This window comes from Actinoallomurus iriomotensis (genome assembly GCF_030269445.1).
Taxonomy (GTDB): Bacteria; Actinomycetota; Actinomycetes; order Streptosporangiales; family Streptosporangiaceae; genus Actinoallomurus; species Actinoallomurus iriomotensis.
The window spans coordinates 230,686-288,356 of sequence record NZ_BSTJ01000010.1 but is presented as its reverse complement, the minus strand read 5'-3'; the positions used below and the strand labels follow the sequence as shown (position 1 = coordinate 288,356).

Sequence of the window (57,671 nt, the reverse complement as noted above, 5' to 3'; positions counted from 1 at the left end):
CCGAACTCGCCGCCCGGCGTAGCGCCGGCACGCACCCCTTCCTGGTCACCCCCGGCTTCACGGCCACCGCCCGGTCCCTGCTCGGCACCGGTCCCCTGCTGGCGCCCTACCAGGCGGTCGTGGTCGACGACGACGCCGGCCGGGCCCGCACCACCGCCCGCCGGTTCCTGGCCACGTTCATCGCCATGGACCACTACGCCCAGAGCCTGCTGCGCCAGGGATTCACCGAGGCGGATCTCGCCGACGGCGGCAGCGACCGGCTCATCGACGCGGTCGTCGCCTGGGGGGACGTCGCCACCATCGGCGAACGCGTCCGGGCCCACCACGACGCCGGCGCCGACCACGTCGCCCTGCACGTCATCACCGATCGGCCCGGACCGCCGCGGGCCGAGTGGCGGGCCATGGCCCCGCTCGCGCGAGGTCGATGTTCGCGCCGAAGCGATGCGTGATACGTCAACTTCCCCGTACGGTGGGCTCATGACCGCCGAAACGCGCTGGCTGACGACGACCGAGGAACGCGCGTGGCGCGGCCTGCTGAGGATGCACGACCTCCTGGTCAACCGGACCGGCCGCTCGATGCAGGATGAGTTCGGACTGTCCGCCACGGACTACACGGTTCTGGCCGAGTTGACCCGAGCGCCCGACGGCCGGCTGCGCATCCAGGAACTCTCTCGCGTCCTGGAGTGGGAGAAGAGCAGGGTGTCGCACCACCTCACGCGCATGGTGAGGCGCGGCCTGGTCTCCCGCGAGGAGTGCGAGGACGACAGGCGCGGGGCCTTCGTGGTGGTCACCGCCGAGGGCCGGGCGGCGATCGCGGCCGCCGCCCCGCGTCATGTCGAGGACGTCCGGCGCTACTTCCTGGACCACCTCACCCCCGGCCAGATCACCCTGCTGGCCGAGATCGCCGATGTGGTCGTCGAGAAGAACGTCTCCGGCCGAGAGGCCGCGCCGTGACGGACTCCACCCCGCCGCCGTGAGTTGATGGTCTCTTTCCGTTCCCACTCCCACGGGGTGACCCTGATCGGGGCGGACACCCGTTCCGCGGTCTGGATGCGTACCGAGGACGCTCTAAGGGCGCGTGACGTCGCCGGGCGGCCAGCCGGGTATGTCGTCCGCGGTCTCGTGCAGGGCCGTGTCGATGTCGCGGTAGGGCTCGCCCGACGGATCGTCCCGCTGGTCGAACATGACCGCCCACGTCAGGCCGTCGAAGCGGCGGACCAGCAGGGTGTGCGTGCCCGGCAGGCTTCCGCTGTGCCAGGTGACGAGGCCACGGCCGGTCTGCCGCACGTGCCAGCCGCAGGCGTAGTACCGGCCGCGCCTGGCGCCCGTCTCGGGTATCGCGAGCGCCGGGGCCACCGAGCCCGCGGACAGGACCGGGGTCACGCCGTCGTAGACCCGCGCGAGCCGCACCAGGTCCACCGGCGTGGCCAGCCACCCGCAGTTGAACGCGTTGTTCTCCTGGTTGAAGGTGCCGTACGGCGCGGCCACCTGCGCGCCCGAGGAGTCCATCACGGTCGTGCCCTTGTACTGCGAGTAGTACGGCACCTCGCCGGCCGCGGGCGCCAGGGTGTGGCCGAGCCGCATCCGGGTGACGCCGAGCGGGGCCAGCACCGCGTCCCGCACGTACGTCGCGTACGGCCGCCCCGTGACCTTCTCGATGATCCGGCCGAGGAGCAGGTAGCCGTAGTTGCTGTAGGCGAACGCCGTGCCCGGCGCGTGGTCGAGGGGCCGCGCCGTGACGTACCGGACGATGTCGTCCGGGCCGATCGGCAACGGCCGGCCGAGCGCCTTGGCGATCGCCACGTCGTCGAACATCGGGTCCCCCGACACCTCGCGGTCCCAGCCGCCGAGATGCCGGAGGAGCCGCGCGACGGTGACCTCCGTGAGGCGGGGGTCGGCCGCCGCGCCGATGTGGAGCAGGTCCGTCACCCGGTCGGACGGCCGGAGCCGGCCGTCCTGGATGAGCCGCAGGACCGCGGCGGCGGTGACCGGCTTGGTGACGCTCGCGGTACGGAACAGGGACGTGGGCCCGGTCTCCCGCGTCCCGCGGCCTCCCCGGCTGTAACCGCGGGCCAGCAGCAGCCGGCCGTCACGTGCCACGGCGAGCGAGCCGCACGGGATGGAGCGCTCCTCCATGAAGGCCATCACGGTGGCGTCGAACTCCTCCAGGCCGTGCAGTATCGGCCCGGCGACGCGCCAGGCGCGCCGGTCCCCGGCGCGCGCCGTACCCTGCGGGGCGGTTAAAAGGGCGGCCGCACCCACGAAGCCCGCGAGTCTGCCGAAGTCACGCCGGGTGAACCGGTCGGCCGTCAACGCCCCTCCAGAAAACGCGGTCCCGCCAGGACGACAGGGTCGCCGGCCTGGTAAAACTGCGCGATCCTCAGTCATCGCGGACTACCCGGCCGGGTGGCGGCCCGGCCACGTGCGCCGATCGGGGCGGCTACCGCTTCTCTTCCCCGTCGCGGCCCTCAGATACGCCGTGACCGGACAAATGCCCTTCAAAAGTGGCTACTTACAATGCGGACATGGCCACCGAGGAGCGGGTGACGTACTGCCGGATCTGCGAGCCCCTGTGCGGTCTGGTCGCCACGGTGGACGACGGCCGCCTCGTCCGCCTGCGGCCCGACGACCGGCACCCGCTGTCGCGCGGTTTCGCTTGCCCCAAGGGCATCGCCATGACCGACGTGCAGAATGACCCGGATCGCGTCCTTCGCCCGTTGCGCCGCCGCCCGGACGGCTCCGGGTTCGAGCCCGTGAGCTGGGACGACGCGCTCGACGACATCGGCCGGAGGCTGCGGCGGATCCTGCGCGACCACGGCGGCCCGGCGATCGGCTGGTACTTCGGCAACCCCGGCGCGTTCTCCTACTCCCACGCGCTGTGGCTGCAGGGCTTCATGACCGCCGTCGGCTCGCCGAACCTGTTCACGGCCGGCTCGCAGGACATCAACAACCGGTTCGTCGCGAGCCGTCTGCTGTACGGCTCGCTCACCCGCGTGCCCATCCCGGACCTCGCCCGCACCGAGTTCCTGCTGGTCGTCGGCGCCAACCCGCTGGTCTCCCACGGCAGCGCCGTCAGCGCGCCGCGGATCCGGGACCAGCTGCGCGCGATCACGCGGCGCGGCGGCAGGGTGGTGGTCATCGACCCGCGCCGGTCGGAGACCGCACGCGCCTTCGAGCACGTGGCGGTACGTCCGGACGGCGACGCCTGGCTGCTGCTGTCGCTGCTGCACGTGATCTTCGCGGAGGGACTGGAGGACACGGCGGCCCTCGCCCGGCAGGCGCGCGGCCTGGACGCGCTGCGCGCCGCGGCCGCCGCTCACCCGCCGGAGCGGACCGAGGACCGTACCGGCGTGCCGGCCGAGGTCGCGCGCCGGCTGGCCCGCGACCTGGCAGGCGCCGCCAGAGCCGCCGTGTACGGGCGCACCGGCTCCTGCCTGGGCCGGCACGGGACCCTGGTGGCGTACCTGCTCGACGCGCTGAACGTCGTCACCGGCAACCTCGACCGCCCCGGCGGCGCGGTGTTCGGCTCCTCACCGCTCGGGATCGAACGGCTCGCCGACCGCTTCGGCCTCGCCTCGTACGCGAAGCGGCGCTCCCGCGTGGGCGACCTCCCCGACGTGCTCGGCAGCTTCCCGGCGGCCCTGATGGCCAAGGAGATCACCACGCCGGGCCCGGGCCGCGTACGGGCGCTGTTCGTCTCGGCCGGGAACCCGGTCGTCTCGGTACCGGACGGCGACGAGCTGTCGGCCGCCCTCACCGAGCTGGAGCTGTTCGTCTCGATCGACCTGTACGTCAACGACACCAACCGGCACGCCGACTACGTGCTGCCGGCGGCGACCTTCCTGGAGCGCGAGGACCTGCCGGTGGCGAACCTGGGCCTGTTCGCCACACCGTTCGCGCAGTTCACCGAGCCGGTGCTGCGGCCGTACGGAGAGGCGCGGCAGGAATGGCAGATCATCGACGCGATCGCCCGCCGGGCCGGGCTGCTGCCCTTCGTGCCGCGCCCGCTGAGCCGGATCCTGCGTCGGGTTCCGTCGCCGCCACCGGTGTTCCTGCTGGACCTGGCGGTACGGCTGGGCCCGGGCGGCGACCTGTTCGGACTGCGGCGGCGTGGACTCAGCCTGCGCGCGCTGCGGCGGCGTCCGCACGGCGTGGTCCTCGGCGAGCACGTACGGACCGGGGTGCTGACCAAGGTGGTGCGGCACCGCGACCGCCGCGTACGGCTGGACCCGCCCGAGATTCTCGCGGAGCTCGGACGCCTCGGCACGGACGAGGAGGACCCGGCGTACCCGCTGCGCCTGATCGGCCTGCGCGAGCTGCGGTCGCAGAACTCCTGGATGCACAACTCCGCGACGCTGATGCGCGGCGGCCGGACGCACACGGCGCGGGTCCACCCGGCCGACGCGGCCGAGCACGACCTCACCGACGGCCGTATGTGCCGGATCACCTCGCCGTACGGCGCGATCGAACTGCCCGTCACGGTCACCGACGAGGTCATGCCGGGCACCGTGGCGGTGCCGCACGGGTGGGGCCACCAGGGCGGCGGCTGGCGGCGCGCCAACCGGGCCGGCGGCGCCAACGTCAACCTGCTGACCTCCTCCGACCCCGCCGACCTGGAACGCCTGGCGGGCATGGCGCACCTCAACGGCGTGCCGATCCGCCTCGGCCCGGCCGGGCTCAGATCGTGAACGCGAGGTTGTCGAGAACGCGGCGGGCCAGGTCGCGGTCGCCGTCGAGCTCGACACCGACGTGGTCACCGGTACGCCCGCCACCGAGGCGCAGGTACCGCGACGACGACATGCGCAGCACGGCCGTCGGCGGCCCCGGCGCCTCGTCCACGAGCCGGGCGCGGCCGTCGACGACGACGGTCAGCCGGCGGACCAGGGGCCCGGTCAGCTCGATCCGCACGATCGAGCCGTCGGGCGCCGCGGCGCGCTTGCCGACGAGGTAGCCCAGGGCACGGGTCGCCTCCTCCAGCGCCAGCTCGGCGGCCGGACCGGTCTCGTGGCCTGGTGCGCCGACCGCCTCGCGGATGTCCTGCTCGTGCATCCAGCAGTCGAAGACGCGGATCCGCATGAACCGGCCGTAAGTGGCCTGCCCGACGGGCGTCCAGCTCGGGGCGTCGAAGTCGGACCGCGTCATCCGCTCCAGCCGCGCGGCGCGGCGGGCGGTGACGTCGCGGAACCGAGCGAGCATCTCCCCCGGCGCCGCGTCGCGCAGCGCCTGAACCCACAGCTCGTTGAACGCGGCCACGTCGCCTCGTACGTGCGGCAGGGCACGCACGTCGACGCCGGGGGCCGGCGTCTCGTCGCCGGCGAGCGAGGCCTCGGTGCCGACGAGGTGGGCGACGACGTCGGTGACCCGCCAGCCGGGCAGACACGTCGGCCGGGTCCAGTCGCCGGGCGGCAGGCCGTCCAGCAGCGCGTCAAGGGCGGCCCACTCCGCGGTGAGCGCGGCGACCACGGTCTCCCTGCTCTCGCCGCCGGTATCGCCCATCGAAACCTCCCGGGGAACGCTTCGCTCGCAGGAGTGTTTCACGAACCCGCCGCCGGGGACCTGGTAAGTGATGCTGGACAGCGGAAGGATCCTCGCGAAGAACACCCTCGATGGGATCCCAGAGGACTGTCTTGCGGGCAGCAGGTCCAACTCGCGGTGGTTCAATTTCTTAAATCGTTCGATTTCTCGTTGTGCTGCTGCGACATTGAGCACGCCGCCTGCAACCATCCCGCCGGCACCCGGAAGGCACAGAGCCGTTTCTCGATCGAGTTCATCGGCCGCTGGTTGACCATCCAATCCCTTGCTTTCGGTGTCCCGAGTGATCGCGTCGCTCGAGGTGTGCGATCATCCACTAGTCGCATCCTGGGAGGTGCAATGGGTCGACGAGGTCTTCAGCTTCTACTCGGCGTATTGGCCACGGTTGCTGTGGCATCAGGGCTGTTCGGCATGATCTTCGGGCCCGAGTTTCTTCCGGACGGCGGCCACGTGAGCGCAACGATCGACAGCGAATATCGCTTCGTCAACGCTTTTTGGTTCACCGCCGGTGCGGTGGTGATGTGGTCGCTCCCTCGAGTCGAGCGGGCGACGGCCGTACTCCGACTCACGCTGGGAGCTGCATTCCTCGGCGGCGTGGCCCGGCTTTGGGCCGCAGCAGCGTCAGGCTGGCCCAACCCGGTCTTCGTGGCCGCGCTGGGCATCGAGCTGTTGCTCGTCCCAGTCACGCTCTGCTGGCAGGCAAGGGTCACCACTGCATCGGGAGCGTCCTCCGACCAAGACTCACCTTGACTTCGATCACACTGGGCACTCTCTCTGTAACTCTTGGTCGCTATGTGTGATCTTCAGACCGTACGGTCGTTCTCCTGGTGGAGTAGAACGAGGGCGGCGGAGGTGATGGCGCCGATGCGCCAGACCGATGAGATCGGCTCGAAAATCGGCCAGCGCGTCGATCACGCCATGGGTGCGGGCGCAGGTCATGTCGTGTTCACGACCGGGCCGCACCTCGGAGGTCCACAACGGCCATCCGTCGGGAGCGGAGATGACCTGGACGTTGCCGCCATGGTGCTTGTACTTACCCGACCACCACAGGTCAGCGCCGTTGGGGTCGGGCGCGGCCACCCGGTCGGTGGGGATGACGACCCCGTCCAGGTTGACGTGCGACAGGCCCGCACGCTGGGCTGCCGCCAAGACTCGCCGCAGGTCAGGAGCGTTGACGGCGAATATATGTGAGCCATACGAACGACCCATCAATTCACTCATCCACCGACACCCCGGGATGCTCAGGCTTGGCGAAACCACCAGCGAGGTCGCCGTTACAACCGCCTGGCCGGCAAATGCCATCGCGGTACTACGTACTGGCCCCTTCGAGCAGGTGAGAGTCGATGATCTGGTGCAGCGTGGCGGGTATCTCGGCGACCGTCGACCGGCCGGTCCTGGCCAGCAGGATCATGCCCTGGAACTGCGCGAGCAGGATGCGCGCGAGCAGGACGGGGTCCACACCCGGCCGCAGCGTGCCCTGGTCGGCCGCGTGGCGGCACAGGACGGCCAGCCGTTCCTCCCAGTCGGCGAACACGCTGGCGAGGTGTTCTCGTACGGACTCGTCGGCGCCGGCGAGCTCGGCCGCCAGAGTGCCGAACGGGCAGCCGACCAGCGCGCCGAAGCGAAGCTCGAAGCCCGCCTGGATCTCCCCGACGGCGTCGGCGACCGCGTGCAGCCGCCGGGCGGCATGGTCGGCGCCGTCGACCGCGCCCGCGGCCTCGAGGCGGGCCCACAGCGCCAGAGCGTGCCGGTCGACCACGGCGTTGACCAGCTCGGACTTGGAGCGGAAGAAGTAGTAGAACGTGCCCCTCGGGACACCGGTGGCCGCACACACCTCGTCCACCCCGACGGCCTGGTAACCGCGCGCCAAGAACAGCCGGGCCGCGGCCCTGACCAGCCGCTCCCGCGCGTCGCTCGAACGACCCACCCGCCGAACATCCCGGCTCGCCGGAGGTCTGTCAATCCGCCACGCACCGACGGTGATAATCGGACCGCGGAGCGAGGTCCGCTCGGCGGCGACCGAACCGGGCAGGACGCCGTGCGGGTCTACGACCGGGGCTGGAGCATCCGCCGGACCGCCCAGCGGTTCGGCCGGTCCTACGGAGCGATGCGCCGGAGAATCCTCAGGCGCCGGACGTCGCCGTTCAGCGGCCTTCCGGCCACGACGCGCCCGCCCACGGGTCGTAGTCGACCTCCAGCGGCTCCTGCGGTGGGCGCTCGCCCTCCGGGACGTGCTGGAGGTTGACCCGGACGCGGTACCAGACCGAGCTGCGACCGCGCATCCCGTCCGTCAGGATGTCGGCGGGCTCCAGGTGGCGCACCACGTCGGGGTGCCGGGCCTTCCAGCGGTCCAGGCCCGCCAGTGCCTCGTCCTTCGTACGGGCGCGTGCGATCTCGATGAGCGGCATCGTCGGCTGCCGGCGGCCGGTGCCCTTGGGCGGCTTCTCCGCCGGCCCGAGCCGGTCGGCCAGTTCCAGCAGGGGCTCCAGCGAGCCCGCGGTGCCCTCAAGGTCCGCCCAGGGGTCGCCGATCGCCGCGAACCGCTCTGGGACCGTGGCCACGGTGTACTCCGCGGGGCGGCAACCCGGCACCTCGTCCCAGGTGAGCGGGGTGGACACCCGGGCGTCCGCGGTCGGCCGAACGGAATAGGCCGAGGCGATCGTCCGGTCCTTGGCATTTTGGTTGAAGTCGACGAAGACGCCCTGCCGCTCCTCCTTCCACCATCGGCTGGTGGCCAGGTCGGGGGCGCGGTTCTCCACCTCGCGGGCGACGGTCTCGGCGGCGAGCCGCACGTCGCGGTACGGCCATCGGGGATCGATGCGCGTGTAGATGTGGAATCCGCGCGAGCCGGACGTCTTGGGCCACGCGGTCAGGCCGTGGTCCTCCAGCACCTCCTTGGCGACCAGGGCGACCTCGACGATCTGCCCCCACGGGACGCCGGGCACCGGATCCAGGTCGATCCGCAGTTCGTCGGGGTGGTCGAGGTCCTCCGCGAGCACCGGGTGCGGGTTGAGGTCGACGCAGCCGAGGTTGACCACCCAGGCGAGCTGCGCGGCGTCACGGACGACGACCTCGTCGGCGGAGCGGCCCGACGCGTAGTGCAGCCGCGCCACCTCGATCCAGTCCGGCCGCGTGGCCGGGGCGCGCTTCTGGAAGAAGGCCTCCTCGTCGATCCCCTTGACGAACCGCTTGAGGATCATCGGCCGGCCCGCGACGCCGCGCAGCGCGCCGTCGGCGACGGAGAGGTAGTAGCGGACGAGGTCCAGCTTCGTGTGACCACCGGACGGGAAGACCATCTTGTCCGGGTTGGTGACCGTCACCTCACGCCCGGCGACCTCCAGGACCTGCGACTTCGGCATGGGATCACCATAGGTCGCCGTGCCCGCGAACAGAATACCCGGGCCCGGATCCGGCCCTCTCGCAACGACTCCATTATACCAAGGTAATCGCACTTCTTCTACCATTCATCGGAAATGCAGAAAGCAATTAAGCCCGCTATATTCGCGGCCATGGATTGTGCGGAAAGTGCCTTCGTCACCTCGGCCGGGCTGCGTCTGTGGACCGAACGGTTCGGCGATCCGGAGCATCCGGCGATACTGCTGATCATGGGGACGGCCACGCCGGCGATCGGCTGGCCCGACGCACTCGTGGAGACGCTCGTCGACGGCGGACGCCAGGTGCTTCGCTTCGACCACCGCGACACGGGCCGGTCCGACCGCGTGGACTTCGCGCGGCACCCGTACACGCTCGCGGACATGGCCGGCGACGCGGTCGCCGTGCTCGACGGGTACGGCGTCGGCGCCGCGCACGTCGTGGGGGCCTCCCTCGGCGGCGCGATCGCTCAGTGGCTCGCCGTGCACCGGCCCGAGCGGGTCCGCACCCTCACCACGATCATGGCCGGCCCGATGGGCGCGGACGCCGGTCCCGCCTGGGCCCGCGCGCTCGCCGGGCAGGCGCCCGACCCCGGCGACCTGCCGCCGCCCGCGCCCCGGTTCCTGGAACACCTGGCCACGAAGGCGGCGATGCCGCGCACGACCCGCGAGGAGCACATCGCCGCGGACCTGGAGACCTGGCGCGTGCTGAACGGCGGCGTGCTGCCCTTCGACGAACCGGCCGCCCGGCGGTTCGTGGCGAACTCCTTCGACCGCGCGAGCGACTACGCCGCGGCGGCCAACCACGATCTGGCCGGCCGGCGGATGACCGACGACCGGCGCGTCCCGCTGTCATCGATAACGGCGCCGACGCTGGTGCTGCACGGCACCGAGGACCCGCTCCGGCCGCTGCCGCACGGCGAGGCGCTCGCCGCCCAGGTCCCCGGTGCCCGGCTGCGGACGGTCCCGGGCATGGGTCACGCGTTCTTCTCCCCCGGCCTGCCCCGCCGGATCGGCGAGCTCGTCCTGGAGCACACGATGGTTTGATGGGCGGCCATGAAGGGGTTCGCGAGGCGGGAGTTCCAGCTCGTCCTGCTGCGGCGCATGGCCGACTACCAGCCCGACCTGGTGGCCGGGGCGATGCGTTCGCTGGACGCGTCGCGTACCGAGATGCGGCAGGTGAACGCGCGCTGGCAGCGGATCCTGCGGTCGCGGGCCTTTCCCGGTGGTGAGCGCCGGCTGCGGATGGTGCTGGGGCCGCCCGCCGACGGTGCCGAGCGGACGCTGGGCGACGTCACCTGCCGTACGGACTGGTGGGACCTGCCGCTCTGGCCGGACCTGCGGTTCGAGGCCCTGATCGGGCCCGACGGGGCGGTCCTGCACGAGTGGCTGGTCCGGCCCGAGGGGGCGCCGGCGCCGCGGATCGACGGCGTCGCGGACCTGCGGCCGTGGTCGTGTGTCGTCTCCGACGTGGCCGAGCGGTTCCCGCCGGCCCGTCACCAGGCCGACACGGTGCCGAGCCGGTGGCAGGTGGGCTTCACCGCTCCGGGCGAAGGATCCGCCGCGTGCTCGTACGTCGCCCATTTCGTGTGGGGACTGTTGCAAACCGTGGAGCGGGACAGTCCCCGCGCCGTGTCACCATGAGGAGATCATGCGAGTGCCGGGACGCCCCCGCGCCCCGGTGAATGAGGCAGCGAGGACCGCTCAGTGGCAAAGCTCGACATCACCACGCTGACCCGGGCCGCGGACGAACTCCTCGAACGCGTCGAGAACCCGCACCGCCGGCGGATCTTAGAGAACTACCGCCGTCACGCGCTGCTCCAGGTGACCGGCCGGTGGGAGCAGATCTTCGTCCCGGAGATGACGGTGGAACACCCCGTCTGTTACCTCAACATCAACCGCGCGAGCGCCACGCTCGACGGGCCCGACGAGGTCGCCGCCTTCTACCGGACGCTCGCCGACAGCGGGACCAACGTCATGGTGCTCCAGGACGAGCAGCTCGCGGTGGCCGACTGGGGGCTCGCGACGGAGGCGACCTTCAACACCTACGCCCGCGGCCACGTGATCCCGGACGGCGACCCCGAGGGGTACTACCTCGTGCGTCAGCGGATCGCCATGCACTGGCCGTACGACGGGCGCGGGCGCCTGCTCGGCGGGCACCTGTACGAGCACGCCGACCTGACCGAGGTGCGGCGGATCACGGAGCCGGACTTCATCACCGTCGCCGACGCGCGCGCGAGGCTCGACCCGCTGATCCGTCCGCTGCCCGGCTGAGCTCAGCCGGGCAGGAGCCGCTCGCGCAGGAAGTCCACGACCCGGTCGCGGGCGGCGAGGGCCTGGTGGCCGGGCTCCTCGCGCACCTCGGCGGTCAGCACCGAGTGCGCAGCCCGGCCGAAGCCGCCGGCGTTGCCCGGCGAGGAGTCCAGCTCGATGACCTCGAAGGCGTCGCCGAGGTGCTCCCGCAGTGTCACGAACCGGTCCGGCGGGCTGGTGCGGTCGCCGGTGAAGCGCAGCCCGAGCACGCACAGGCCGGACCGGGCCGTACGGTCGACCACGGTGGCGAGCTCCTCCCGGGAGACGCCCGCGTCGCGCCGGCGGCCCTTGCTGACCGGGAGCGGCACGGACGGCTGGCTGAGCACCGGGGCGAGCACGGCGTCATCCACCGCGGCGGCGAGGGCGAACCCTCCGGTGAAGCACATGCCGATGACCCCGACGCCGGGTCCCGGGGTGCGGGCCGCGAGGTCGCGGCAGAGCTCGCGCAGGTAGTCCGCGATCGGCCGGCGCGCGTTGACGGCGAAGGCGCGGAACTCCGCCGACACGCAGACCCGGGCCACCGTCCCCGCGACGTACGGACCGGACATCGGGCGGCCCGGCGTGCCGAACAGCGACGGGATCGCGACCGTGAAGCCCTGTTTCACCAGGTGGTCGGCCAGACCGAGCACCTCGGGCGTGATGCCGGGGATCTCCGGCACGAGCACGACACCCGGGCCGTCGCCCTTCTCGTACACGTCGTGAGTGATCCCCGCCCCGGTGAACGGGGCGCTCTGCCAGCCGGTGAGTTCCGAAGTCGGCGCCGAACCTGTCACGGTGCCTCCTTTGCCGTCGCGTGCCCGTCATCATCGCGAACCCGGCGCGGGGCGTCGAGGCCTGCGGGTAAGGCTGCCGGCGCCAGGGCATGACATCGGGCGCTTCGGCCGCGCGTCGAGCGGATCGGGCCGCCAGCGTTGTCATCGAGATCCTTGGCCGGACGCGAGTTCGTTGAGCAGGAGCGTTTCGGCCAGGCACGCGTGTTCGAAATCGGCGAGATGCAGGTTCTCGTCGGTGCTGTGCGCTCGGCAGGTGGGGTCGGCTCCTGCGCTGGTGACGAGGATCGCCGTCTTGGGGAATGCCGCGGCGAATTCCGCGACGAACGGGATCGCGCCACCGCCTCCGATGTCGACGACGTCATTGCCGTAGGCGTCCTGGTAGGCCCGTCGTGCGGCGTCGTAGACGGGTCCGCGTGGATCGATGGCGTGCGGCTGTGCCGAATCGGTGGCGGTGACCTTGACTCGTACGCCCCCAGGTGCGTGTTCATGCAGGTGCCGGGCCAGCGCGGCGTGGGCGGACGACGCGTTGTCACCGGGTGCGAGCCGCAGGCTCACCTTGGCCCGGGCCACGGGTGTGAGGGTGTTGGACGCGTCGGCCACCCGGGGTGCGTCGATCGCCAGTACCGTCGCTGCGGGTTTGGCCCAGATCCGCTCCGCGACGGTGCCGCTGCCCAGGAGCGGGACGCCGTCGAGTACGGCGGCCTCGACTCGGAACCGTTCCTCGGGGTAGTCGACCGTCGGGCACCGGGCGGTGACGAGCCCGTCCACCGCGACGTCGCCGTGGTCGTCATGCAGGGTGGCGAGCAGCCGGCAGAGTGCGGTCAGCGCGTCGGGGGCGGCACCGCCATAGGTGCCGGAATGCGCGCCGTGTTCGAGGGTCCGCACCTCGACGACGCAGGCGGCGAGGCCACGCAGCGTGGTGGTGAACGCGGGGACGCCGACCGCGAAGCTCTCGGAGTCGGCGAGCACGATGGCGTCCGCGGCGAGCCGGTCGCGGTGGCGGTCGAGGAACGCGCCGAGACTCGGGGAGCCGATCTCCTCCTCACCTTCGATGAGGACCGTGAGTCCGACCGGCGGCCGACCGTCGTATGCCCGGATCGCCGCCAGGTGCGCGGCGATGCCGGCCTTGTCGTCGGCAGATCCTCGCCCGTAGAGCCGTCCGCCGGTCTCGCACGGTTCGAATGGTGGGTTCGTCCACGTGGAAGGGGCACCAGCGGGCTGAACGTCGTAGTGGGCGTAGAGCAGGACGGTGGGCCGGCCCGCGGGCGGCGGAAAATGGGCGAGCACGGTCGGCCGGCCGTCCTCGATGTCGTCCAGGATCTGGGTCTCGTGCGCGCCCGCCGCAGCGAAGAGTTCGGCTGTCATTTCCGCACAGCGGCGCAGCTCTGGCGCAGCGCCGGGGTCGGCGCTCACGGAGGGGATGCGTATCAGGGCCTTCAGGTCGGCCAGGACACCGGGCAGTACTCGCCGTACGGCTTGGCGAAGGTCGTCGCTCATCGAGTCCTCCGTCGGTCGATCCAGGTCGGGATGAGGGCGGCGACCAGCACGACGGCGGTCAGCGCGAATCCGGCCGCGTAGCCCACGTGTCCGGCCACCAGTCCGAAGCCGACGGCGCCGAAGCCCATGCCGCCGTCCCAGGCGAGGTTCCACAGCGCGCTCGCCCGGCCGAACTCCGGTTTCGGCGTTCGTTGGAACATCAGCGTCAGGGTGATGTTCTGAGCGGCCCCGAACCCGGCCCCGAAAAGTCCGGCTCCTGCGACCAGTAGGTACGGGTTGTGCAGCCAGACGAGTCCGGCAGTGCCGGCGGCGGCCGCGAGAACCGCGGGAAGGAGCAGGTGCGCGATGCCGTGGCGGTCGCCGTAGCGGCCCACGAGCCAGCGGACGAGCGGCATGGCCGAAGCCTGGACCAGCAGCGCCAGCGCGGCCGTGCCCCGCGCCCCGGCCGACACGGCAAGAGGCAGAAAGGTCAGCACGATTCCCGCCGCCACCGTGATGGCCGCGAAGATCATCACAGGTCGGGCAAGTCCGCCGTCGCGCAGCCCGCCCAGAACTCCCGTGTGATGCTCGGCTGATCCCCGCGCGGCGGGCAGGCCGGCCACCGCGGCGAGCGTGGCCAACGGCACCGCCGCCCCAAGGACGAACACGGCTCCGTAGCCGATGTGCGCGCTCAGCCACACGCCCAGCGGCAGGGCCACGACGGCGGGAACCCCTACGGCGACGCCGTACAGGCCCAACGCCTCACCGCGCCGCCGGTCCGGGACCAACTCGGCGACCAGCGTGGGACCGGCCACCACGACGATTCCCAGTCCCGCCCCCCGAGCCACGCAGGCGGCCAAGACCAGTGGCAGCGCAGGCGAGACCACCAGAACGGCCGACGGCACGCCCAGCAACAGCAGCCCCAGGGCGATCCCCGTGCGATAGCCGCATCGCCTCAGCACCGCCGGTACGGCGAGCTCCATCAGCACGGTGGCCGCCATCATCACGCCGGTCGACAGCCCCGCGCCCGTGTCGCCTGTCCCACTCGTCGCCACGTACAGCGGCACCACCGAAACCAGCAGGTAGAAGGCGGTGAGCGAACCGAGGGACGCAGTCAACAAAAGGATCATCTGACGGTTCAGCAACGTACGCCGCGCCGTTCCCATCTCCAGCTCGGTCACCGGAGCAGTGTTCTCCGGCGGCCGGCCTTCGCGGATCGGGCGAGCACCCTATCCGGTATCCCTAGATGTCGGATCCGGTATCCCTATCTGGAAATCTGTAGGCGTGAACGTGGATGCCGCAGGCTCGTCCTTCGTGGGGCGAGGCGAGGAACTCGCCGTGTTCCGCGAAGCCTGTGCCCGAGTCCGGCAGGGGTCGCCCGCGGCGGTGCTCGTCGGCGGTGAGGCCGGCGTGGGCAAGTCTCGGTTGGTGGCCGAATTCACCGCCGGGTTGTCGAAGAGGGAGCTCGTACTCCTCGGCGGGTGCGTGGAACTCGGCGCGAATGGGCTGGCGTTCGCGCCGTTCGCCGCGGTGCTGCGCACTCTGGTACGAGAGCTCGGCGTGGCCGGTGTCTCAGAGGTGTTGCCCTATGGCGAGGCGCGGGAACTGGGCCGGTTGCTCCCGGCGCTGGGATCGTCCGGCGGCGATGGCGCCGACGGTATGGCTCGCGCGCGCCTCTTCGAGGAGTTTCTGGCACTTCTTGCGGGTGTGGCCGAGCAGCGGTCCATCGTGCTGGTCATCGAGGACATGCACTGGGCGGATCGATCCAGCCGAGAGCTGCTCAGTTTCCTCCTCCGTAACCAGCACGCCGTTCCGGGCCTGCTGGTGATCGCCACTCACCGCAGTGATCAGATGCAGCGGTCCCATCCGCTGCGTCGCCTCTGGGCCGAACTGGACCGGTTGGCGTGGGTGAGGCGGTTCGAGCTCGGCCGGATGACCAAGAACGAGGTCATCAGCCGGCTTCGCGGTCTCCTCGGTCGCGAGCCGGACGCCCGGCTCGGCGAGGAGATCTTCCGGCGCAGTGCGGGTAACCCGCTGTTCGTGGAGGCCCTGTCGGCCGGGGCTGACGCGCCGGTGCCCGAGTCCATCCGCGACCTGCTTCTCACCCCGCTCGAGCAGCTGCCCGCCCGTACCCGGCAGGTCGTACGGGCCGCAGCGGTCAGTGGGGTTCGAGTCGGTCACCCGTTGCTCTCCGCGGTCACCGAGCTCGACGATGCGGCACTGACGAGCGAATTGCGGCCGGCGGCGGAATCGAACCTCATGCTGGTCGAGGAGAACGGTTATTCGTTTCGGCATGCACTGGTCCGGGAGGTGCTGTACGAGGACATGCTGCCCGGGGAGCGGACATTGCTGCACGTGCGCTACGCCGACGCGCTCGAGAAGGACTCCTCCCTTGCCTCGGACGGCCGCGCGGCGGTCGAGTCCGCCCATCACTGGTACGCGTCGAAACGCCGGCCCGCCAGGGCGCTGGCGGCCTCCTGGCGGGCCGCCGCCGAGGCTTCGGCATCGCTGGCCTATGCCGAGCAACTGCACATGCTCCTTCAAGTCCTGGAGCTGTGGGAATGCGTTCCCGACGCCGCGGATCAGATCGCGACGTCCCGCGACGAGGTGGTCGAGAAGGCGGTGCACGCGGGCATGGCGGCCGGCGAAGGCGGGCGGGCCATGGAGCTGATCGCTGCCGCCCTCCCGGAGAACGGCGATCCGGTCCGCGCGGGCCGGTTGCTCACGTGCCGTGGTGAACTGCGCTTCGTCCTCGGACTGCCGGGCGACGTGGCCGACCTCCGGGAGGCGGCGCTCCTCATTCCGGACGGCCACGATCTCCGTGCGTCCGTCCTCAACACGCTGGCCAACCGTCTGCTGACCATCCCGCGCGAGGAGGAAGGCCGCGCCGCCGCACGGGAGGCCATGGCGGCGGCACGGGCGACCGGCGACCCCAGGTCCGAGATCATCGCCACCGTCAACCTCGCCTACGCTCAGGCTCGCGCCGGCGACATCGACGCGCACCTGCCCCACCTCGTTGCCGCGCGAGCCATGGCCGACCGCATCGGTGACCACAGCGCCCTCATGCACGCCTACCGGTGTGAGGCGGACGTGCTGCAGAGCGCCGGTCGATACGAACAAGCGGCCGAGGCGGCCCGGCATGGTCTGCGCACCGCGGCCGAGGCCGGGCTGGCCCGTACGTCCGGTCCGACGCAGGCCGGCAATCTCGCCGAGGCGCTGATCGCCCTGGGCCGCTGGGACGAGGCGACCGAGGTGATCGATCATGTCCTCGACCTCACACCGCCTCCCAGCCTGCACGCTTACCTGCTGGTTCTGCGCGGAACGATCGCGCTGGGCCGAGGCGACCTCGACCTGGCCCGAACCTGCACGGACTACGCCCGCGAGGTCTTCACCCGGGGCACGTCCTACGCCCAGGACCATCTTCTGCTGGTGCACCTCGAAGTGGACCTGCGGCTCGCCCAGGGTCGACGGCCGGACGCCATGCGTCTCGTCGAGCAGGCGCTGACCACCGACGAGATCGAGACGAGCCCGCGCTACCTGTGGCCCGTGATCGAGGCCGGAGCCCGAGCCGGTGTCACCGGCCTGGACGGAACGGCGGCCGCGCTTCCGGTCATCGGCCCGGTCCAGCGCGCCCACCAGCTCACCTTCACCGCCGAGACACGAAGCCCCGACCGATGGGATCGCGTCGCGGCCGCCTGGGCCGACCTGCGGCAGCCCTACCCACAGGCCTTGGCACTCCTTCGGGCAGCCGAGGTGGCCGCGGACGCCGGAGACCGTGCTTTGGCACAATCGCACCTGAGCCGCGCCGCCGCCCACGCGGACCGGCTGTCCGCCCACCCCTTGCGTACCCGGATCGACCGGCTGGCGAGACTCGCTCGCATTTCCCTCACTCCGGCCAACGGGTCACGCGCGGAAGACGGACAGAAACGCTTCGACCTGACGCCACGTGAGCGTGAGGTGCTCGATCTGATCGCCGACGGTCGCACGAATCGCCAGATCGCCGAGGAACTGTTCATCTCGGTCAAAACCGCAGGCAACCATGTCTCCAGCATCCTCGCCAAACTCGGCGCGACCAGCCGCCTCCAAGCCGCCACCACCGCCCACAGACATCAACTCATCCGCACGACGGGGGAGGACATGGGCAGCGAATAAGCCATCGTCGAGCGCGATCGGTCTTCTCTCCGCGGGGGAACCACCGGAGGACGGATCACGTCCAATTCGGTGATGCCGGGCAAACTGTGGAGAAGCGACAGTTTCCGCAAGGGAGCCGGTGTCACGCTCGTCGTGGCGTCGCTGATCTACGCCGGTTGGATCGTCGCCGACCTCACCGTCCGCGACCTGTGGGTGTCCCTCCCCTTCCTGCTGGCGAACGCCTTCCTCATCGCCCTGCTCTTCGTCACCGTGTACGACAACTGGCACCGGCTGCCGCTCGCCGTCGCCACTCCCCCGGACCTCGCCGAGCCGTACGTGGCCGTGCTCGTGCCCACGTACAACGAGCCGCCCGCGATGGTGCGGCGCACCCTGGAGAGCGTGCTCACCCAGCGGTGGGGCCACGACCGCCTCGTCGTGGTGGTCGGCGACGACGGTCACCGCCCCGCCGTACGGGCGATGGTCGAGGACCTGCGGCAGCGCTTCCCGGCCGTGCCGCTGCACCACCACCTCCCGCCGCGCCGGCACACGCCGGAGCGGCGGGGCGACGCCAAGGACGGCAACCTCAACTCCATGCTGGACTTCGTCGTCCGCGCGTACCCGGAGATCGAGTTCGTCGAGACCCGTGACGCCGACGACCTCGTGGGCGACCCGGACTTCCTGCGGCACACGGTCGGGCACCTCGTGCGCCATCCGGACATCGCGTACGTGCAGACCGTCAAGGACGCGCACGTGAGTCCCGGCGACCCGTTCGGCAACCGACGCCGGTTCTTCTACCGGGGCATCATGCTCTCGCGGGCCGCCGCCGGGGCCGCGTTCCCCTGCGGCAGCGGGCTCGTGTGGCGGCGCTCGGGCCTGGCGGCGATCGGCGGCTTCCCCACCTGGAACCTGGTCGAGGACCTGTACTCCGGCTACCTCGCGCTCCAGCACGGGCTGCGCGGGGCGTACCTGCCGATCGACGGCGCGGTCGGCCAGGTCGCACCCGAGGACCTGCCCAACGTCTACAAGCAGCTCGGCACGTGGGCGATGGACACCATGCGGATCTTCTTCTGGCGGTCGCCGCTGACCACGCGCGGCCTGTCGTTCCGGCAGCGGCTGCAGTTCCTCGAGGTCGGGCTGTTCTACCTGTCGAGCGTGCCGACGCTCGTGCTGATCCTGACCCCGGCGAGCTGCCTGCTGTTCGACGTGCGCATGTTCTCCTCGCACGTCGTCGCGCACATCGCCTACTCGGCCCTGTACGTCGTGCTGCTCGCGGCCTACATGTACGTGCTGGGCAACGGCACGTCGTGGCGCGAGGTGGTGCGGGCCAAGCAGATGTGGGTGGGGCTGATGTTCGTCTACATCTCCGCCTGCCTGCGCGCGCTGTACTACGGGCCGCACCGCAAGCCGGCGTACCGGGTCACCCGCAAGGACCGGCGGGCCGCGCTGTACCTCAAGGAGGTGGCGCCGCACCTCGCCCTCCTCCTGCTGCTCGTCGCGGCCGTCGTCCGCCACCTGCTGTCGCTGCCCGGCTCGCCCGCGCATCGGCTCGACCTCGGCTCGGTCTTCTGGGCGGTCAGCTACGGGACCCTGCTCTGCGCCTTCATCCGGCGAAGCTGGTACGGGCTCGGAGAACCGCCGCCCGAACCCGGTGCCCGCGCCCCCGATCCGGCCGCCGACGTCGACGAGACCGCGCTGAAAGGCTGATACGTGACGGCGAGAACCTACTCCGAGCGCCTTGGCCCGATCACGGACCGGCAGCTCCAGGCCGCGCTCGACCGGCACGGGCTGGGCCGTCTCGTCGACGCCGAGCCGATCCCGCACGGGCACTTCGGGCAGAACCTCTTCCTGCGGAGCACCGGCGGGGAGTACGTGCTGCGCGGCAACCCGTCGTTCCCGGGCCAGTTCGCCGCCGAACGGTTCCACGTGGAGCTGCTGGCCGGGGCGACACGGGTGCCGGTGCCGACGCCGTACCGGATCGACCCGGATCCCGGCGTGTTCGGGTGGAGCTACGTCATCATGCCGCGCATGCCCGGTCTCCAGCCGTCCGACCCGGACGTCCGCGACCGCCTGGGCACCGTGGAGAGACACGGCATCGCGCGGGCGCTGGGCGCCAACCTCGCGGCGATGCACGCGGTCACCGCGGAACGGCCGGGCCGGTTCGCCGCCGGCACCGGGACGGCCGGCCCGCTGGAGGCGCCCGGCGAGTCGACCTGGAGCGCCGGGCCCCGCAGGCCGTGGACCGGCCCGTACGACCGGTGGGTGGCCGAACGCGTCACGCGCCGGCTGGAGACGGCCCGCGACCACGACCGGCGCGCCACCACCTCCGCCGACCTGACCTGGGTACGCGGCCTCCTCGCCGACGGCGCCGAGGCGATGGCCGAGCCGTTCCGGCCGTGCCTCGTCGTGGAGGACTACAAAGAGGGCAACGTCGTGGTGACCGGCGGCGGCGCCGACTGGACGGTCAGCGGCGTCTTCGACCTGGTCGAGTGCTACTTCGGCGACCCGGAGGCCGACCTGGCGCGGACGGCGTGCGCGTACCTCGACGAGGACCCCTCGCCGGCGCGCGCCTTCCTCGGCGCCTACCTGGCGGCGCGCCCGCCCCGGCCCGGATTCCGGCGGCGCGCGACGACGTACCTGCTCCAGGACCGCGCCCTGCTGTGGGAGTTCTTCCAGCGGCACCACCTGCGCTGGTGGCCGGAGACGTGGACGTTCCGAGACTGGGCGGGCCGCTATCTGTCCCTCCTGGAGCCGGTCCTGCCCGGTCCGGGCGGATAATCGGGCGATGCACCAACGAGACACGAGTGAGGTCGCCGAGCGACTGCACCTGCCGCCGGAGGCCGCCGCATGGGTGCGCGGGCTGGACGGCGAGACGCCGCCGGAGCCGCGCCTGCCGCCGTACGTGGAGGCGCCGGCGCTGCTCGACCGGCTCGCCGTCGACCCGCGGGACGTCGCGGAGATCCTCGCGGGCTGGCCGTCCGCCGAGTGGCCGCCCGACCTCCTCTGGCTGCTCGGGAAGGTCACCGCCGCCGTACGCGCGGACCTGGGCGGTGCCGGATGGCTGGTGCCCGGGCCCACGCTGCCGCGGGACCGCGGTCCCGCCTGGCGGCACTTCTACGTCTACGCCTACCTCGCCCTGCTGGAGGACGTCCGCGCCTACCACGCGCGGCGCGGCGTACCGGAGGAGGTCTCGTGGACCACGCTCGCCGACCTCGGCCGCAACCTCGCCATCGACCGGCGCATGAACGGCGAGGGCTGGCCCGTCATGCTGCAGTGGCTGACCCTGCACGTCCGCGGCGCCATCTACGAGCTGGGCCGGCTCCAGTTCCACCGGCGGCGCACCCCGGAGTCGCGGTCCCTGTCGCTGCACATCCCGCGGTCCGGCCCGCTCACCCCGCCGTCGTGTGACGCGTCGTTCGCGCGCGCCCGGGCGTTCTTCCCCCGGCACTTCCCGGACGAGCCGTACGAGGAGATCACGTGCGGCTCATGGCTGCTGGACCCGACGCTCGCGGAGTACCTCCCCGCCGACTCCAACATCATCCGCTTCCAGCGCCGCTTCGAACTCCAGCCGGGCGGCGAGGACGGCACCGAGGACTTCCTCCGCTTCGTCTTCGGCACGCTCGCGACACCACTGGACGAGCTGACGGCACGGACCACGCTCCAGCGCGCCGGCCTGGCGCACCTTCGCGCCGGCGGCCGCTGGCTCAACCGTACGGGCCGGATCGCGCTGGACGGCCGCCCCTGAGCGTCCCGCTCGCGGACCGTGAGACACGCCGGATCTCGTCGGTCCCGCACCGGCGGGTGGCCGCGGATCGACGGAGCCCGCCGGGCACGGGGCGCCCGTGCCCGGCGGGCCACGGGGTCACTGGCAGATGCTGCCCTTGCTGCTCATCGTGAGCACGTTGCAGGCCAGCTCTTCCTGGATCGCCACCTCAGCCTGTAAGCGCAGCACTTCCTCCATGCCGGTCACTCCTTTCCTCCGGGGTCGGACCAACGGCCTCCCTCGACGTGGCCTGGTGCTCGTCGAGGGCGTCAGGGGGGAACGCGGAATCCGTCAGGTGCCGCAGGGCGAGCAGGATCCCGGCCGAGCCGGACCACAGGTCGGCGGACAGCCGCTGTCCGGGTTCGCCCAGCCAGCCCACTCCGTCCTCGCGCGGGATCGCGTACCGGAACAGGCCGCGGGCACTGGTGAACGCGGCGTCGAGGAGTTCGGGGCGGCCCAGCCGCCGTCCGGCGTCGGCCAGTGTCACGGCGAGCCCGGCCAGGCCCGGGAAGAGTCCCGGGAACACGGCGAAGCGGACCGAGCAGGCGCGCAGGCAGCGTTCGAGCACCTCGGCCGCGCCGAGATCGAGGTCCGTCGCCACGCCGAACTCCGCCTCCGGGCGGTGCGCGAGATAGCGGGAGAGCACCGCGGCATATCCCGCGCTGCCGGCGAACAGGTACGGATAGACGCGGCGGTCGGCGTGGGAGGTCTTGAACCCCAGGCCGCCCACCGGAAGGGGCTGGGCGTACGCCAGGTCCTCCCCCAGCAGGCGCATGCCCCGGGCGAACAGCTGAGGATCGCCGGTACGGCGGTACAGGGCGTACAGGGCCAGTGCCACGCCGGCCCGGCCGCCGACCAGGCCGGACCGGTCGACCGGGCTCAGCCGGGAGGTGAGCTCCGCACCCTCGGGGACGCGTTCGAGCAGCCGCCGGGCCAGGTCCAGCCAGCGTTGCTCCCCGGTGCGCCGGTGGTGGATCAGCAGGCCGAGTGCGGTCCCGGCCGCGCCGCCGCCGAGCGTGGCGGATCCGCCGTTCAGCGGATGGGCCGCCGCCGAGGCGAGCAGGGTCTCCGCCGCGTCGGCCTCGCCGAGTTCGGCCAGCACGCAGGCGACGCCGGCACTGCCGTACAGCAGGCCGGGAGCAGAGGTGTCGGCCGCGGCCAGCGCGTCGTCCCTCAGCCGGCGTACCACGGCCTGGTCGCAGACGCGGCCGGCGCGGTGCAGCGCGTGCAGCACACCGGCGGTTCCGGCCGCGACCGCGCGGGTGTCGGTCTCATGGCCCAGCGGGCTGGTCGGGTAGACCCGCACCGGGTGGTCCGGCCGGGCCATCGCCTCCAGGGCGTCGGCGGTCCGGTCGGCCAGCCGGCGTAACGCGGCGACGGTGTCCTCGCGGACGGCCCGCGGGGCGGGCATCCGCGGGGCGGGCGGGCAGGCGTCCTCGGTCCGGTCGTGGCAGCGGGTGGCCCACCGCCACAGCCGGGGAGCGACCGGTGCCAGCTCGGTCAGGTCGGCGTGCAGGTGGTCGAGGACCCGCGGATGCCGTTCGGCCACCTCGTGCGCGGGAAAGACCAGCAGCAGCGCCAGCGCGGCCAGCCCGTACGAGTCGATCTCCCGCGGATCGCGGGAGATCGCCGACCGCGGGTCCGGGTGCAGGTAGCCGGGCGTGCCCATGATCCGCTGGACGTCCCCGACCGGCTGCACCGCCTCGAAGTCGACCAGCCGGGGCCGGTCGTCATCGTCGACGAGCACGTTGGTCGGGCTCAGGTCGACGAACACGTAGCCGAGCTCGTGCAGGCGACGCAGCCGCGCGTCGAGCCGGTCGAGCAGGGCCAGGCAGCGTCGGTGGTACTCGGCGAACGCCGCGGCGTCCGGCCCGATGCGTAACGCGGGGTTGTTCATCACCATCCACCGGTACAGCGGCATGCCGGGGACGAACTCGGTGACGAGATAGCTGTGCTCCCAGTGGTGGAACAGCTCCACGGGCCGCGGGCACAGGCCGGGTTCGCGGCCGTGCAGCGTCCGCAGGACCAGGTACTCGGCGTTCAGCCGCGTCTTGGCGTCGGCGCCGTCGGCGGTGTACCCGTTGTGCGCCTTCGCCTCCTTGACGAACACCGGGCCGCCGTCCGCCGAGCGGAACCGGTAGGCGCCGCCCGCGTTGCCGTGTCGGAGTACGGCGTCGAAGGTGTAGCCGTGCAGCGTGACCGGGCCCGTGGACGCGTCGGGCGGGCTCTGCCGGAACGGGTCGGAGACGCCGGGCGGCAGGTGGAACGCCGGCCGGCGCTCGTCGTCGATCCGTGAGCCGCCGGGCCCGGCCATCGTGGGTACGTGGTGGCCTTCCGCGTCGATCCGTACGTCGCCGCGGAACGCCCCGTAACGGTAGGAGACGCATTCGCTCGCGCCGAACCGGCGGTCGGTGAGCACGAAGGGTCCGCTGATCCCCGACAGGTCCTCCGCCAGCCGCCGTAACATCTCCCACGCGCACTGCTCGGTAGGCGGGTACAGGGTGCAGAACTTGCCGCTCTGCACCCGGTTGGCGTGCTTGTCGTGCGCCATCAGGAACGTGCCGCGGCCGGCCAGGTGCTTGAACGGCACGCCCGCCTCGGCACACGCCGTCGCCACCACGGCCAGCACGGGCTGGGCGTTCACCAGCGAACTGGACACATGGACCTTCCACCCCTGGTCGGGCAGGACGAGGCCGGCCGGCCCCCAGTGGGTCCACGCGCCCGAGTCGCGGCGCTTCCAGTCGCCGGGCATGACGCCCGCGTCGTAGCGCGGCCCCGGATCGGCGGTGTCCCAGGGTTCGTAGTAGTCCGGATCGGCGACCAGGAATGACATGTCCAGCGCCACCGGGGAACTCCTCTCACCGGGTCAGAAGACAGTCAGGCCGTACGCGCTGAGGATCTCGGTGATCGGCTGGAAGAACGTGACGCCGCCCGAGGAGCAGTCGCCGGTGCCGCCGGAGAGGACGCCCAGCAGGGTCGAGCCGTCGTACAGAGGGGCGCCGCTGTCGCCCGGCTCGCTGCAGATGTTCGTCTCGATCAGGCCGCTCACCGTGCCCTCGGCGTAGTTCACCGTCGCGTTCAGGGCCAGCACCGTGCCGCAGTGCACGCCGCTCGTCCCGCCGCGCATGCAGACCCGCTCCCCGACGTACGCGTTGCCGGCCCTGGTGATGTCCTGCTGGCCGACCGTGCCGTCGTGGGGCACGTTCCCGGTGTAGCGGACGACGGAGTAGTCGTTGCCGGGGAAGCTCGTGCCGGCGGTCGGGCCGATCAGGGCGCCGCCGACGGTGTACCAGGTGGACACGACCGCCCCGCAGTGCCCGGCGGTGACGAAGTAGTACGCTCCCCCGCCCGTGACGTTCGCCCCCGCGGTGCAGCGGTACGCGCCGCCGGTCACCGGGTCGCCGCCGCTCAGCCGCAGGCCGATGACGCCGTCGATCCGCCGCAGCCGTACCGCGTCGCCGAAGGGCCTGGTCGCCGCCCGGACCCGGGCGAGCCGCGCGCCGGTCACCGTACGGTCGGCGAGCACGACGACCGTGCCCGAGCGGGGGTCGAGCAGCGAGGCGGTGCCGGCGACCGGGCCCAGCGTCCGGGCCACCTGCCGGGCACGCGTCTCGCCGGAGGCGGTGTCCGCCCGGGCGGCGGAGGGAACGAGCAGCACGGCGGCGACCAGGGCGACGGCCGCGCCGATTCCTCTTCCGATCCGACGACGCCGTGGTCTCACGTGGTCCTCCTCCTGCGCGGCGTACGCGGCGGATGCACCCGCCCGGCCACATTGTGAGATGGCGTTCAGCCGCCGTACAGGTCCTGCTCGAGACCGGATCGGGCCAGCTGACCGCATCACTCGCTACGGCGAGCTCGTGGGTTGACGTAGAACGTGGCTCCGGCGCCTGGCCGGCCGAACGGCCGCGACCATGCCACCGGCCGCGATCAGCGCGCCGCCGGCCGCGATGAGCAGCTGGGGCAGCCACGGTGGGAGGTCCAGGAAGCCGGTGATGCCGAGAATCCGATGCATGCCCCACGGCAGCAGCGCCATCTGGTCGTTCCACACCGACAGCGAGTTCTCCAGCCCGGCCGCCCAGAGTGTGGCGCCGAGCAGAGCGAGCGGGGCGCCGACGGCGACGAGGACCGGTGCGACGGTGAACCGGGCGCCGAGGGCGCGGAGTGCCAGGTACGCGGCGACCGGTACCCAGAGGAAGGCCGCAAAGGCGATGGTGATGTACAGCGACCGCGCCTGCGGCCGGGTCCAGAAGTCGAACCAGTACCGGCCCGGTCCGTGCCCGGCCAGAGCGCAGAGCAGCACCAGGGTGCGCACGACGGCGGCTCCGCCGACGGCCGCGTACAGGCCGAACCGGTCGTGGCCGCGCAGCCACCCGCGCAGCACCCCGGCGAAGACTCCCCACCCGCCGAGGGTGACCAGCAGGTGGGCGGGCGAGGCGAACCAGCTGTAGGCGGCACGGCTGAGCGCCAGTGCGGTCGCCGGCAGCGCCCACACCAGCACCCGGTCCAGGGCGGTGGGCGGCGGGCCGAGGTCACCGACGCGCCACGGTCTCGTGGTGCCGAGCCACAGCGCGCGCAGGGCCGCGGCACCGGGCGGGCGCCGGCCGCGTGTCAGCGCCCGCAGCAGCCGCTGCCCGGCGGAGGTGCCCAGAGCCGGCGCCGCGACGAGGACGAGCAGCAGTCCGCGGGCGAGCCAGGCCATCGCCGGGTCCCGTTCCGCACGGGCCAGCCCGATGTCGGCCGCCGGGAAGGAGTACGGCGGCAGATCAACGTCGCCGGTGTACCGCCGCCGGTGCTCGTCGCGTGCCGCGGTGTACCGGGACCGAGCGGCCAGCCACTGCGTGCGAGCGTGCGCCGACCCGGTGTCCAGCCATTGCGCGTGCCGCAGGAACATGGTCCGGTACGCCGCCAGCGTGCCGAACAGGTCGACCTCATAGTCCAGGGCGTCGGCGAAGGACCGGCGCTGCGCCGGGTCGTGCCAGGCGGTGGGGTCCGTCGTGGCGAGCAGTTCACGCATCCGCCGCGCCGTGGCGATCGCCTCGTCGCCCTCCCGGATCGCCTCGTCCAGGTGGTCCCGGCTCACCGCGTAGATGCTGTCGAGCACGGCGCCGTCGCCGGTGACGATGTCCCATTCGAAGATCCACATCATCGGCGGGGGTTCCAGGCCGAGTGCCTTGACCGTGCGCCGCGCGTACGGTCCGATGTAGAGCCCGTTGGTGATCGCCCGGCGGGACAGCGCCAGCACCTGGCCCATCGCCCGCACGGTGGACGGATCGGTGCTGAACGTCTGGCGGATCCAGTCCGCGGACAGCCGCGCCGGATCGGCGTCCGGGTCGGCGGCCAGCCGCGCCGCGGTGTAGACGTTCAGGTCGAACATCTGCCAGAAGCCGGCGCGCAGGTAGAGGGTGCGTGGCCCGGCGCGCAACGGTCCGCCCATCTGGGACCAGGTCCAGATGCCCTCGATATGGGGATTGGCGGCCAGGAACGTGCGCAGCGCCTCCTGGTGCAGCGTGGTCAGGTCGTTGGGCAGCGACCTTCGCCGGCGACCGCGAGCAGCGCGCGCAGCATGGCGCGCACCGAAGCCGGAGTTCTCACCGCGATCCGTGAGGTGTAGTCCCAGCCCGGGAAGCGGTAGGCGGCGCCGCCCTCGCCGACCCTGACCACCAGCCCGTCCGCGTACGGCAGCGCGGTGAACAGCTCGCGCAGCCCGGCCTGGTACACCGTCCAGAGCCGGGTGCCGCCGGTCGCCAGGCCGCCGAAACGCCGCTGGAGGTACCGCTGCAGCGGCGGTGACAGCGCCAGCATGTCGGTCGCGAAGTAGACCTTCATCCCCGCGTCGTGCGCGTACCGCCAGACCGGGCCGAACGCCGCGACCATCGCCTTGGCGCGGGCGAGGTGGACGTCTCCGGCCGGGTACACCTGATGTCCGTCGCCGATGCCGGCGAAGGTGACGTACTCCAGGAAACCGGGCACCACCACGCCGTTGTAGCCCTCGGTGAGCCCGTGATCGACCAGCTGCCGGAACTGGGCCGCGATCCGGGCGACGGCCGCCGTGTCCACATAGGGCGGCCCGGCGAGAACGGCCGGCCCGACCACGTCGGTGTTGAGGGAGTAGTCGTCGCCGGCGGCGAAGCCGGCCGGGTCGTCGGGCAGCCCGACCGACCCGGTGTCCAGCAGCCGCAGGCCCAACCGGGGCGCGCCCCGCTCGTCGTTCCGGCCGGCCGGCAGTACCTCGTCGCCGGAACGGATCCGGTCGGCCACCGTGTACAGCCCGCTCGCGGCACCGGCCGGGTGCGCCGCCCGCAACACCAGGCCGGCAGGGGTGCGCGCCAGCCGGTACGCCTCGTCGGACGCGCCGCCGGCGCCACCGGCCAGTTCGACCCTCAGCACGGGCCCGCGTGCCGCCCCCGGCCGGTCGACGACGGCCGGGCGGGGCTCGCCCCGGCCGGCCAGCGCATCGGCCACCGCTCGCGCGGCCAGCCGTACCGGGAGATCGTCGGGAGCGACGATCCGAGTGATCGGCGGCGCGGCCGCCACCCCGCGCGGCGCCGCCGCGGCGAGGTCTTCGTGCGGTATGTCGGCCGGTTCGAACGACAGGCCGAGCGCGACGCCGACCTGATAGGCGACCGCGGCGCCGACGCCGAGCAGACCGGCCACGGCGGCGACGACCACCCATGGGCGCGTACCGCGTGCGGCGGACACATGCCGGTCGGTGGCCACGCGCACATGCTAAGCCGGGTCAGGGCGGCGAGACACCGTCAGGTCGTACCGGACGGTGGCGGCCCTGGGCGCCGGGGTGTGGACGCCCGCCCCTCGCGACGGCCGCCGGACGGTCAGGACTCCTGCGGGGGAGTCCCCGTGTAGGCGGCGGTCGTGCGGGCCGCCGCCGCGCGGGCCTGCTCCTCCGTCTCGCCGCCGGCGATGTGCGCCTCGCACCAGCGTTCGCTGCTCAGGGCCATGAAGCGCCGACCCTCCTCCGAGGCGGCCCACGCGGCGCCTTCGGCCGGGTCGAAGGATCCACCCGAGGACAGGTGGAGGTCGAGGCCGAGCAGCCCCGACTCCCATCCGATGCCGACCGCGCCCGGGCCGAACTGGTTCCAGTGGTCGTCCACCGCCATCGTGTGCTCGAGCTCGAACCGGGTGCCGCCCGCCGCCGGCTCCGGGACGAAGCGGACCTCCACCCGGCTGCTCGCACCGGCGAACTCCCACGTCGTCACGAAGCTCTCCGGCGGGTCGCACCGCTCGATCGTGCCGCCGGCGTTGCCCTCGATCTGGAACCGGCCGCCCTCCTTCAGCTCGCCGGAGATCGGCAGGAACCAGCGTGCGATCCGCTCGGGCTTCGTGCAGGCGTCCCACAGCTCCTCGACGGTGGCGTCGTAGGTCCGGGTGAGGGTCACGACGCGGGCCTCCCCGGCTTCCAGGACGCGGTCGCCGACCGTACGGGTCACGCTGTTGAGCTGCTCGATGACGTCGATCACTGTTCCTTCTCCTTTGGCTGACGGCGCTCGCGGCGACCTCGGGCCAGTTCGGTGGCCAGCGCGTCCAGGTGCGGCGTCCAGTAGCGCCGGAACCGGTCGAGCCACTCGTCGACCTCGCGCAGCGGCGCGGAGTCGACCGCGTAGAGCCGCCGGGTCCCCTCGGGGCGTACGGTCGCGAAGCCGCCGTCGCGCAGCACCCGCAGATGTTGCGACACCGCGGGCTGGGAGATGCCGAACTCCTCCTGGATGACCGCGCAGACCGCACCGGAGGTCTGCTCCCCGTCGGCGAGGAGCTCCAGGATCCGCCGGCGCACCGGATCGCCGAGAACGTCGAACGCGTGCATGGCGACGACGTTATCGGCTATCGCTTATATAAGTCAAAGCGAATATTAGTCCACCGCCACCACGATGTCGCTGACCAGGCCGAAGTGGTCCGAGGGCCACACGCCGCCCGTAGACGTGGCGAAGGCGAGTGAGGTGTGACGTGGCTCGCCGAGCGCGCCCTTGCGGCGCGTGAAGATGTAGTCGATGCGCCGCGACGGCTCGCGGGCCCGGCGCGCGTAGTCGTTGACGCGGGAGAACGTCTCCCCGGCCGACCCGTCGCCGCCGTGCACCCACGCGTCGGCGAAGCACACGCTCTCACCGTCCACCACGTGCAGGCCCCGCAGGTAGCGGATCTCGTCGGCGTCCGGCTCGGCGTTGAAGTCGCCCATGATGACCGGCGGCAGGTCGCCGGTGAGCTCGGCGGCCCGCGCCGCGATGAACCGCACCTGCGCGAGACGCGCCGCTCCGTGGTCGCCCTGCCAGTCCAGGTGGGTGACGAACACCGGGAGCAGGCCGGCGGCCGACTCGACGGCGGCGTACAGCAGCGACCGCGTCTCGGCGCCCGGCGGAGTGGGCAGCGGGAGGACGCGCTGCTCGCGGATCGGCAGCCTGCTCAGCAGCGCGTTGCCCAGGACGCCCTCGTCGAACCGCGCGGCGGGCGCGTACGCCACCTCGTACCCGAGCCCGGCGGCGATCGCCGCCGCCTGGCACGAGCCGGACCGCTCGTCCCGCATGACCTCCTGCAGGCCGACGAGGAGCGGAGAGCGCCGGGCCAGCTCGGCCTTGATCAGGCCGAGCCGGTCCTTCCAGGGTCCACGCCGGCCCCAGATGTTGAGCGTCGCGACGCGTACGGTCGTCATCGCCCGGCCGGGCGCAGCCGCAGGGTCAGCACCTGGAACGGGCGCAGGGTGAGCGAGACGCTCCCGTCGTCGGCGAGCGATACCGGCCGGTCCGGCAGCGGCCGCTCCAGCAGGTCGGTGACCTCCACCCCGGCGACCGGGAACGACGTGCGCAGCCGCGTGTCCGCCCGCCCGCCCAGGGACTCGTAGACGCGCACGACCACGTCGCCGGACCGGTCGTCGGCCAGTTTGACCGACTCGACGGCGGCCGCCTCACCCTCGACCGACACCAGCGGCGACGGGCCGGATCCCCCGGCGGTCACCCGCAGCGGCAGGTTGAGCGCGTACCCGCCCGCCACCGCCCCGGCGACCGTCGCGCCGGGCAGCAGCGTGTGGGACATGTGGTGCCGGCCCTGGTCGGCCTCCGGGTCGGGGCTGCGCGGCGCGCGTACGAGGCTGTAGCGGGCGGTCGTCGTCGTGCCGCCGTCCTCGCGGGTCGTACGGGTGACGTCGTGGCCGTAGGTGGCGTCGTTGGCCAGGGCGATGCCGTAGCCGGCCTCGGCGAGCCGGATCCAGCGGTGGCAGGAGATCTCGAACCGGGCCGAGTCCCAGCTCGTGTTGGTGTGCGTGGGCCGGTACACGTGGCCGAACTGGATCTCGGCCGCGGACCGGTCGGCGTGCACGTCGAGCGGGAACGCCAGCTTGAGGATCTTCTCCCGCTCGTGCCAGTCGATCTCGGTGTCGATCCGTACGGCGGGGCTGCCGGCGGTCACGGTGATCGTCTGGGAGATCCGGGAGTCGCCGAACGACCGGTCCACGCGCACGGACGCGACCAGCGGTCCCGCGTCCACCACGGTCACGGCGTCGGCGCCGGTGAGGTCGGTGTGCCGCCGCCGGTAGTGCCGGTCGACGTCCCAGGCGTCCCAGTGGTTGGGCAGGTCCGGGTGGAGCTGGAGCAGGTTGCCGCGGGACCCCGGCGCGAGCACCTCGCGGCCGGCCACGAGGTCGCGTACGGAGGTCAGCAGGCCGTCCGCGTCGATCTCCACCCGGACGAGGCCGTTGTCGAGGACGCGCCCGTCCACGGTCACCGGCCCGAGCGGCCCGAATGGCGCGGCGGCGCCGAGCGGCGCCGTCCCCGAGCCCGGGACCTCGGTGAACACCGCCACGGACCCGTCGGCGAGCGGCTGGACGCCGGCGTCCGGGGGCAACGCCGCGGCCAGCTCTGAGGGCACCGTCACCACCTCGGCGCGCGCCCGCGGGCTCGTGTTGAACACCTGTCCGGGGCCGCCCTCCCCCGCCAGCGCGGCCGTCGCGGCACGCGTGATCTCCCGCAGCTCGGCGTGCACCCGGGCGTACGTGGCCTCCGCCTCCCGGTGCACCCAGGCGATCGAGGAGCCCGGCAGGATGTCGTGGAACTGGTGCAGCAGCACGGTCTTCCACAACCGGTCCAGGTCCTCGTACGGGTAGTCGAAGCCGGCGGTCAGCGCGGCGGTGGCGGCCCACAGCTCCGCCTCCCGCAGCAGGTGCTCGCTGCGGCGGTTGCCCGCCTTCGTCCGCGCCTGGGTGGTGTACGTGGCGCGGTGCAGCTCCAGGTACAGCTCGCCGGCCCAGACCGCCGCGTCGGGGTACTCCGCGCGGGCGGCGGCGAAGAACGCGTCCGGGTTCTCCACCACGACCTTGGGCGACCCTTCGAGGTCGCGCAGCCGCCGGGCCTTCTCCAGCATCTCCCGGGTGGGGCCGCCACCGCCGTCGCCGTGGCCGAACGGCAGCAGCGAGCGGGTGCCGCCGCCCTTGTCGGCGTAGTTGCGCACGGCGTGGCCCAGCTCCGCCCCGGCGAACGTGCCGTTGTAGGTGTCGGCGGGCGGGAAGTGGGTGAAGATCCGGGTGCCGTCGATGCCCTCCCACCAGAACGTGTGGTGCGGGAACTTGTTCGTCTGGTTCCAGGAGATCTTCTGGGTGAGGAACCACTCGTTGCCGGCCAGCACGGCCAGCTGCGGGTACGCCGCGGTGTAGCCGAACGAGTCGGGCAGCCACACGCCGCGGGTCTCGACCCCGAACTCCTCCAGGAAGAACCGCTTGCCGTGGACGAGCTGACGAGCCAGTGCCTCCCCGCCCGGCAGGTTGCCGTCGGCCTCCACCCACATGCCGCCGACGGGCGCCCACTGCCCGGCCTTGGTGGCGTCGCGCATCCGCTGGAAGATCTCCGGGTAGCGGTCGCGCACCCAGGCGTACTGCTGCGCCTGCGAGCAGGAGAACACCAGCTCGGGGTAGTCCTTGGCGAGCGCGGTCACGTTGGCGAACGTCCGGGCGGTCTTGCGCTGGGTCTCGCGGAGCGGCCACAGCCAGGCGCTGTCGATGTGCGCGTGGCCGGTGGCGGAGATGGTGTGCGCGCTCGCGTTCGCGCGCCGGGAGAGCACCTCGGTCAGCGTCTCGCGCGCCCGCGCGGCGGTGCCGGCGACGTCATGGATGTCCAGCTCGTCCAGCATGCGTTCGAGCGCGCGCAGGATCTCGTGGCGGCGTGGGTCGTCCGTGGACAGCTCGTGCATCAGCTCCGACAGCACCTCGACGTCGAGCCGCAGGTGCCAGACGTCCTCGTCGAGCACGGCGAGGTCGGCGCCGCCGAACCGGTAGAGCGGCTCGTCGCCGGCGGTCGCCGGGTCGCCCAGCGGCGTCGGGACGAACCCGTCGCCGAGGATGTCGGGGTTGGCGGCCATCTCGACGAGCAGGCCGACCTCCTCACCGCCGTTCACGGCGTCGCCGACCGGGACGTACTGGTTCAGCGGCTCGATGCCCTTGATCGGCCGGCCGCCGAGGTCGTGCACGAGCCCCTCGGCCTGGAAGCCCGGCCCGCGGCCGGTGAACCCGAGGTCGAAGACGGCCTCGACGCGGCGGCCCGCCCACTCCGCCGGCACGCTCGCGGTGGCCCGCAGCCAGCTCGTCGCCCAGGCGCGGCCCCAGGGATCACCCGGCGCGAACGGGACGTAGGCGGCGTCGAGGGCCTCGGCGACCGGCACCGGCTCGCCTGGAACGTGCCAGACCTCGACCGTCATCGGGCGCCGCGCGGCGTACGTCGCGGGCACGACGCGTTCGCGCATCACCCGGTCCAGCCGGTCCTCGACCTGCCTGCGATCGTCGTGCATCAGCGATCCGCCTTCCCGCGTAGATACCCGAGCTGAGGAACGTCCGTCTCGTAGCGTTCGAGGAGCCGCCGTGCCACCGTGACCGAGTCGACCAGCGGGTGGGTCGCCAGCGCGCGCAGCGCGGCGGCCCGCGAGCCGGTGGTGGCGGCCTCCAGCACCGCGCGCTCGACCGCCTTGACCGTGGTCACCAGGCCCAGCGCGTGGCCGGAGAGCGGGTCGGCGGTGACCGGCCGCGCGCCGTTGCCGTCGACGAAGCAGGGCACCTCGACCACCGCGTCGTCGTCCAGACCGCTGAGCGTGCCGCGGTTGCGCACGTTGAGGATCAGGGTGGTGCGCTCGTCGTGCGCGATCGCGTGCATGAGCGCGAGGGCGACCTTCTCGTATCCCCCCGACTCCAGGTCGGCGGCCGCGCGCTCACCGGCGCCCGCCGCCTCGCGGTTCTCGGCCATGTAGGTGGAGTCGCGCGCCCGCCGCGTGGCCTCCCACGCCTCCAGCGCGGAGCCGGGAGCACCCGCGGGGCGCGCGTAGAAGTCGCGCTGCTGCTCCAGCACGAGCGCGCCGCGGTTCCGCTCCGCGGCGCGCATCGCCGCGACCGCGTCGCGGTTGAAGTCGTAGTAGTGCAGGTACTCGTTCGGGATCGCGCCGAGCGCGCGCAGCCACTCGGCGCCGAACAAGCGGCCCTCCTCGAAGGAGGTGAGCGCCTCTTCGTCCGCCAGCAGGTCCGGGAGCACGTCGCGGCCGCCGACGCGGACCGCCCGCAGCCAGCCCAGGTGGTTGAGGCCGGCGTAGTCGAACCAGGCACTCGCCGGGTCGACGCCGAGCGCGGCGGCGACGCGGCGGCCCAGCCCGATCGGCGTATCGCAGATGCCGATCACCCGGTCGCCGAGGTGCCGGGACATCGCCTCGGTCACCAGGCCCGCCGGGTTGGTGAAGTTGATGACCCAGGCCTCCGGCGCGACGGCGGCGACCCGCTGGGCGATCCGCACCGCGACCGGGACGGTGCGGAGGCCGTACGCGATGCCGCCCGCGCCGACCGTCTCCTGCCCCAGGACACCCTCTTCCAGGGCGATGCGCTCGTCGGCGACGCGCCCCTCCGTACCGCCGACGCGGATCGCGGAGAAGACGAAGTCGGTGCCGGTCAGGGCCTCGTCGAGGTCGCTGGTCGCCGTCACCGACGGGGCGTCCGGGACCCCGGCCGCCTGGTCCGCCAGCACCCGGCCGATCACGGCGGTGCGGGCCGGATCGAGATCGTGCAGGACCACCTCGGTGACGCGGCCCTTGCCCCTGTCGGCCAGGAGGGCCCGGTAGACGAGCGGCACGCGGAATCCGCCTCCGCCCAGGACGGTCAGCCTCATGCTCGGATCACCATGCGAGCACGTTAGCGTGCGTACGGCCGGTCTCCGCCCGTGCGCGCGACCGGCGCCCGCCCGCGCGTACGGCCGGTCCGCGTCCTCGCCTACGGCCGGCGCAAGTCATCTCCCGGACATTAGAACCTGACTACGCGTCAGGATCAACGCCTTCCGCGTCTCCGGGCCGGTGTCTGCTGTTCGTGACGGCGACCCCCGCGAACGAGGTCGCCGATGCTCCGCCCGGGTCCTCGACGGCCGTGGCGAGCACGGCGCGGAACCGCTCCCCGAACGCCCGGGCGGTCGTCCGTTCGAACCGGCCGGTGCGGTACTCCGGCCTGAGCCGCCGGCCCTCCCGTCCTTCTCAGCCGCGCTCCTCGCTCCGGAGCGCCGCGACGGCGGCCTCGTCCAAGGCCTTGGAGACCCAGTAGGCCAGGTCCGAACCGGACATCTCCGCCGCCTGCTCCCACCGCCGCTGCCGCTCCGAGTCGATGTTCATCTTCAGCACGAACGTCGACACCTCGTCCTCGGGCGCCGCCACGGACCGGCCGCCCCTCAACCGCCTCCGGAGCTCGGCGACCGACCAGCCGTGGTGCTCCGCCTGGTCGAGCCACTCGTCCTGTTCCTCGGCGACGAGCGTGACCACCTCGGCATGGTGTTGCATGCTCAGTTTGTCCCGTCGACGGGACACCGGGAACGCACGGGCGATCCACGCGTAGTTTCTCAGCGTCTGGTAGGAAAGACCGGTCCGATCGATCGCGTGCCGATAGCGGTCGGGATAGGTCTCCCGCCCATAGATCAACCAGTCGGCGAGCCACCATGCGGAAGCATCCGAGATAACCGCGATCTCCTGCCCGACGCTCACCCACGAATCCAGCGGCATCGCGTCGGGAAGAGTCAAGCTCGTTCGCCGGGTCAAGGCACGCTTGTCCAACGAGAGCCGCTTGTCACCGTTCGCAGCAACTGTCATCGTCATCTTCTTCCTATCTACTGCGCGCGTGTGGCGGAGGTCCACACGTCAATAGACGTGGCAGGCCGGTGAGCTGTGACCTCGGCCTGCTCAGCGCATGGTTCACAGGCCGTCGGAGCGGAACACGGCCCTCTTCTCCGGCGGCACCACGGGTCAGCGGTCCAGGCGATCACGCGAGAAGAAGCCCGGAGTCGGGAAGCGCTGCCGTGCGGCGCATGAATTGGCCGCGACGCGGCCTTCAGGGTCCCTTTTCGGAACCTCGTTTCCCGGCACACCACATCTTCCCCCTCTCATGCTCCCGAATAGGAATTCTGGTCCGGCCGCGTGTACCGCTCCAAGGTTTGCCAGGCGTTGCATCAGAGTTGCAGTGCACCGAACAGCGTTCTACTTTTGGCGGGATGGACGGCATATCGATGGCTCGAAGCCGCGAAATCGCCCTGTCCGGGGGTGACGCTCGCGGTGTGCGCGAGACGATCCGGGATTCATGGCAGCGCTCGCGGCGCCACGGCATCCGGCCCGACCGGCACCTGCCACCGATCGAGCTGCACGACGACCTGGTCGGCGACCTGCGGAGGGAACACCCGCTGGCCCGGGTCTGGCCGATGTTGTGCGACACCATGCGCTCGGTGACGTCCGAGCCGGGCAATCTGATCTTCGCCAGTGACGCCGACGGCCGTCTCCTGTGGATGGACGGCTCCAACACCGACCTGCGCCGGGCCGAGCGCGTCAACCTCGTCCTGGGCGCGCGCTGGAGCGAGGAGGCCGCCGGCACGAGCGGCGTCGGCACCGCGCTGGCCCTGCGCCGCCCGTTCCAGGTGCAGGGCGCCGAGCACTACCTGTCCGCCGTCACCGCCTACACGTGCACCGCCGCGCCGATCCGTGACCCGATGACCGGAGCGTCCCTCGGAACCATCGACCTCACCCACGCGACCAAGCACTCCGACGCGATGGTGCTGTCCCTGATGACGACGGTGGCCAGGCTCGCCGAGGCCGAGCTGCGCACGGTCGCGCTGCAGCAACAGGCCCGGACGCACGCCCGGTACGGCGAGCGGCTCTCCCGCCGGTCCGGCACGCACAGCGCTCTCGTCACCGCGGACGGACAGGTCGTGCACGCGGCACCCCACGGATGGCTGCCCGCGCGGCTGCCGGCCGCGCTCGACGAGGGGCAGCTCGTCCTGCCGACGGGTCAGGCCGTGATCGCCGAACGGCTCGCGCCCGGTGGCCCGTTCCTTCTCGTGGCGCACGAGGCCGACGTCGACCAGGTCCTCTCCCTGGAGGCGCTCGGCCGCGACCGGGCACGGCTGCGGGTCGCGGGCATGACGCACGAACTCGGCGGGCGGCACAGTGAGCTCCTCACCGTGCTGGCCGCCAATCCGGGCGGCCTGGGCGCCGGCGAGCTCAGGCGCGAGGTGTACGGGGACGCGGGGAAGGCCGTGACGCTGCGGGCCGAGCTCGCCCGGCTCCGCTCGGTCCTGGGCCACCGGCTCGTGTCGGAGCCCTACCGGCTCACCGGCCAGGTCACCGCGGACTTCCTCGATCTGGACGCCGCCGTGGTCAGGGACGCTCCCTCCGCGCTCCTCGACCGCTATCCCGGTCCGCTGCTGCCCAGGTCGGCGGCCCCCGGCGTGGTCATGCTCCGCGCCCGCCTCCACGAACGGCTCCGCGCCCGGCTGCTGGCGGCGGGCGACGTCGACACGCTGCTCCGATGGCTCAACACCCGCCACGGCCGGGCCGACGCGGAGGTCATCCGGTCACTCGACCGCCTGCACGGGTAGAGCCGTACCGGTCAGGCGCCGGAGATGGTGCGGAGGATGCCGGCGACGGCGGCGGCCACTCCGTCGCGTGCGGGGCGGAGGTACTTGCGGGGGTCGGTCAGGTCCGGGTCGGCAAGCACTTCGCGTACGGCGGCGGTGAAGGCGACGTTGAGCTGAGTCCCCACATTGATCTTGGTGAGGCCCGCGGCGACGGCCTGCCGCAGGTCCTCGTCCAGGACGCCGCTGGATCCGTGCAGCACGAGCGGCACCGGCACGGCGACGCGGATCTCCTCGATCAGACCGATGTCGAGGCGTGCCGCCTTGACGGTCATCGCGTGTGAGCTTCCGACCGCGACGGCGAGCGCGTCGACGCCCGTGCCGGAGACGTACTCCGCGGCCTCGGCCGGCTTCGTGCGCGCGGTCGGCGAGTGCACGCCGTCCTTGCCGCCGACCTCGCCGAGTTCCGCCTCGAGCCAGAGGCCGTTGGCGTGCGCCCAGTCGGCCGCCGACCGGGTGGCAGCGACGTTCTCGGCATAGCCGAGCCGCGACGCGTCGTACATCACCGAGCTGAAGCCCGCGTCCGCGGCCCGGTGCAGCAGGTCGAGGTCGTCGACGTGGTCGAGGTGCAGGGCGACCGGAACGCCGGCGGTCTCGGCGAGCCGGGCGCAGGCCGCCGCGAGGGGCTCGACCCGGCCGTCGTGGTAGCGGACCGCGTTCTGGCTGATCTGCAGGATCACCGGGGCGGCGGCCAGCTCCCCGCCCGCCACGATGCCCTCGGCGTGCTCAACGGTGATGACGTTGAACGCCCCGACGCCGCGGCCGGCCTCGCGCGCCGCGGCGACCAGCTCGCCGGTACCCGTCGGTGACACACGACCTCCATCGAAAAGAGCTCTGAACTGGGGGTTGACGATCCCAACGAGTCCCAACTATAACCATGTAATCCCGAATTAACCAGGATGAAACGCAACTTCGATTGGTGGCTCACCGTGCCTGACCTGCTGGTTGGCCTCGATGTGGGGACCAGTTCCGTCAAGGCCGCCGTCTGCACGGCCGAAGGCCAGGAGCTCGCCCACGGAAGCGCTCCGCTCGCCTGGCGCACCACGCCTCTGGGAACCGAGACGGACCCCGAGCGGGTGCTGTCCACGGTACGTGCCGCTCTCGCCGACGCACTGGCGCGGGTGCCGGAAGGCCAGGTCATCGGCCTGGGCGTGGCCGGCATGGCCGAGTCCGGGGTGCTCCTCGGGCCGGACGGCCGGCCGGTCGCGCCGCTCATCGCCTGGCACGACAGCCGCGATCGCGACCAGGCCGCACGGCTGGCCGCCGACCTCGGCGAGGAGGAGTTCGCGGCGGCGACGGGCCTGCCGCTCGGCACCCAGTGGTCGCTGACCAAGCACCGCTGGATGCGCGAGCACGACGGCCGGATCGAACGCGCCGTCCGGCGGCTGAACGTCGGCGAGTGGGTGGTGCACGCGCTGGGCGGCGAGCAGGCGTCGGAGTACTCCCTCGCCTCACGTACGGGCTGGCTGCACCTGCGCGACCGTACGTGGTGGGAGCCGACGCTGGAGTGGGCCGGCGCGGACCGGGCCCTGCTCCCGCCGCTGGTGCAGGCCGGGACGCCGCTCGGCCGGGCCGTACGGGACCGGGCCGGTGACCGGCTCGCCGGTGCCGTGCTCACCGTCGCGGGGCACGACCACCAGGCGGCCGCCGTCGGCGCCGCCGCCACCGGAGACGGTGACGTCCTCGACTCGTGCGGGACGGCCGAGGCGCTCGTGCGCACGGTGCCGGCGCCGCTGCCCGAACCCGCGGTCGTGGAACTCACCCGGCACGGGGTGACGGTGGGCTGGCACGCGCTGCCCGGCCGGCTGTCCGTGCTCGGCGCCACCCGCGGCGGCCTGCTGCTGCAACACGTGCTGCGGCTGCTCGGCCGGGACCGCGACGACCTGCCGGAGCTCGACCGTACGGCCCTGGAGACGGAGCCGGGGTCCCTGCGCGTACGGCTCGCCGATGACGGCACCGCGACCGTCTCCGGCGCCGGGCGCGACGGGACGCCTGCCGCCGTCTGGCGCGCCGCGCTGGATGAGGCGACCGCCGAGCTCGAGCGCCTGCAGCGGATCATGACGGCCGCCGCCGGCCCGTACGGCCAGGTGGTGATGACCGGCGGATGGGCGCACAGCGAGGCGATGGTCGAGCTGCGCCGCCGGGCCTTCGGGAACGCCCGGCGGAGTACGGCGGTGCAGGCGGGCGCACGGGGCGCGGCACTGCTGGCCGGTCAGGCGGCGGGTGCGCGCCCCGCCGTCACCGGTCCGATCCCCCGGGCCGAGTCGTGAGTACCGGGTTCACCCCCAGGCATGGCAAGGAGAGTCCATGAGCGAGCGAATCAAAAGACACGCGTGCCCGGTCACTCCTCCGACGAAGGAGGGTTCATGAGTGAGCGAAGCGAGCGAAGCGAGCGAATCAAAGAACACGCGTACCCGGTCACTCCTCCGACGAAGGAGGGCTCATGAGTGAGCGAAGCGAGCGAATCAAAGAACACGCGTGCCCGGTCACTCCTCCGACGAAGGAGGGCTCATGAGTGAGCCGCTGCTTGAGGCGCGTGGCATCCAGAAGAGCTTCGGGCAGGTCCACGCGTTGCGCGGCGCCGACTTCACGGTGCACGAGGGCGAGATCGTGGCCCTGATCGGCGACAACGGCGCGGGCAAGAGCACGCTGGTCAAGATCCTGTCCGGGGCCGACCAGCCGGACGCGGGCCAGATCCTGGTCGACGGCAGGCCGGTCGAGATGCCCAGCCCGCACGCCGCGCGCGACCACGGCATCGAGACCGTCTACCAGGACCTGGCGCTCGCCGCCGACCTGGACCCGGCGGCCAACCTCTTCCTCGGCCGGGAGATCTTCCGGCCCGGGCTGCTGGGCCGCCTCGGCTTCCTGGACAAGCGCGCGATGGCCCGCGACACCGCGAACGAGATGGCGCGGCTGGGCGTACGGCTGAAGGACGCCGCCGCGCCGGTCGCCGCGCTCTCGGGCGGGCAGCGGCAGAGCGTCGCGGTGGCGAGGGCGGCGATGTGGGCCAGCCGCGTGATCTTCATGGACGAACCGACCGCGGCGCTCGGCGTCGTCCAGACCGAACAGGTCCTCCAGCTGGTCCGCCGCGTCCGCGACGAGGGCATCGCGGTCGTGCTGATCAGCCACAACATGCCGCAGGTACTGGAGGTCGCGGACCGGGTCGAGGTGCTGCGGCTCGGCGCGCGGGTGGCGCGGTTCACCGCCGCGGACGCCACCGTCGACGACCTCGTGGCGGCGATGACCAGCGGAACCACCGAGGAGCGTGCCGCATGACGACCGTCGACTCCAGCACCACGACGCAGGGACCGGCGCCGGCGTCGGCCTGGCGTTCCCTCGGCGACCGGGTGCGCCGCGGGGAGACCGTGCGCATCTTCGGCGCGCTGGTGATCCTGTGCGTGGTCTTCTCGATCCTGCGCCCGCACGCGTTCCCGACCACGGCGAACATCGTCAACATCGCCTCGGACGCGTCGGTGCTGCTCGTCCTCGCGGTCGGCGGCACGTACGTCATCCTCACCGCCGGGATCGACCTGTCCGTGAGCGGCGTGCTGGTGTTCGCGGGCGTCATCTCCGCCAAGATCATGGTGGCGCTCGGGGGCCAGTCGGTCGGCGTGCTGCTCCTGGGCCTGGCCGCCGGGCTGGTGGCCGGCCTGGCGTGGGGCCTGATCAACGGAGTGCTGGTCGCCAAGGCGCGCATCCCCGCGCTCATCGTCACGCTCGGCACCATGGGCGCCTCGCAGGGCGCCGCGCTGCTGCTCACGGGCGGCGTCGACGTCCGCGACGTGCCGTTCAACCTGGTCCTCAGCGTCGGCTCCGGCAAGGTGGCCGGTGTGCCGTGGCTGGTCGTCATCGCCCTGGCCGTGGCCGTCGTCGGCGGCGTCATCCTGTCGCAGACGAGGTTCGGCCGCTACACGTACGCGGCCGGCTCCAACGCCGAGGCGCTGCGCCGCACCGGCGTCGCCTCCGCCCGCCATCTGATCAAGGTGTACGCGGTGGCCGGGACGCTGGCCGGGCTGGCCGGGTACATGTCGCTGGCGCGGTTCGCCACCACCACCCTCGGCGGTCACGCGACCGACAACCTGTCCACCATCGCGGCCGTGGTCATCGGCGGCACGAGCCTGTTCGGCGGCCGCGGAACCATGATCGGCACGGTCATCGGCGTCTTCATCCCCACCGTGCTGCAGAACGGGTTCGTCGTCCTCGGCGTCCAGGCGTTCTGGCAGCAGGTCGCGGTCGGCGTCGTCCTCATCGCCGCCGTCTACCTCGACCAGATGCGCCGCGCCGCCCGACAACGCCCCTAGGCAGCTCTTTCATTCGGAACCTTACGGAGGATCGATGTACACCACGAAGGTGCTCGGAGTGGCGGCCGCGCTCGCCCTCGGGCTGGCCGCGTGCAGCAGCGGCAACAGCGGAGGCGGCGGGTCGACCGGCGACGTCAAGGGGAAGACGATCTCGTTCGTCCCCGGTGTCTCCGGCGACAGCTTCTACATCACCATGCAGTGCGGCATCCAGGCCGAGGCGGCCAAGAACGGCATGAAGGTCGACATGCAGGCGCCGCAGCAGTTCGACGCGTCGCTGCAGACCCCGATCGTCAACGCGGTCGTCGCCAAGAAGCCGGCCGGGATCCTGATCGCCCCGACCGACGCCAAGGCGATGGTGCCGCCGCTGCTCCAGGCCAAGCAGGCCGGCATCAAGATCGGCCTGGTCGACACCACGCTGTCCAAGGACGGCATCGCCTCCTCCAGCGTCTCGACCGACAACGTCGCGGCCGGCGCCTCGGCGGCGGACGCTCTGGCCAAGCTCATCGGCCAGCAGGGCAAGGTGCTGGTGATCGCGTTCAAGGCGGGCGCCTCCACCTCGGACGACCGGCAGCACGGCTTCGAGCAGGAGATCAAGAAGTACTCCGGTATCAAGTACCTCGGCGCGCAGGTCAACGACAACAGCCCGGCCAAGGCCGCCTCGATCATCTCCGCCACCCTGTCGGCCAACCCCGACCTGAAGGGCGTGTTCGCCACCAACCAGTTCGCCGCCGAGGGCGCGGCCACGGGTCTGCGCAACGCGGGCAAGCAGGGCGCCGTCAAGACGGTCGGCTTCGACGCCGGACCGGTGCAGATGCAGCAGCTCAAGCGCGGTGACGTCCAGGCGCTCGTGGCCCAGCAGCCGTACCAGATCGGCACCCAGGCGGTCGACCAGCTCGTCGCGTCGCTGACCGGGAAGAAGCCCAACCCCAAAATCGGGACAACGACCACCACGATCACCCAGGATGACCTGTCGAAGCCGGCAGGCGGACAGGCCGCCTACAAGACGTCCTGCTAGCGGGTGGCACGGGCCGCCCACCGCGGCCCGCCTGCCATGAAGGAGGGACTGATGGTGGCATCGACCGGCGAACGCCGACCCGGCCGCCCGCCGTACGCCGCGCAGCGCCAGCAGATCCTGCTGCAGACGCTGCGCAGCGCGGGACGCATCGACGTCACGGACATGGCGGATCGGCTCTCCGTGTCGACGGAGACGATCCGCAAGGACCTCAGCGAGCTGGAACGCCAGGGCCTGCTGCACCGCGTGCACGGCGGTGCGGTGGCCGTGGAGGACCTGTCCTTCGAACCGGCGGTCGCGGCGCGCACCGAGTACACGGAGGAGAAGCGCAGGATCGCACGCGCGGCGCTGGCCGAGGTACCGGGCGAGGGCGCGGTGCTCATCGACGCCGGGTCGACGACGGCCTGCCTCGCCGAGCTGATGCCCGGCGACCGCGACCTGTCCGTGTTCACCAGCGCCCTCACGATCGCCATGACGCTGGCGACGCGTCCGCGGCTCACCGTGCACACGCTGGGCGGCCGGGTGCGGAGCCGGACGTTCGCCGAGGTCGACAACTGGGCCGTGCGCGCGCTGTCGGAGATCCGGGTGGACGTCGCCTTCCTCGGCACCAACGGGTTCACCGTGGAGGACGGCCTGCGCACGCCGGACGAGTCCGAGGCGACGGTGAAGCGCCTCATGCTCGGCGCGGCCCGCCGCCGGGTGCTGCTCGCCGACCACAGCAAGGCCGGGCACATCAGCCTCTACAAGTACGGCGACCTTTCCGAGATCGACCTTCTGATCACCGACACCGGCCTGTCCGACGCGGACGTCCGCCGGTTCGAGGACGTGGGAGTAGAAGTGAAACGCGCATGATCGTGACAGTCACCCCCAACCCGAGTGTCGACCGGACACTCGCCGTGGGCCGCCTGGCCCACGGCGAGGTCCTGCGCGCGAGCAGCAGCTGGAGCGAGCCGAGCGGCAAGGGCGTCAACGTGGCGCTGGCGCTGAGCGCCCACGGGTACGCGAGCCGCGCGGTGGTCCCCGTCGGCGGGGCCGAGGGCGCCCGCCTGGAGACGATGCTGCGCGCACGGGGCCTGGAGTACGTGGCCGTTCCGATCGGTGGCGAAGTACGCAGCAACATCAGTGTCCTGGAGCCCGACGGCACGGTCACCAAGGTGAACGAGCCCGGCCCCCACCTGACCGAGACGGAGCTGAAGGCACTGGTCGAGGCGGCGATCAGCGCCGGCGAGCGGGCGGAGTGGCTCGTCGGATGCGGCAGCCTGCCGGTCGGCGCCGGATCCGGCTTCTACGCCGAACTGGTCGGCGCGGCCCGTCACACGCCGGCGCGCATCGCGGTGGACAGTTCCGGGGCGCCGCTCGCCGCGGCGCTGCCCGCCGGCCCCGACCTCATCAAGCCGAACGCCGACGAACTCGCCGAAGCGGCCGGCCACGCCATCGAGACCCTCGGGGACGCGCTGACCGCCGCCCGGCGCCTCCGCGAACTGGGCGCGGGGGCCGTGCTGGCCAGCCTCGGCCCGGACGGCGCCGTGCTCGTCGAGGAGAACGGGGTCGTGCACGGCGAGGCGTACGTCGCCGATCCGCGCAGCACCGTGGGCGCCGGGGACGCGCTGCTGGCCGGCTTCCTGGCCGCCGGCGCCCGCGGCCCCGAGGCACTGCGGACGGCACTCGGCTGGTCGGCGGCCGCCGTACGGCAGCCGGGCACCGTGCTGCAGGCCGACGGCACCGACCCCACCGCCGACGTCACCCTGCACGACCGCGTCGACGAACGGCGACGCCTGCGCCGCTCCTGACCCACGGCAGCCCGGCACCGTCCACCAGACCGACGCCACCGACCCCACCACCGACATCACCCCGCACGACCGCGTCGACGAACGGCGACGCCTGCGCCGCTCCTGACCCGGCGAGGCGACGCGTCCCTGACTCGGCCGGAACGGCCGGCGACGTCGGCGGAGCAGGTCTCACCCATCGACGACGGCGCGGTAGGCGTCGAGGTCCGTGACGCCCTCCGTGTCGACCACCAGGGCCGTGCCGTCGCCGGCGTGCGAGAACGTCCCCTCCCGCAGGAGTACGGCCAGGCCCGCGAGGCCCGCCGCACCGCTCTCGCTCGACGCGATGCCCTCGGCGGCCAGGCCCCGCATCGCGTCTCTCACCTCGTCGTCGGAGACCGCGACGGCGGCGCGCAGGCCGCGCCGCAGCACCGGCCACGCGACGTGCGACACCTCACCGCAGTTCAGCCCCGCCATGATGGACTCGTGCGGACCCGGCACGGTGACCGGCCGTCCCGCGGCGATCGACCGCCGGACGCAGTCGGCGGCCAGGGGTTCGGCGGTGACGACGGCACAGCCGTCGGCGGCCAGGCTCCGCACGGCGGCCGAGGCGAACGAGCCCACGCCCGCGGGCACCACCGCCAGCGTGAAGCCGGCCGCACCACCCGTCGCCTCCGCGAGCTGCTCGCGTGCCTCACGGAAGATCGTGCCGTACCCCTCCGCGACGGCCGCGGGGATCGTCTCGTACCCGGGCCAGGAGGTGTCGGAGACGAGCAGGCGGTCCGCGTGGTCGCGCGCGTCGGCCGCGCACCGGCGGACGGCGTCGTCGTAGGAATCGTCGACGACCTCGACCTCCGCCCCCTCGCCCTCGATCGCGGCGATCCGCTCGTCCGACAGCCCGCGCGGGACGAGGACGCGGCAGCCGAGCCCGAACAGGCGCGCCAGGTGCGCGAGGGCCCGCCCGTGGTTGCCGTCGGTCGCGGTGGTGAGCGCCGTGCCGGGAGGCAGCGACCGGGCCGCGGCCAGGGTCGCGTCGAACCGCGGCGGCACGACCACGCCCAGCCGGTCCGCGATCGCGCGGTGCACCGCCCACGCCGCGCCGACGACCTTGAACGACGGCAGGCCGAGCCGCTCACACTCGTGCTTGACGAAGAGCCGCCGGACTCCCAGGCCGGCGGCCAGCCGGGGCACCTCGACCAGCGGTGTGGGCCGGAACCCCGGCAGCGAGTGGTGGAAGGCCTCGACCTCGGCGGCGTGCGGCGCCGGGCCGCCCATCTCGCGTCCGGCCCAGCCGGCGTTCATGGAGACTCTGTGCGGCATGGGAGCACCTCCGTCGACGTCGTGCGGGATCAGACCGGGTCCGGCAGCCGGACCGGAACGGCGTTGTGCACCTGCTGGAAGATGACCGACGTGCGGAAGCCCACGATCTCCCGGCGCTTGCTCAGCCGGTCGAGCAGGAAGGCGTGCAGGTGGTCGAGGTCCTGCACGGCGACGTGGAGGAGGAAGTCGTCACCGCCGCCCAGCACGAAGACGCTGAGCACTTCCGGCATGGCGCTCGCGGAGTCCTTGAAGGCGTCGATGACGGCACGGCTGAGGGGACGCGCCTGGACCGAGACCATGGCCTGCACGCCGCGGTTGAGCGCGGCGGGGTCGATCTCGGCGTGGTAGCCGCGTATGACGCCGCGTCGGCTGAGCGCCCGGACGCGTTCGAGGCAGGTCGAGGGCGCGACGCCGAGCCGGCGGGCCAGTTCGCGGTTGGACTGCCGCGCATCTGTCTGGAGAAGCCGGATGATCTCCGAATCAAGTTCGTCCACAGCCGGGATCCTGCCAGATCTCCGCTCATCTGTACGGTTCACTGGTCTTCGGCCATCCAGATGGCCGACCCTTGAGCGGTATCACCGTTCGCACGACAGGAGGTCCGGTGGCGTGTCCACCTTCGAGCACGAACAGGTCCTGATCCGTACGGGGCGGCGGTCGGGCCTGCCGATCATCGTCGCCGTGCACTCGTCCACGCTCGGGCAGGCCGTCGGAGGATGCCGTGTCCGCCAGTACGCCGACTGGCGGGACGGCCTCGCGGACGCCCTGCGCCTGTCCGCCGGCATGACCGCCAAGTGCGCGGCGGCCGGACTCGACAACGGAGGCGGCAAGACCGTCGTCGCCCTGCCCGGAGGGGTCACGCTCACCCCGTCCCTGCGCCGCGACGTGCTGCACGACGTGGCCGATGCCGCCGCCTCCCTGGACGGCCGGTACGCGACCGGCCCGGACGTCGGCACGACACCCGACGACATGACGGTCATCGGGGAACGCACCGGCCATGTGCTCGGCCGGCCGCTGGGGCGCGGCGGCAGCGGGGACTCCTCCGGCCCCACCGCGACCGGGGCGCTGGCCGCTCTGCGGGCCGTCAGCGGACATCTTCACGGCACGCCGGACCTCACGGGCCGTCGCGTGGCCGTGGTCGGGGTGGGCAGCGTCGGCGAACGGCTCGCCCGGATGCTCGCCGACGAGGGAGCCGACCTGCTGCTCAGCGACATCGACCCCGCCAAACGGGCGCTGAGCGCCGAGCTCGGTGCCGCCTGGGACGACCCGGAGCGGGCGCTGACCGCCGACGTCGACCTCCTGGTGCCCGCGGCCCTCGGCGGCGTGCTCACCGAACGGATCGTCCCCCGGCTCCGCTGCGCCGCCATCGCCGGACCCGCCAACAACCAACTCGCCACTCCCGAGGTCGCCGACCTGCTCCACGGCCGCGGCATCATCTGGGTCCCCGACTACATCGCCGGAGCGGGCGGCGTCACCTACGCCGTCACGGTCGAACTCCAGCGCGGGACCGCCGACGAGGGCCTCGGCCGCGTCCAGGCCATCGAGAACACCGTCACGGACCTGCTGACCCGGGCGCGGACCACGGGCACGACGCCCGCGCAGGCGGCACGCGAGCTGATCGAGCGCCGCCTGCGGACCGCCGCCACGGCCCCGGGGAGGCGATGATGCCGGCGGGGCTGGTCGGGGTCGTCTTCGAAGCGCTGGACCCGGGCGCCCTGGCCCGCTTCTGGGCCGAGGCCCTGAACGGGACGGCGGTCGAGGAGCACCCCGACGGTGAACGGACGGAGGTCCGCACGGGCGACGCCGCCGTACGGCTGCGGTTCGTGCCGGCCACCGGGCCGAAGGCGGGCAAGAACCGGCTGCACCTGGACCTGGCCGGTGGACCCGACCCGGCGCGGGAGGTGGAACGGGTCCTCGCCCTGGGCGCGTCCCGGGCCGACATCGGGCAGGGCGCGGTGCCCTGGACGGTGCTCGCCGACCCGGAGGGCAACGAGTTCTGCGTGCTGCCCGAGGACGACTCCGCGGGCCGGCTCGCCGCGATCTGCCTGGACGCCGCCGATCCGGACGCGCAGGGCCGGTTCTGGGCTCCGGCTTTGGGATGGCGGATCGTGGACCGGGGCGACTGGGGGATCAGCCTCCGCTCGCCGTCGGTGCGAGGCCCCCGGGTGGTCATGGGGCCGCCCGCGGCCCCCAAGACGGGCCGGAACCGCCTGCTCCTGGAGGTCGCCGCCCCCGGCGGCGACCTGGCGCCGGAAGCCGACCTCCTGGCGGATCCCGAAGGAAACGAGTTCGTCCTCCTCACGGCACGTTGATCGAGTGAGACGACCCTGACCTCCTTGCCACCCCGGGTCAGCGGCCCGGGCCTATCTCACGTCCGAGGTGTCCATGGCGAAGCGGCCGATGGTCCAGGCGATCGCGGGCACGTTCTCGTCCAGGGCCTGGAGGCTGAGGTTCGCCACCCGGTCGCACGTCTGGTGATAGCAGTGGTCGTACTGCTGTCCCGCCTGCCCGCCGAACATCGCGGCCTCCTCAGGCGTCTTCAGCCCGATCGTGCCCATGTCCATCCCGCCGACCGCTATGCCGGCCGTCACGAACGGTGCCTGATCCGAGCCGACGCCCGTCACCGGTTCGGTCTTGAACGGCAGGCCGGCGCGGGTGAAGTACTGCTCGAAGACCTTCGTGACGGTCGCTGATCCCGGTGCCTCCGGCACGTCGCCGTCGATGAGGAAGCGGGCGAAGTTCGGCGAGGCGATCAGCTCGAAGTTCTCGTAGAGGTCGATCGCGGCCTTCTCGGCGGACGACAGGTGCTCGACGTAGTAGTCGGAACCGACGTCGACCTGCTCTTCCGCTCCCCAGAAGGCGAACCGCACCTTGTCGCGTACTCGGTTCTGGAACGGAGCGAGCCGCCTGGCCGTCTCCAGCAGGGCGGCCACGCTGCTCGCGTTGTCGTCGATGCCCGGCCCCTCGGGCACGCTGTCCAGATGGGCGCCGGCCATCACGATGTGGTCGGCGGAGCCGCCGCGCGTCTCCGCGAAGAGGTTGACGGTCTTCTTGTCGGCGACGTGGCCGCGGAGCTCGAGGTGGAAGGTGATGGGGTGCTGCGCGGCGTCGGTGCTCAGTTGCCCGGCCTGCTCGGGCGAGATGGTCGCCGAGGGGATCGTGAAGTCCGAAGGGGTGAAGACGTGCAGCCGATAGATGTTCTCGGGGTCCGGCACCGGCAGGTACATCAGCATCGCGCGGCCTCCCAGCCCGGCGATGACCTTCTGCTGGTTGGTGTACCCGCAGGAACTGCGCGGGGCGAGCACGATCGCACCCTGTACCGGGAGCCCGTCGTAGTCCGCGGCCGTGCATCCGCTCGTGCCGTCGGCCTTGACCGGCGCGAAGACCAGGGGGGCCGTTAAGCCGCCCTTGGGGGTGACCGGCGAACCGTCCATCATCAGCGTTCGGATCGTACGAGCGTGCGGAGCGATCTCCTGGCCGGACTCGGCGTCGAACACGAACTGCCGATAGGGCACCGTCTGGCTCTTCACCTGGTAGCCGGCGGTGGTGAGCTGCTCGGTGACGTAACGCGCCGACGCCGCGAATCCCGGCGTCGCCGTCGCGCGCTGGCCGCCGTTCTCGTCGGCGATCCGTTCGAAGGCTCGCAGGTGGGCGAGGGCTTGCTTCCCGGACGTGGTCCTGGCGAGGTGGTCGGCCAGCCAGAGATCGTCGTCCGGAGGTGAGCCGGCCGCGGTCAGCGAGCCGGTGATGGCCACCGCGGCGACGGCGGCGAGAAGGGCTCTCATCAGACTCCTCGGGTCAGATGACGGTGCACGGTATCGGCCATCGACGTAGCCGATAGGGCAGACAAAGCGCATCACGGCCGTTACTGATGATCAAGCCCGATCGCAGCAGCCCGGCGAAAGCGGACGACTCGTCCGACGGCCCCGGACGATCGAGATCCTGGACGAGCCCGATCTCCTGCGGGTTCCGGAGGGTGAAGGGCACGGCCGGGCCACGCCGCTGATCGGTGACGGTCACGAATCCCGGTCCGACCCGGTAGTGGCACAGCCCGTACCGATAGGCCGAACGCCAGGACGGATCCCCGGCCCGCGGGGGCAGGTGGTACAGGAGCCGGGTATCACAGCCCAGATCGCCCGCGCTCTCCCAGACGACCTCGATGTCATGGCTCGCCGCCTCGCGCAGGAAACGGAGGAAGTGGAGGAGTCCGTCGTCGGCGCGCACGGTCTCCCGTATCCGTACCTCCCGTACGCCGGCCTGCCACAGCAGATCTCCGGTCACCGCGTCCAGGCCGGGCGCGTACGGGGTCCCGGTGACGAGCAGGACCGGAGCGGCCGCGCCGTCCACGAGGCGTCGCGACAGCTCCGACGTGCTCACCTCGAGGCGATCGCCGAGCACGGCGCCCGGCTTCCGCACGGCGAGTGTGGTGTCCATGGCTCATCCCACCTCGGCGACGCGTAGGGGCCTGCGGTTGGTGGCCAGCGCGACGACCCGGTCGTCGTCTTCGAAGACCAGCCCGGCGCCGCGGAGCTCGCCGACCCATCGCCGCAGCGTCTCCTCGCTCATCGCGAATCCTTCCGCCGCCAGCTCGCGCGCGAGGGCCGCGATCGTGCGCGGCCGTTCCATCAGCCGGTACGAGCGGGCCTGAGCCGGATCGCTCAGGACGTACTCGCATCGGGGCCGGCCCGCGCGGCCCTCGTCGATCACCAGCCCGTCTTCGGTCTCCCGCCAGGTCAGGGTGCTGGCCGCATGGTCGTGCCGCCAGGCCGCGATGGCGGCCCGAAGGTCGGAGGCGACGTCCTCGTCGATGCCCTGCGGCGGCGCCTCGAACTGGTACGCCAAGTCTTCGAGCTCGGATTCGGGCAGGTCGTAGACGTGCTGGTACATCCGTGAGGGACGTCGCTCGGCGAAGCCCCGCTCGCGTGACTGGAAGTGCGGGCTGAACCGCTCGATGAGGACGCGGACGGATCCGGACGGAGGCTGGAGGTGCACCATCGCCGGTATCTGCTCGATCACCGGGCGGTAGTCGCCGGCCCGCTCGTCGGGGAACCCGTACAGGTAGTTCCAGTCCACCGTGAGCTGGTACTCATCGCTCGCGCGGAGCAGGAACACGTTCTGCGTCCCGTGCACGCCCTTGTCCATGAGCCGCAGCGCACGGGAGTTCAGGCTCTCGATGCCCGGCTGGATGTGCGTGACGCCCGCGTCCCGCAGCGCGGCGAGCTGGTCGGGCTTGAGGTTGGCCTTGACCTCGTACCGGATCCGCAGGTCCCAGCCGGACTCCTGGATCCGCGGCATGAGTTCGGCGAGGTAGGCGACGTCGAGGATGTTGTCCACGGTGACGATGTCGAGCACGCCGTGGGTCTCCACCAGGTGGGTGATGTCGTCCCAGACTCGGGTGGCCGGCTTGGCGCGGAACTTCATCGTGGTGCCGTTCAGGCCGCAGAACGTGCAGTGGTGCTTCTCGCCCCACCAGCAGCCACGGCTCGCCTCATACAGCAGCACCGGGCTCAGCCGCTCGGCGAACCTGCCGTCGCCGTAGGCCGACCACCAGGCCGTGAAGTCGGGGCGAGGCACCATGTCGATCGGCACCATGGCGGCCGGCGGTCCCGCGACGCTCTCGCCGTCCGGCCCCCGGGTGACCAGCCCCGGCACACCGGCCGGCGCTCGTCCCTCGCTCAGCGCGTCGAGCAGCGCGACGAAGGCGAGCTCGCCCTCGCCGCTCACGACATGGTCGACGAAGGGGAAATTGCGGTGCAGGGCCGCACCCATCGGGCCGTCGCAGTTGCCGCCGCCGAACACCACCTGGACGTCGGGGCGGAGCTGTTTGATGCGCCTGGCGACCGCGAGTGAGGAGACGTTCTGCTGGAAGGTCGTGGTGAAGCCCACCAGGTCCGGCCGCTCTTCCAGGATCTCCCGGGCGGCCAGGTCGACGAAGCCGGCGGCGTGCTCGCGCATGCGCAGCGAGGCGCCGGGGTCGAGGTTCCGTGCCTCCAGATAGGCGCGGTACGTGTCCACGCGCCAGGCCGGATCGTCGTACAGCGCCCCGGCGAAGATCCATTCGCCCATCTCGTGCCAGACTCCACGGTCGGCGACGTAGGAGTACTCGGCCTCGGCGATCTGACCGCCGGAGACGTCGAGGAGATACTCGGCCCAGCGGAGGTTGCCGTAGTAGTCGACGACCGTGTGCGGGTCACGGCAGGCGTCGACCCGGGCGCGCAGTAACCCGATGGGCAGGCACGGCGTCTCGAGCAGGTGCCAGGGCATCGACACGAGGCAGATACGCATGGGGTCTCCCTGGACGGGTTGAGGGGGCGACCCTGTGCCACGGGGCGCAGGCCGCGGGGCACAGGGCCGATCACTGGGTTCAGTGCACGTAACGCATGGCGCACCTCCTTCGACTGTCAGGCGAGGCGGGCCTCGAACCGCGATGGCCCGCGGAGGGTCAGATTGCGCCGATAGACCGGCGCCGTGACGGCACGGATCCGGTCGCACTCGGCGGCGAGGATCTCGAAGACGACGCCCGCCTGTAACGTCGCGAGCGACTGCCCGAGGCACGAGTGCGTGCCACGGCCGAAGCCGACATGCGGGTTCGGAGCACGGCCGAAGTCCAGCGCGTCCGGGTCGTGGAAACGCGCCGGATCCCGATTGGCCGCGCCGAGCAGCATCGTGACCGCCTCGCCCCGGCGGATGACCGTCCCGCCGATCGAGGTCTCCTGGACACAGGCCCGGCCGTCGGCCTGCACCGGCGCGCTGTGGCGGACCAGTTCCTCGACCGCCACCGGCGTCTCGGCCGCCGCGAACCGGCCGAGCGCGTCCGGCACCGCCGCCATCGCGGCGAGGGCGTTGGCGAGCAGCCGGCCGGCCGACTCGAATCCCGCGTGAAACACCGCGCGGAGCGTGTTGAGCAGGACCGGCCGCTCGATGCCCGAGTCGGCGCCGTGGGCCGCCACGTAGCCGACGAGACCGGCGTCCGGCGGATCGGCGAGCCAGCCCTCGGCGAGCTCGGCGAGCCGTGCGCGCGCCGCCACCGCCGGCTCGTGCGTCTCCGGCCACACCCCGGCGTCCATGCCGTCGACGATCGCCTGGGAGGTCGGCAGGAACCACTCCGGCTCCGGCCGCGCGACGCCGAGCACCGCGACGATGGTGTCCAGGGCGATCGGGGCGGCGAACTCGGTGACGACGTCGAACGAGTCCTGGCGCCGTATCCGCGCGAGCCGCTCGCGGACCCGGTCGGCGATCATCCGCTGGAGCGCCGGATGGTCGAGGGTACGGACGGCGTTCACCATGAAGTGGCGGATCAGCGTGTGCTCGGGCGGGTCGAGCGACTGGATGCTGAGCAGCGGAGTCGGGATCTGCTCTCCCGTACGGCGCCAGTCCGACGCGAACGCACGGGAGTTCCGCAGGACGGCCACGCAGTCCTCGTAACGCGTCAGCACCCAGGAGTCGATCGCCTCGCTCCAGTACACGGGTTCGGCCTCCCGCAGCCGGGCGTACGCGGGATACGGATCGCGGAGGGTCTCCGGCTCGGCCAACGCGAGGATCCGGTCGGTCGACAGGGCTTCAGGCATCGCGGAGCAACCTCCTGAGGACATCACACGTGGTCCGCAGCCATACGGAGTTTCGACCGACGGTTTGCACGTCCGCTTTACATCTGCTTTTCGCGAGGTCAGGACGGGGCTCAGCACTTGAGCCGGAGGCCGATCGCCGGGACCGCTCCGGCCACGGGGCGAGCGTCGACCGCGTGCCGGACGTCCGCCGGCTCCTCGACGCGAGCTCGCTCCTGGGCGAAGGCGCGGAGGATGCCGTCGAAGAAGTAGCGAACATGCCCTCCGGGCACGCGCACCGACTCCAGCAGGTGATGCTGGGCGAGATGGTCGAGCAGGCGGCCCGCGTACGTGATGCCCTCCCCGGTCACCGCCGCGCAGCTCCAGTCCGCGAAGTGGGAGGTCTGCAGCAGCGCGAGCCTCCGGAAGGCCCGCTTGGCCCGCGAGTCGAGGCGTTCGTAGCTGAGGCGGATGCTGGAGCGCATCGACAGATCGCCGATCGTGAGCTCGTCCAGCGGGGCCGTACGGAGCCGGCCGGCGACCCCGTCGAGCGTCGCCGAAGGGCTCACGGCCAGAATGGACCCGGCGATCCGGATCGCGAGAGGCAAGTGCTGGCACAGGCGGACGACCTCGGCGGCCGTACGGGTCCTGGACACCGCCGGCTCGGAGCCGGAGACGCGCGAGAGCAGTTCGACCGCCTCCTCGGGGCCGAACGCATCCACGACCAGATGCCGGGCGCCTTCGAGGCCGGCGAGGCTCTGGCGGCCCGTGATGATGACCGCGCAGCCGGCGGACCCGGGCAGCAGCGGGCGGATCTGTGCCTCATCCGCGCAGTTGTCCAGGACGAGGAGCAGGCGACGGTCGGCCGTAAGGCTCAGGAAGTACTCGCGGCGTTCTTCGACGTCGTCGGGCAGGTCGGCGGCGGGCACACCCAGCGTGCGCAGGAAGCGCCCGAGCACGTACGACGGCTGAAGCGGGCGCGGGCCCAGGCCGTCCAGGTCGACGAAGAGCTGACCGTCCGGGAAATCCCGGCGCACCTGGTGCGCGATCTGGACGGCCAGCGTCGTCTTCCCGACTCCGGGTTTGCCGACGAGCTTCAGAACGGGGAGGGATCTCCACTCGCCCGGCCGCCGGTCGCCCCGCAGGACCTCGCAGCCGTGGGCCACCTCCCGCGAGCGTCCGGTGAAGTCGCCGATGCAGGAGGGGAGCTGGGCGGGGACGGGCCACCGCGCCACCACGTTCTCGGGCGCGGTGAGATCCGGGGCGGAGTTGAGGATGGCGCGTTCGAGCCGACGCAGTTCGTACCCCGGTTCGACGCCCAGCTCGCTCATCATCATGCGCCGGGTGTCGCGGTACTGCTCCAGCGCCTCGACCTGACGCCCGGAGCGGTACAGGGCGAGCATGAGCTGGCCGCGCAGCCGTTCCCGGAAGGGATGGATGGCGACCAGCGCCGTCAGCTCGCCGACCAGCCCGGTGTGGTGGCCCAGCGCCAGCTCCGCGTCGAACCGCTCCTCGATGGCCCGCAGCCGCTGTTCTTCGAGGCGGCAGGCCTCCGCGACCACCGTCGGCATCCGCTGGATGTCCAGGAACGGCGCCCCGCGCCAGATGCGGAGTCCGTCGCTCAGGAGCCGCGCCGCCGTCTTGTACCGCCGTTTCGCCAACGCGTCGCGTGCGTTGTCCAGCATCGACTCGAAGCACACCGAGTCGAGTTCGGTGTCGTCGCAGCGCAGCAGATAGCCCGGTCCGCAGGTCCGCAGGCTCTCGGCGGCCGCGTCGTCACCACGGTCGCGCAGCTGACCCCGGATGCGTGAGACGTACTGCTGAACGAGGTTGTTCGCCGATTCGGGTGGCCGGGAGCTCCAGAGTTCGTCGACGATCCTGGACGTGGAAAGAACATGATTTCGATTGATGAGAAGTAAGGCGACGATAGAGCGTTCTCTGGGGCGTAAGACAAGCGGTTCACTGCCGGTCGCCGTGAGTGCTCCCAGTACCCCGTACTTCATCTGACGAAATACCCCCAAGATGGTCTCGCTTCGAGCAGGCAGAAACCGGAGGGCGCGGTCAACGTCCTTTCCACGGCGTATCCGGCCCGTCGCAGCAGCACCTCGTACTCCCCGACCGAACGACTCTGGCCCCCGAGGAGTACGAGCATGGCCAGGTCTCGGATCGCCGCTTCCAGCGCATCGTCGATCTTCAGCGCGCGCTCGATGAGGAGCAGCCGCCCGTGCTCTCCGACCGAGGCCCGGCAGTTGCGCAGGATGCGCAGCGCCGCTTCGTCGTTCCAGTTATGGATGACCGACTTGATGACATAGATGTCGGCACCTCGGGGAACCTCGGCCATGAAGTCGCCCGCGACGAATTCGCACCGGTCCGCGACGGCGCGGTCCTCCATCGTCTGCCGCGCGATGCCGATGGTGGCGGGCTGCTCGAACGCGATGCCGCGCAGTTTCGGGGAGCGCACCAGGAGCTCGGCCAGCAGGGTGCCGTCACCCGCGCCCAGGTCGGCGACCACACCGTCGTCCGGGAAGTCGTACAGCTCGAGAATCTCCTCGAGGAAACGCTCGGTGTTGGACCGCATGGTGCGCGCGAACGACACCGCCGCGTCATCGTCGCCGTCCAGGTGGTGCCACAGATCACGGCCGTACCGGTGCTCGAAGGCGGAGTCGCCGGTCCGCAGCGCGTAGTCCAGTTCGGACCAGGCTTGGTAGTACTCCGTGCCCGCCATCAGCGCGTGGCCGTAGAGGCTGCCGGTGCCACGGCGGAGCAGCTCGATCAGCTCCGTACCGCGATACGCGTTCTCCCCGGCCGGCTCGACCAGCCCGAGCCCTTCCAGCGCACGCATGTACCGGCGTAACGTCGGGACGCCGATCCCCGTCAGCCCGCCGAGCTCGACGTCGGTGAGCGTCCCGTCCGCGAGATGGTCCGGGATCCGGAAGCGGACCGCCGACGCCACCAACTGGGTGCGGATGTGACCGTCCAACAGGGCGTTGAGACGCTCGAACATGCCCGTCACGCGGACACGCGCGTCGCCGGCCGCACCCGCCCGGCCCGGACCGCGAGATTGAGAACGTAGGGTTCGATCGGATCGACGGCGTCAGCGGTCGCGGGCACCTTTCCTCCATGGTGAGCTCGCACGAGTGCGTCCGGCGCGGATTCAGCGAGATGTCCGGATTGCTATGCCTTACGAGCTCAGCACGGATTCATCCCAGTTTCACGCGGCGCTACTGACCGCCATCGGCCGCTCGTACGGCATTGACGGTCCGTGCTCGCCGTCGACGCTAGGCGCGCCGCAGCCGCAGCGTGACGATCTCGAACGGCCGGAACGCGATCTCGATCGGTTCCCCGGCCGCCCAGGCGGAAGCCTGGACGGCGGCGTCGGCGAGGTCGGCCGGGTCGCGCTCCAGCAGGTCGGTCGTCCACGCCCGCTCGACCGGCTCGGAGACCTCGACGCGCGCTCGCGCCCGGCCGCCCCGCGCCTCGTAGAGCCGTACGACGAGGTCGCCGGAGCGGTCCTCGGCGAGCTTGACGGCCTCCACCACGACCGCGGGTGAGGAGACGGTGACGAGCGGGGCCACCGGGCCGCCTCCGGTGACCGCGCGCACCGGGAGGTTGAGCCGGTAGCCGGTGTCGAGGGCCTCCAGCACGGTCGGGGCGGGCCGCAGCGCGGTGCGCAGCACATGCTCGCCCTGGTCGGCATGGGGGTCCGGGAAGCGCGGCGCGCGCAGCAGCGACTCCCGTACCAGCGTGACCGTCGAGCCGTCCGCCGCCCAGCGGCGGGTGATGTCGTGACCGTAGGTCGAGTCGTTCGCGACGGCCACGCCGAAGCCCGGCTCGCCGACGTGCACCCACCGGTGCGCCGCCGTCTCGAAGCGCGCCATGTCCCAGGAGGTGTTCGCGTGGGTGGGCCGCTGCACGTGCCCGAACTGCACCTCCGACGACGCCCGGTCGGCGTGCACCGCGAGCGGGAACGCGAGCTTGAGCAGCTTCTCCCGCTCGTGCCAGTCGACGCGGGTCTCGATCTCGAGCTCGGGTGACGCCTCCACGAGCCGGAAGGTCTGGGTGAACGTCGAGCGGTGGAACGATCGCCGCACGACGAGCGCGTCGCCGGTGGCCTCCACCGCGTCCGCCTCGCGCAGTTCGGTCACGGTGTGGCGGTAGTGCGCGTCGATGTCCCAGGCGTCCCACTGGTTCGGGGTGTCGCGGAACACCTGCAGCAGCGCCGCGGCCTCGCCGGCGGCCACCAGCTCGCGCCCCGAGGCGGTCTCGGCGAACGAGACGAGCAGGCCCGCGGCGTCGAAGACGGCCCGGACGACGCCGTTGTCGAGCACCCACCCGGTGCCGGCGGCCACGGGCGCGACCCCGGCGGGCGGGGCCCCCGCCACCGCGCCGAGCGCGGGCGCCCCGGCCGCGGCGACCGGTGCCGCGTTGAAGACGACCGGCGCCGAGCCCGGCCCGGCGAGCGCCCGCTGC

At 72.2% G+C, this 57,671-nt stretch carries 47 protein-coding genes and 1 pseudogene (2 of these 48 only partly in view); 20 read left to right on the top strand and 28 right to left on the bottom strand.

Translation table 11 applies throughout. The features are described 5' to 3' along the window. Window positions 1-449, top strand: partial view of a TIGR03620 family F420-dependent LLM class oxidoreductase gene (locus QSK37_RS36310; protein WP_285629994.1) — the 3' portion only. The gene continues 430 nt to the left of window position 1, outside the view; only the last 449 of its 879 coding nucleotides appear in the window; its start codon lies off the left edge, out of view; its stop codon occupies window positions 447-449. Window positions 450-477: 28 nt separating this feature from the next. After that, window positions 478-954, top strand: coding sequence for a MarR family winged helix-turn-helix transcriptional regulator (locus QSK37_RS36305; RefSeq protein ID WP_285629992.1), 477 nt, complete (start codon window positions 478-480; stop codon window positions 952-954). Between the two features lie 114 nt (window positions 955-1,068). On the opposite strand, the gene QSK37_RS36300 is transcribed toward QSK37_RS36305, so the two are convergent. Then, window positions 1,069-2,313, bottom strand: a complete 1,245-nt coding sequence (locus QSK37_RS36300) for a serine hydrolase domain-containing protein (protein WP_285629989.1) — start codon at window positions 2,311-2,313, stop codon at window positions 1,069-1,071. 212 nt (window positions 2,314-2,525) lie between these two features. Between QSK37_RS36300 and QSK37_RS36295 the strand changes: the two genes are divergently transcribed. Then, window positions 2,526-4,688, top strand: coding sequence for a molybdopterin-dependent oxidoreductase (locus tag QSK37_RS36295; protein WP_285629987.1), 2,163 nt, complete (start codon window positions 2,526-2,528; stop codon window positions 4,686-4,688). On the opposite strand, the gene QSK37_RS36290 is transcribed toward QSK37_RS36295, so the two are convergent. Beyond that, a complete protein-coding gene (locus tag QSK37_RS36290; RefSeq protein ID WP_285629986.1) occupies window positions 4,678-5,496 on the bottom strand; it encodes a maleylpyruvate isomerase family mycothiol-dependent enzyme in 819 nt (272 codons plus the stop codon). The two genes, QSK37_RS36295 and QSK37_RS36290, sit on opposite strands and share 11 nt — an antisense overlap. A gap of 156 nt (window positions 5,497-5,652) precedes the next feature. Between QSK37_RS36290 and QSK37_RS36285 the strand changes: the two genes are divergently transcribed. Further along, window positions 5,653-6,282 (top strand): DUF4345 domain-containing protein, encoded by a 630-nt coding sequence (locus QSK37_RS36285; RefSeq protein ID WP_285629982.1) that lies wholly within the window; start codon window positions 5,653-5,655, stop codon window positions 6,280-6,282. A 6-nt stretch (window positions 6,283-6,288) separates the two neighbouring features. Here QSK37_RS36285 and QSK37_RS36280 read toward each other — a convergent pair. The 3 genes and pseudogenes from QSK37_RS36280 to ligD all read right to left on the bottom strand — a co-directional run. Beyond that, a pseudogene (locus QSK37_RS36280) lies at window positions 6,289-6,726 on the bottom strand (transposase family protein); the annotation flags it as partial. Window positions 6,727-6,841: 115 nt separating this feature from the next. Next, a complete protein-coding gene (locus QSK37_RS36275) occupies window positions 6,842-7,459 on the bottom strand; it encodes a TetR/AcrR family transcriptional regulator (protein ID WP_285629980.1) in 618 nt (205 codons plus the stop codon). Window positions 7,460-7,676: 217 nt separating this feature from the next. Then, the gene (ligD, locus tag QSK37_RS36270; RefSeq protein WP_285629978.1) at window positions 7,677-8,891 is read right to left on the bottom strand and encodes a non-homologous end-joining DNA ligase; all 1,215 of its coding nucleotides are present in this window, start codon (window positions 8,889-8,891) and stop codon (window positions 7,677-7,679) included. A 150-nt stretch (window positions 8,892-9,041) separates the two neighbouring features. Between ligD and QSK37_RS36265 the strand changes: the two genes are divergently transcribed. From QSK37_RS36265 to QSK37_RS36255, 3 genes are all read left to right on the top strand, one after another. Continuing rightward, the gene (locus QSK37_RS36265; protein WP_285629976.1) at window positions 9,042-9,950 is read left to right on the top strand and encodes an alpha/beta fold hydrolase; all 909 of its coding nucleotides are present in this window, start codon (window positions 9,042-9,044) and stop codon (window positions 9,948-9,950) included. A 9-nt stretch (window positions 9,951-9,959) separates the two neighbouring features. After that, the gene (locus tag QSK37_RS36260) at window positions 9,960-10,547 is read left to right on the top strand and encodes a hypothetical protein (RefSeq protein ID WP_285629974.1); all 588 of its coding nucleotides are present in this window, start codon (window positions 9,960-9,962) and stop codon (window positions 10,545-10,547) included. Window positions 10,548-10,610: 63 nt separating this feature from the next. Then, window positions 10,611-11,177, top strand: a complete 567-nt coding sequence (locus QSK37_RS36255; protein ID WP_285629972.1) for a hypothetical protein — start codon at window positions 10,611-10,613, stop codon at window positions 11,175-11,177. Between the two features lie 2 nt (window positions 11,178-11,179). Here the strand turns inward: QSK37_RS36255 and QSK37_RS36250 are convergent, their stop codons facing one another. The 3 genes from QSK37_RS36250 to QSK37_RS36240 all read right to left on the bottom strand — a co-directional run bounded on the left by QSK37_RS36250 (window position 11,180) and on the right by QSK37_RS36240 (window position 14,583). Then, window positions 11,180-11,989, bottom strand: coding sequence for a dienelactone hydrolase family protein (locus tag QSK37_RS36250; protein ID WP_285583913.1), 810 nt, complete (start codon window positions 11,987-11,989; stop codon window positions 11,180-11,182). Window positions 11,990-12,130: 141 nt separating this feature from the next. Then, the gene (locus tag QSK37_RS36245; protein WP_285629970.1) at window positions 12,131-13,486 is read right to left on the bottom strand and encodes a dipeptidase; all 1,356 of its coding nucleotides are present in this window, start codon (window positions 13,484-13,486) and stop codon (window positions 12,131-12,133) included. Next, entirely contained in the window at window positions 13,483-14,583 is a 1,101-nt protein-coding gene (locus tag QSK37_RS36240; RefSeq protein ID WP_285629968.1) for an MFS transporter, read from the bottom strand. The genes QSK37_RS36245 and QSK37_RS36240 overlap by 4 nt, the downstream gene beginning before the upstream one ends. A gap of 70 nt (window positions 14,584-14,653) precedes the next feature. Between QSK37_RS36240 and QSK37_RS36235 the strand changes: the two genes are divergently transcribed. From QSK37_RS36235 to QSK37_RS36220, 4 genes are all read left to right on the top strand, one after another. Then, window positions 14,654-17,617 carry an ATP-binding protein gene (locus QSK37_RS36235; RefSeq protein WP_285629966.1) on the top strand — a complete coding sequence of 988 codons (2,964 nt, stop codon included), beginning with the start codon at window positions 14,654-14,656 and terminating at the stop codon, window positions 17,615-17,617. 72 nt (window positions 17,618-17,689) lie between these two features. Continuing rightward, the gene (locus QSK37_RS36230; RefSeq protein WP_285629965.1) at window positions 17,690-19,300 is read left to right on the top strand and encodes a glycosyltransferase; all 1,611 of its coding nucleotides are present in this window, start codon (window positions 17,690-17,692) and stop codon (window positions 19,298-19,300) included. Window positions 19,301-19,303: 3 nt separating this feature from the next. Next, window positions 19,304-20,371, top strand: coding sequence for a phosphotransferase family protein (locus QSK37_RS36225; protein ID WP_285629964.1), 1,068 nt, complete (start codon window positions 19,304-19,306; stop codon window positions 20,369-20,371). 7 nt (window positions 20,372-20,378) lie between these two features. Next, a complete protein-coding gene (locus tag QSK37_RS36220; protein WP_285629962.1) occupies window positions 20,379-21,338 on the top strand; it encodes an acyltransferase domain-containing protein in 960 nt (319 codons plus the stop codon). A gap of 187 nt (window positions 21,339-21,525) precedes the next feature. Here the strand turns inward: QSK37_RS36220 and lanKC are convergent, their stop codons facing one another. The 10 genes from lanKC to QSK37_RS36170 form a co-directional block, all read right to left on the bottom strand. After that, window positions 21,526-24,201: a class III lanthionine synthetase LanKC gene (gene lanKC / locus QSK37_RS36215; protein ID WP_285629960.1), complete on the bottom strand. Its 2,676-nt coding sequence runs from the start codon at window positions 24,199-24,201 to the stop codon at window positions 21,526-21,528. Window positions 24,202-24,222: 21 nt separating this feature from the next. Further along, window positions 24,223-25,077 carry a S1 family peptidase gene (locus QSK37_RS36210; RefSeq protein WP_285629958.1) on the bottom strand — a complete coding sequence of 285 codons (855 nt, stop codon included), beginning with the start codon at window positions 25,075-25,077 and terminating at the stop codon, window positions 24,223-24,225. Between the two features lie 123 nt (window positions 25,078-25,200). Continuing rightward, window positions 25,201-26,790 carry a hypothetical protein gene (locus QSK37_RS36205; RefSeq protein ID WP_285629956.1) on the bottom strand — a complete coding sequence of 530 codons (1,590 nt, stop codon included), beginning with the start codon at window positions 26,788-26,790 and terminating at the stop codon, window positions 25,201-25,203. A gap of 77 nt (window positions 26,791-26,867) precedes the next feature. Further along, entirely contained in the window at window positions 26,868-28,073 is a 1,206-nt protein-coding gene (locus tag QSK37_RS36200; protein WP_285629954.1) for a hypothetical protein, read from the bottom strand. Window positions 28,074-28,186: 113 nt separating this feature from the next. Beyond that, complete coding sequence (locus QSK37_RS36195; RefSeq protein ID WP_285629952.1) at window positions 28,187-28,831, bottom strand: SRPBCC family protein; 645 nt, start codon at window positions 28,829-28,831, stop codon at window positions 28,187-28,189. Beyond that, on the bottom strand, window positions 28,828-29,175 hold the full coding sequence (locus QSK37_RS36190) for an ArsR/SmtB family transcription factor (RefSeq protein ID WP_285629950.1): 348 nt from the start codon (window positions 29,173-29,175) through the stop codon (window positions 28,828-28,830). Before QSK37_RS36190 ends, QSK37_RS36195 begins: the two co-directional genes overlap by 4 nt. Window positions 29,176-29,220: 45 nt before the next feature. Beyond that, the gene (locus QSK37_RS36185; protein WP_285629948.1) at window positions 29,221-30,015 is read right to left on the bottom strand and encodes an endonuclease/exonuclease/phosphatase family protein; all 795 of its coding nucleotides are present in this window, start codon (window positions 30,013-30,015) and stop codon (window positions 29,221-29,223) included. Beyond that, window positions 30,012-33,134, bottom strand: a complete 3,123-nt coding sequence (locus tag QSK37_RS36180) for an alpha-mannosidase (protein WP_285629946.1) — start codon at window positions 33,132-33,134, stop codon at window positions 30,012-30,014. Before QSK37_RS36180 ends, QSK37_RS36185 begins: the two co-directional genes overlap by 4 nt. Further along, complete coding sequence (locus QSK37_RS36175) at window positions 33,134-34,489, bottom strand: 6-phospho-beta-glucosidase (protein ID WP_285629945.1); 1,356 nt, start codon at window positions 34,487-34,489, stop codon at window positions 33,134-33,136. Before QSK37_RS36175 ends, QSK37_RS36180 begins: the two co-directional genes overlap by 1 nt. Before the next feature lie 355 nt (window positions 34,490-34,844). Next, on the bottom strand, window positions 34,845-35,495 hold the full coding sequence (locus QSK37_RS36170) for an LmbU family transcriptional regulator (RefSeq protein ID WP_285583892.1): 651 nt from the start codon (window positions 35,493-35,495) through the stop codon (window positions 34,845-34,847). 170 nt (window positions 35,496-35,665) lie between these two features. Here QSK37_RS36170 and QSK37_RS36165 point away from each other — a divergent pair, with 170 nt between their 5' ends. Then, window positions 35,666-37,225 (top strand): GAF domain-containing protein, encoded by a 1,560-nt coding sequence (locus QSK37_RS36165; RefSeq protein ID WP_490246507.1) that lies wholly within the window; start codon window positions 35,666-35,668, stop codon window positions 37,223-37,225. 11 nt (window positions 37,226-37,236) lie between these two features. Here the strand turns inward: QSK37_RS36165 and QSK37_RS36160 are convergent, their stop codons facing one another. Further along, window positions 37,237-38,073 (bottom strand): class II fructose-bisphosphate aldolase, encoded by an 837-nt coding sequence (locus QSK37_RS36160; protein ID WP_285629941.1) that lies wholly within the window; start codon window positions 38,071-38,073, stop codon window positions 37,237-37,239. Window positions 38,074-38,190: 117 nt separating this feature from the next. On the opposite strand from QSK37_RS36160, the gene QSK37_RS36155 reads away from it, so the two are divergent. From QSK37_RS36155 to QSK37_RS36130, 6 genes are all read left to right on the top strand, one after another. Beyond that, window positions 38,191-39,531, top strand: a complete 1,341-nt coding sequence (locus QSK37_RS36155) for an FGGY-family carbohydrate kinase (protein WP_285629939.1) — start codon at window positions 38,191-38,193, stop codon at window positions 39,529-39,531. A 241-nt stretch (window positions 39,532-39,772) separates the two neighbouring features. Then, complete coding sequence (locus QSK37_RS36150; RefSeq protein ID WP_285629937.1) at window positions 39,773-40,537, top strand: ATP-binding cassette domain-containing protein; 765 nt, start codon at window positions 39,773-39,775, stop codon at window positions 40,535-40,537. After that, window positions 40,534-41,562 carry an ABC transporter permease gene (locus QSK37_RS36145; RefSeq protein WP_285629935.1) on the top strand — a complete coding sequence of 343 codons (1,029 nt, stop codon included), beginning with the start codon at window positions 40,534-40,536 and terminating at the stop codon, window positions 41,560-41,562. Before QSK37_RS36150 ends, QSK37_RS36145 begins: the two co-directional genes overlap by 4 nt. A gap of 34 nt (window positions 41,563-41,596) precedes the next feature. Then, entirely contained in the window at window positions 41,597-42,577 is a 981-nt protein-coding gene (locus QSK37_RS36140; RefSeq protein ID WP_285629933.1) for an ABC transporter substrate-binding protein, read from the top strand. Window positions 42,578-42,628: 51 nt separating this feature from the next. Continuing rightward, window positions 42,629-43,426, top strand: coding sequence for a DeoR/GlpR family DNA-binding transcription regulator (locus tag QSK37_RS36135; RefSeq protein ID WP_285629931.1), 798 nt, complete (start codon window positions 42,629-42,631; stop codon window positions 43,424-43,426). After that, on the top strand, window positions 43,423-44,364 hold the full coding sequence (locus QSK37_RS36130; RefSeq protein WP_285629929.1) for a 1-phosphofructokinase family hexose kinase: 942 nt from the start codon (window positions 43,423-43,425) through the stop codon (window positions 44,362-44,364). Before QSK37_RS36135 ends, QSK37_RS36130 begins: the two co-directional genes overlap by 4 nt. 168 nt (window positions 44,365-44,532) lie before the next feature. Here the strand turns inward: QSK37_RS36130 and QSK37_RS36125 are convergent, their stop codons facing one another. Then, a complete protein-coding gene (locus QSK37_RS36125) occupies window positions 44,533-45,660 on the bottom strand; it encodes a diaminopropionate ammonia-lyase (RefSeq protein WP_285629926.1) in 1,128 nt (375 codons plus the stop codon). Window positions 45,661-45,689: 29 nt separating this feature from the next. Continuing rightward, complete coding sequence (locus tag QSK37_RS36120; RefSeq protein ID WP_285583881.1) at window positions 45,690-46,154, bottom strand: Lrp/AsnC family transcriptional regulator; 465 nt, start codon at window positions 46,152-46,154, stop codon at window positions 45,690-45,692. A gap of 112 nt (window positions 46,155-46,266) precedes the next feature. Between QSK37_RS36120 and QSK37_RS36115 the strand changes: the two genes are divergently transcribed. Together QSK37_RS36115 and QSK37_RS36110 are read left to right on the top strand one after the other, a co-directional pair. Then, a complete protein-coding gene (locus QSK37_RS36115; protein ID WP_285629924.1) occupies window positions 46,267-47,322 on the top strand; it encodes a Glu/Leu/Phe/Val dehydrogenase dimerization domain-containing protein in 1,056 nt (351 codons plus the stop codon). Next, the gene (locus QSK37_RS36110; protein ID WP_285629922.1) at window positions 47,322-47,969 is read left to right on the top strand and encodes a VOC family protein; all 648 of its coding nucleotides are present in this window, start codon (window positions 47,322-47,324) and stop codon (window positions 47,967-47,969) included. The genes QSK37_RS36115 and QSK37_RS36110 overlap by 1 nt, the downstream gene beginning before the upstream one ends. Before the next feature lie 51 nt (window positions 47,970-48,020). On the opposite strand, the gene QSK37_RS36105 is transcribed toward QSK37_RS36110, so the two are convergent. The 7 genes from QSK37_RS36105 to QSK37_RS36075 all read right to left on the bottom strand — a co-directional run. Next, on the bottom strand, window positions 48,021-49,442 hold the full coding sequence (locus tag QSK37_RS36105) for a M20/M25/M40 family metallo-hydrolase (protein WP_285629920.1): 1,422 nt from the start codon (window positions 49,440-49,442) through the stop codon (window positions 48,021-48,023). Window positions 49,443-49,455: 13 nt separating this feature from the next. Next, complete coding sequence (locus tag QSK37_RS36100; protein WP_285629918.1) at window positions 49,456-50,091, bottom strand: DUF5825 family protein; 636 nt, start codon at window positions 50,089-50,091, stop codon at window positions 49,456-49,458. A gap of 3 nt (window positions 50,092-50,094) precedes the next feature. Continuing rightward, window positions 50,095-51,942, bottom strand: a complete 1,848-nt coding sequence (locus tag QSK37_RS36095; protein ID WP_285629917.1) for a RiPP maturation radical SAM C-methyltransferase — start codon at window positions 51,940-51,942, stop codon at window positions 50,095-50,097. Window positions 51,943-52,058: 116 nt separating this feature from the next. Further along, window positions 52,059-53,225, bottom strand: coding sequence for a cytochrome P450 (locus tag QSK37_RS36090; RefSeq protein WP_285629916.1), 1,167 nt, complete (start codon window positions 53,223-53,225; stop codon window positions 52,059-52,061). A 110-nt stretch (window positions 53,226-53,335) separates the two neighbouring features. Continuing rightward, on the bottom strand, window positions 53,336-55,204 hold the full coding sequence (locus QSK37_RS36085; protein WP_285629914.1) for an AfsR/SARP family transcriptional regulator: 1,869 nt from the start codon (window positions 55,202-55,204) through the stop codon (window positions 53,336-53,338). Then, window positions 55,201-56,205, bottom strand: a complete 1,005-nt coding sequence (locus QSK37_RS36080; RefSeq protein WP_285629912.1) for a methyltransferase — start codon at window positions 56,203-56,205, stop codon at window positions 55,201-55,203. The genes QSK37_RS36085 and QSK37_RS36080 overlap by 4 nt, the downstream gene beginning before the upstream one ends. Window positions 56,206-56,479: 274 nt before the next feature. Further along, window positions 56,480-57,671, bottom strand: partial view of an alpha-mannosidase gene (locus tag QSK37_RS36075; protein WP_285629910.1) — the 3' portion only. The gene runs 1,823 nt beyond the window's last position; only the last 1,192 of its 3,015 coding nucleotides appear in the window; its start codon lies beyond the right edge, outside the window; it ends in the stop codon at window positions 56,480-56,482.

Bases quoted from the DNA above. Each gene is read 5' to 3' on its own strand.
- QSK37_RS36305 (WP_285629992.1), top strand. From the start codon at position 478: ATGACCGCCGAAACGCGCTGGCTGACGACGACCGAGGAACGCGCGTGG.
- QSK37_RS36295 (WP_285629987.1), top strand. From the start codon at position 2,526: ATGGCCACCGAGGAGCGGGTGACGTACTGCCGGATCTGCGAGCCCCTG.
- QSK37_RS36290 (WP_285629986.1), bottom strand. From the start codon at position 5,496: ATGGGCGATACCGGCGGCGAGAGCAGGGAGACCGTGGTCGCCGCGCTC.
- ligD (WP_285629978.1), bottom strand. From the start codon at position 8,891: ATGCCGAAGTCGCAGGTCCTGGAGGTCGCCGGGCGTGAGGTGACGGTC.
- QSK37_RS36265 (WP_285629976.1), top strand. From the start codon at position 9,042: ATGGATTGTGCGGAAAGTGCCTTCGTCACCTCGGCCGGGCTGCGTCTG.
- QSK37_RS36260 (WP_285629974.1), top strand. From the start codon at position 9,960: ATGAAGGGGTTCGCGAGGCGGGAGTTCCAGCTCGTCCTGCTGCGGCGC.
- QSK37_RS36245 (WP_285629970.1), bottom strand. From the start codon at position 13,486: ATGAGCGACGACCTTCGCCAAGCCGTACGGCGAGTACTGCCCGGTGTC.
- QSK37_RS36230 (WP_285629965.1), top strand. From the start codon at position 17,690: ATGCCGGGCAAACTGTGGAGAAGCGACAGTTTCCGCAAGGGAGCCGGT.
- QSK37_RS36220 (WP_285629962.1), top strand. From the start codon at position 20,379: ATGCACCAACGAGACACGAGTGAGGTCGCCGAGCGACTGCACCTGCCG.
- QSK37_RS36205 (WP_285629956.1), bottom strand. From the start codon at position 26,790: ATGGGCGGACCGTTGCGCGCCGGGCCACGCACCCTCTACCTGCGCGCC.
- QSK37_RS36190 (WP_285629950.1), bottom strand. From the start codon at position 29,175: ATGCACGCGTTCGACGTTCTCGGCGATCCGGTGCGCCGGCGGATCCTG.
- QSK37_RS36185 (WP_285629948.1), bottom strand. From the start codon at position 30,015: ATGACGACCGTACGCGTCGCGACGCTCAACATCTGGGGCCGGCGTGGA.
- QSK37_RS36180 (WP_285629946.1), bottom strand. From the start codon at position 33,134: ATGCACGACGATCGCAGGCAGGTCGAGGACCGGCTGGACCGGGTGATG.
- QSK37_RS36175 (WP_285629945.1), bottom strand. From the start codon at position 34,489: ATGAGGCTGACCGTCCTGGGCGGAGGCGGATTCCGCGTGCCGCTCGTC.
- QSK37_RS36165 (WP_490246507.1), top strand. From the start codon at position 35,666: ATGAATTGGCCGCGACGCGGCCTTCAGGGTCCCTTTTCGGAACCTCGT.
- QSK37_RS36150 (WP_285629937.1), top strand. From the start codon at position 39,773: ATGAGTGAGCCGCTGCTTGAGGCGCGTGGCATCCAGAAGAGCTTCGGG.
- QSK37_RS36145 (WP_285629935.1), top strand. From the start codon at position 40,534: ATGACGACCGTCGACTCCAGCACCACGACGCAGGGACCGGCGCCGGCG.
- QSK37_RS36140 (WP_285629933.1), top strand. From the start codon at position 41,597: ATGTACACCACGAAGGTGCTCGGAGTGGCGGCCGCGCTCGCCCTCGGG.
- QSK37_RS36135 (WP_285629931.1), top strand. From the start codon at position 42,629: ATGGTGGCATCGACCGGCGAACGCCGACCCGGCCGCCCGCCGTACGCC.
- QSK37_RS36130 (WP_285629929.1), top strand. From the start codon at position 43,423: ATGATCGTGACAGTCACCCCCAACCCGAGTGTCGACCGGACACTCGCC.
- QSK37_RS36125 (WP_285629926.1), bottom strand. From the start codon at position 45,660: ATGCCGCACAGAGTCTCCATGAACGCCGGCTGGGCCGGACGCGAGATG.
- QSK37_RS36110 (WP_285629922.1), top strand. From the start codon at position 47,322: ATGCCGGCGGGGCTGGTCGGGGTCGTCTTCGAAGCGCTGGACCCGGGC.
- QSK37_RS36105 (WP_285629920.1), bottom strand. From the start codon at position 49,442: ATGAGAGCCCTTCTCGCCGCCGTCGCCGCGGTGGCCATCACCGGCTCG.
- QSK37_RS36100 (WP_285629918.1), bottom strand. From the start codon at position 50,091: ATGGACACCACACTCGCCGTGCGGAAGCCGGGCGCCGTGCTCGGCGAT.
- QSK37_RS36095 (WP_285629917.1), bottom strand. From the start codon at position 51,942: ATGCGTATCTGCCTCGTGTCGATGCCCTGGCACCTGCTCGAGACGCCG.
- QSK37_RS36090 (WP_285629916.1), bottom strand. From the start codon at position 53,225: ATGCCTGAAGCCCTGTCGACCGACCGGATCCTCGCGTTGGCCGAGCCG.
- QSK37_RS36085 (WP_285629914.1), bottom strand. From the start codon at position 55,204: ATGAAGTACGGGGTACTGGGAGCACTCACGGCGACCGGCAGTGAACCG.
- QSK37_RS36080 (WP_285629912.1), bottom strand. From the start codon at position 56,205: ATGTTCGAGCGTCTCAACGCCCTGTTGGACGGTCACATCCGCACCCAG.